The 56,675-nt window shown below is 63.3% G+C and carries 57 protein-coding genes (2 of these 57 cut by a window edge); 26 read left to right on the top strand and 31 right to left on the bottom strand.

Going from position 1 to position 56,675, the window contains the following annotated elements:
- The 6 genes from QCE58_RS07805 to QCE58_RS07830 all read right to left on the bottom strand — a co-directional run.
- Positions 1-345, bottom strand: the 5' portion of a protein-coding gene (locus QCE58_RS07805) for a lytic transglycosylase domain-containing protein (RefSeq protein ID WP_008349929.1). It extends 117 nt beyond the left edge of the window; the window shows 345 of its 462 coding nt (coding positions 1-345); the start codon lies at positions 343-345; the stop codon falls past the left edge of the window.
- Between the two features lie 18 nt (positions 346-363).
- On the bottom strand, positions 364-552 hold the full coding sequence (locus tag QCE58_RS07810; RefSeq protein WP_309779410.1) for a hypothetical protein: 189 nt from the start codon (positions 550-552) through the stop codon (positions 364-366).
- A 27-nt stretch (positions 553-579) separates the two neighbouring features.
- Complete coding sequence (locus tag QCE58_RS07815) at positions 580-702, bottom strand: hypothetical protein (RefSeq protein WP_309779411.1); 123 nt, start codon at positions 700-702, stop codon at positions 580-582.
- Positions 703-706: 4 nt separating this feature from the next.
- Positions 707-1,096, bottom strand: coding sequence for a hypothetical protein (locus tag QCE58_RS07820; protein ID WP_244808046.1), 390 nt, complete (start codon positions 1,094-1,096; stop codon positions 707-709).
- Positions 1,097-1,272: 176 nt separating this feature from the next.
- Complete coding sequence (locus QCE58_RS07825) at positions 1,273-1,470, bottom strand: hypothetical protein (RefSeq protein WP_250480490.1); 198 nt, start codon at positions 1,468-1,470, stop codon at positions 1,273-1,275.
- A gap of 54 nt (positions 1,471-1,524) precedes the next feature.
- The gene (locus QCE58_RS07830; protein WP_250521085.1) at positions 1,525-2,949 is read right to left on the bottom strand and encodes an MFS transporter; all 1,425 of its coding nucleotides are present in this window, start codon (positions 2,947-2,949) and stop codon (positions 1,525-1,527) included.
- A 177-nt stretch (positions 2,950-3,126) separates the two neighbouring features.
- On the opposite strand from QCE58_RS07830, the gene QCE58_RS07835 reads away from it, so the two are divergent.
- The 3 genes from QCE58_RS07835 (at position 3,127) to gnd (ending at position 7,548) form a co-directional block, all read left to right on the top strand.
- Entirely contained in the window at positions 3,127-4,179 is a 1,053-nt protein-coding gene (locus tag QCE58_RS07835; protein ID WP_244808047.1) for an NADP(H)-dependent aldo-keto reductase, read from the top strand.
- Between the two features lie 289 nt (positions 4,180-4,468).
- Complete coding sequence (tkt, locus tag QCE58_RS07840; protein WP_008349918.1) at positions 4,469-6,562, top strand: transketolase; 2,094 nt, start codon at positions 4,469-4,471, stop codon at positions 6,560-6,562.
- A 5-nt stretch (positions 6,563-6,567) separates the two neighbouring features.
- Complete coding sequence (gene gnd, locus QCE58_RS07845) at positions 6,568-7,548, top strand: phosphogluconate dehydrogenase (NAD(+)-dependent, decarboxylating) (protein WP_250521086.1); 981 nt, start codon at positions 6,568-6,570, stop codon at positions 7,546-7,548.
- Positions 7,549-7,609: 61 nt separating this feature from the next.
- On the opposite strand, the gene QCE58_RS07850 is transcribed toward gnd, so the two are convergent.
- Positions 7,610-8,455: an ABC transporter permease gene (locus tag QCE58_RS07850; protein ID WP_175980093.1), complete on the bottom strand. Its 846-nt coding sequence runs from the start codon at positions 8,453-8,455 to the stop codon at positions 7,610-7,612.
- Positions 8,456-8,459: 4 nt separating this feature from the next.
- On the bottom strand, positions 8,460-9,395 hold the full coding sequence (gene nodI / locus QCE58_RS07855) for a nodulation factor ABC transporter ATP-binding protein NodI (protein ID WP_250480500.1): 936 nt from the start codon (positions 9,393-9,395) through the stop codon (positions 8,460-8,462).
- Between the two features lie 340 nt (positions 9,396-9,735).
- Between nodI and QCE58_RS07860 the strand changes: the two genes are divergently transcribed.
- On the top strand, positions 9,736-10,245 hold the full coding sequence (locus tag QCE58_RS07860; protein ID WP_033535751.1) for a universal stress protein: 510 nt from the start codon (positions 9,736-9,738) through the stop codon (positions 10,243-10,245).
- Between the two features lie 35 nt (positions 10,246-10,280).
- Here QCE58_RS07860 and QCE58_RS07865 read toward each other — a convergent pair whose 3' ends face one another.
- The 3 genes from QCE58_RS07865 to lexA form a co-directional block, all read right to left on the bottom strand.
- A complete protein-coding gene (locus QCE58_RS07865) occupies positions 10,281-10,880 on the bottom strand; it encodes a DUF2939 domain-containing protein (RefSeq protein ID WP_008349909.1) in 600 nt (199 codons plus the stop codon).
- A 99-nt stretch (positions 10,881-10,979) separates the two neighbouring features.
- Entirely contained in the window at positions 10,980-11,306 is a 327-nt protein-coding gene (locus QCE58_RS07870) for a hypothetical protein (protein WP_008349906.1), read from the bottom strand.
- 197 nt (positions 11,307-11,503) lie between these two features.
- A complete protein-coding gene (gene lexA / locus QCE58_RS07875) occupies positions 11,504-12,181 on the bottom strand; it encodes a transcriptional repressor LexA (RefSeq protein ID WP_008349903.1) in 678 nt (225 codons plus the stop codon).
- Between the two features lie 258 nt (positions 12,182-12,439).
- On the opposite strand from lexA, the gene QCE58_RS07880 reads away from it, so the two are divergent.
- From QCE58_RS07880 to QCE58_RS07905, 6 genes are all read left to right on the top strand, one after another.
- Complete coding sequence (locus QCE58_RS07880) at positions 12,440-13,462, top strand: sulfate ABC transporter substrate-binding protein (RefSeq protein ID WP_280519315.1); 1,023 nt, start codon at positions 12,440-12,442, stop codon at positions 13,460-13,462.
- Positions 13,463-13,552: 90 nt separating this feature from the next.
- Complete coding sequence (gene cysT / locus QCE58_RS07885) at positions 13,553-14,437, top strand: sulfate ABC transporter permease subunit CysT (protein ID WP_250480492.1); 885 nt, start codon at positions 13,553-13,555, stop codon at positions 14,435-14,437.
- Entirely contained in the window at positions 14,434-15,330 is an 897-nt protein-coding gene (gene cysW, locus QCE58_RS07890; RefSeq protein ID WP_250459681.1) for a sulfate ABC transporter permease subunit CysW, read from the top strand. Before cysT ends, cysW begins: the two co-directional genes overlap by 4 nt.
- 15 nt (positions 15,331-15,345) lie before the next feature.
- Complete coding sequence (locus tag QCE58_RS07895) at positions 15,346-16,404, top strand: sulfate/molybdate ABC transporter ATP-binding protein (RefSeq protein ID WP_008349896.1); 1,059 nt, start codon at positions 15,346-15,348, stop codon at positions 16,402-16,404.
- A gap of 25 nt (positions 16,405-16,429) precedes the next feature.
- The gene (locus QCE58_RS07900; protein WP_008349894.1) at positions 16,430-17,356 is read left to right on the top strand and encodes a CysB family HTH-type transcriptional regulator; all 927 of its coding nucleotides are present in this window, start codon (positions 16,430-16,432) and stop codon (positions 17,354-17,356) included.
- Positions 17,357-17,377: 21 nt separating this feature from the next.
- Positions 17,378-18,379, top strand: a complete 1,002-nt coding sequence (locus QCE58_RS07905; protein ID WP_309779723.1) for an asparaginase — start codon at positions 17,378-17,380, stop codon at positions 18,377-18,379.
- A 771-nt stretch (positions 18,380-19,150) separates the two neighbouring features.
- Here the strand turns inward: QCE58_RS07905 and lysM are convergent.
- The 4 genes from lysM to gcl all read right to left on the bottom strand — a co-directional run bounded on the left by lysM (position 19,151) and on the right by gcl (position 23,530).
- A complete protein-coding gene (lysM, locus tag QCE58_RS07910; protein WP_244808052.1) occupies positions 19,151-19,645 on the bottom strand; it encodes a peptidoglycan-binding protein LysM in 495 nt (164 codons plus the stop codon).
- A gap of 302 nt (positions 19,646-19,947) precedes the next feature.
- Entirely contained in the window at positions 19,948-20,856 is a 909-nt protein-coding gene (locus QCE58_RS07915; RefSeq protein WP_250521087.1) for a 2-hydroxy-3-oxopropionate reductase, read from the bottom strand.
- Between the two features lie 27 nt (positions 20,857-20,883).
- Complete coding sequence (hyi, locus tag QCE58_RS07920; RefSeq protein WP_034473676.1) at positions 20,884-21,684, bottom strand: hydroxypyruvate isomerase; 801 nt, start codon at positions 21,682-21,684, stop codon at positions 20,884-20,886.
- Positions 21,685-21,754: 70 nt separating this feature from the next.
- Positions 21,755-23,530, bottom strand: a complete 1,776-nt coding sequence (gene gcl, locus QCE58_RS07925) for a glyoxylate carboligase (protein ID WP_175980101.1) — start codon at positions 23,528-23,530, stop codon at positions 21,755-21,757.
- A gap of 168 nt (positions 23,531-23,698) precedes the next feature.
- Here gcl and QCE58_RS07930 point away from each other — a divergent pair, with 168 nt between their 5' ends.
- From QCE58_RS07930 to QCE58_RS07965, 8 genes are all read left to right on the top strand, one after another.
- Positions 23,699-24,652 (top strand): LysR family transcriptional regulator, encoded by a 954-nt coding sequence (locus QCE58_RS07930; protein ID WP_008349850.1) that lies wholly within the window; start codon positions 23,699-23,701, stop codon positions 24,650-24,652.
- Positions 24,653-24,783: 131 nt separating this feature from the next.
- The gene (gene rpsF, locus QCE58_RS07935) at positions 24,784-25,155 is read left to right on the top strand and encodes a 30S ribosomal protein S6 (protein WP_008349848.1); all 372 of its coding nucleotides are present in this window, start codon (positions 24,784-24,786) and stop codon (positions 25,153-25,155) included.
- Between the two features lie 33 nt (positions 25,156-25,188).
- Complete coding sequence (gene priB, locus QCE58_RS07940) at positions 25,189-25,488, top strand: primosomal replication protein N (RefSeq protein WP_175980102.1); 300 nt, start codon at positions 25,189-25,191, stop codon at positions 25,486-25,488.
- Positions 25,489-25,490: 2 nt separating this feature from the next.
- The gene (rpsR, locus tag QCE58_RS07945) at positions 25,491-25,766 is read left to right on the top strand and encodes a 30S ribosomal protein S18 (RefSeq protein ID WP_007000150.1); all 276 of its coding nucleotides are present in this window, start codon (positions 25,491-25,493) and stop codon (positions 25,764-25,766) included.
- Positions 25,767-25,795: 29 nt separating this feature from the next.
- Positions 25,796-26,251: a 50S ribosomal protein L9 gene (gene rplI / locus QCE58_RS07950; protein WP_008349840.1), complete on the top strand. Its 456-nt coding sequence runs from the start codon at positions 25,796-25,798 to the stop codon at positions 26,249-26,251.
- A 123-nt stretch (positions 26,252-26,374) separates the two neighbouring features.
- Positions 26,375-27,763 (top strand): replicative DNA helicase, encoded by a 1,389-nt coding sequence (locus QCE58_RS07955; protein ID WP_008349838.1) that lies wholly within the window; start codon positions 26,375-26,377, stop codon positions 27,761-27,763.
- 138 nt (positions 27,764-27,901) lie between these two features.
- Positions 27,902-28,528, top strand: coding sequence for a DUF47 domain-containing protein (locus QCE58_RS07960; RefSeq protein ID WP_008349836.1), 627 nt, complete (start codon positions 27,902-27,904; stop codon positions 28,526-28,528).
- A 95-nt stretch (positions 28,529-28,623) separates the two neighbouring features.
- The gene (locus tag QCE58_RS07965; RefSeq protein WP_008349834.1) at positions 28,624-29,634 is read left to right on the top strand and encodes an inorganic phosphate transporter; all 1,011 of its coding nucleotides are present in this window, start codon (positions 28,624-28,626) and stop codon (positions 29,632-29,634) included.
- 39 nt (positions 29,635-29,673) lie between these two features.
- Here the strand turns inward: QCE58_RS07965 and QCE58_RS07970 are convergent, their stop codons facing one another.
- From QCE58_RS07970 to QCE58_RS08025, 12 genes are all read right to left on the bottom strand, one after another.
- Positions 29,674-30,480 (bottom strand): SDR family oxidoreductase, encoded by an 807-nt coding sequence (locus QCE58_RS07970; protein ID WP_175980104.1) that lies wholly within the window; start codon positions 30,478-30,480, stop codon positions 29,674-29,676.
- Positions 30,481-30,538: 58 nt separating this feature from the next.
- On the bottom strand, positions 30,539-31,468 hold the full coding sequence (locus QCE58_RS07975; RefSeq protein ID WP_033536115.1) for a C40 family peptidase: 930 nt from the start codon (positions 31,466-31,468) through the stop codon (positions 30,539-30,541).
- A gap of 198 nt (positions 31,469-31,666) precedes the next feature.
- Positions 31,667-33,532 (bottom strand): PhoH family protein, encoded by a 1,866-nt coding sequence (locus QCE58_RS07980; protein WP_250521088.1) that lies wholly within the window; start codon positions 33,530-33,532, stop codon positions 31,667-31,669.
- A 398-nt stretch (positions 33,533-33,930) separates the two neighbouring features.
- The gene (locus tag QCE58_RS07985) at positions 33,931-34,392 is read right to left on the bottom strand and encodes a peroxiredoxin (RefSeq protein WP_008349827.1); all 462 of its coding nucleotides are present in this window, start codon (positions 34,390-34,392) and stop codon (positions 33,931-33,933) included.
- Between the two features lie 71 nt (positions 34,393-34,463).
- Complete coding sequence (locus QCE58_RS07990; RefSeq protein WP_008349825.1) at positions 34,464-35,360, bottom strand: polysaccharide deacetylase family protein; 897 nt, start codon at positions 35,358-35,360, stop codon at positions 34,464-34,466.
- A 9-nt stretch (positions 35,361-35,369) separates the two neighbouring features.
- Complete coding sequence (locus QCE58_RS07995) at positions 35,370-36,416, bottom strand: bifunctional UDP-4-keto-pentose/UDP-xylose synthase (RefSeq protein WP_008349823.1); 1,047 nt, start codon at positions 36,414-36,416, stop codon at positions 35,370-35,372.
- Complete coding sequence (locus QCE58_RS08000; RefSeq protein ID WP_008349821.1) at positions 36,413-37,399, bottom strand: formyltransferase; 987 nt, start codon at positions 37,397-37,399, stop codon at positions 36,413-36,415. The genes QCE58_RS07995 and QCE58_RS08000 overlap by 4 nt, the downstream gene beginning before the upstream one ends.
- The gene (locus QCE58_RS08005) at positions 37,396-38,433 is read right to left on the bottom strand and encodes a glycosyltransferase (RefSeq protein WP_250521089.1); all 1,038 of its coding nucleotides are present in this window, start codon (positions 38,431-38,433) and stop codon (positions 37,396-37,398) included. The genes QCE58_RS08000 and QCE58_RS08005 overlap by 4 nt, the downstream gene beginning before the upstream one ends.
- 29 nt (positions 38,434-38,462) lie before the next feature.
- Positions 38,463-39,620 (bottom strand): DegT/DnrJ/EryC1/StrS aminotransferase family protein, encoded by a 1,158-nt coding sequence (locus QCE58_RS08010; RefSeq protein WP_250521090.1) that lies wholly within the window; start codon positions 39,618-39,620, stop codon positions 38,463-38,465.
- 52 nt (positions 39,621-39,672) lie between these two features.
- Positions 39,673-40,044, bottom strand: coding sequence for an SMR family transporter (locus tag QCE58_RS08015; RefSeq protein WP_008349817.1), 372 nt, complete (start codon positions 40,042-40,044; stop codon positions 39,673-39,675).
- 97 nt (positions 40,045-40,141) lie between these two features.
- Complete coding sequence (locus tag QCE58_RS08020) at positions 40,142-41,815, bottom strand: glycosyltransferase family 39 protein (RefSeq protein WP_175980107.1); 1,674 nt, start codon at positions 41,813-41,815, stop codon at positions 40,142-40,144.
- Positions 41,816-42,127: 312 nt separating this feature from the next.
- Positions 42,128-42,502 (bottom strand): Mth938-like domain-containing protein, encoded by a 375-nt coding sequence (locus tag QCE58_RS08025; RefSeq protein ID WP_008349815.1) that lies wholly within the window; start codon positions 42,500-42,502, stop codon positions 42,128-42,130.
- A 419-nt stretch (positions 42,503-42,921) separates the two neighbouring features.
- On the opposite strand from QCE58_RS08025, the gene QCE58_RS08030 reads away from it, so the two are divergent.
- From QCE58_RS08030 to QCE58_RS08045, 4 genes are all read left to right on the top strand, one after another.
- On the top strand, positions 42,922-44,160 hold the full coding sequence (locus tag QCE58_RS08030) for a pyridoxal phosphate-dependent aminotransferase (RefSeq protein ID WP_008349814.1): 1,239 nt from the start codon (positions 42,922-42,924) through the stop codon (positions 44,158-44,160).
- Positions 44,161-44,185: 25 nt separating this feature from the next.
- Positions 44,186-45,508 carry a homoserine dehydrogenase gene (locus QCE58_RS08035; protein WP_008349813.1) on the top strand — a complete coding sequence of 441 codons (1,323 nt, stop codon included), beginning with the start codon at positions 44,186-44,188 and terminating at the stop codon, positions 45,506-45,508.
- An 11-nt stretch (positions 45,509-45,519) separates the two neighbouring features.
- Positions 45,520-46,965 (top strand): threonine synthase, encoded by a 1,446-nt coding sequence (gene thrC, locus QCE58_RS08040; RefSeq protein WP_250521091.1) that lies wholly within the window; start codon positions 45,520-45,522, stop codon positions 46,963-46,965.
- 178 nt (positions 46,966-47,143) lie between these two features.
- Positions 47,144-48,736: an ABC-F family ATPase gene (locus QCE58_RS08045; protein WP_008349811.1), complete on the top strand. Its 1,593-nt coding sequence runs from the start codon at positions 47,144-47,146 to the stop codon at positions 48,734-48,736.
- A gap of 69 nt (positions 48,737-48,805) precedes the next feature.
- On the opposite strand, the gene QCE58_RS08050 is transcribed toward QCE58_RS08045, so the two are convergent.
- From QCE58_RS08050 to QCE58_RS08060, 3 genes are all read right to left on the bottom strand, one after another.
- Positions 48,806-49,009 carry a DUF1289 domain-containing protein gene (locus QCE58_RS08050; protein WP_008349809.1) on the bottom strand — a complete coding sequence of 68 codons (204 nt, stop codon included), beginning with the start codon at positions 49,007-49,009 and terminating at the stop codon, positions 48,806-48,808.
- A 73-nt stretch (positions 49,010-49,082) separates the two neighbouring features.
- Positions 49,083-50,300, bottom strand: coding sequence for a phospholipase A (locus tag QCE58_RS08055; RefSeq protein WP_250521092.1), 1,218 nt, complete (start codon positions 50,298-50,300; stop codon positions 49,083-49,085).
- Positions 50,301-50,468: 168 nt separating this feature from the next.
- Positions 50,469-51,806, bottom strand: a complete 1,338-nt coding sequence (locus tag QCE58_RS08060) for an Nramp family divalent metal transporter (RefSeq protein WP_250480497.1) — start codon at positions 51,804-51,806, stop codon at positions 50,469-50,471.
- Positions 51,807-52,357: 551 nt separating this feature from the next.
- Between QCE58_RS08060 and QCE58_RS08065 the strand changes: the two genes are divergently transcribed.
- The 4 genes from QCE58_RS08065 to QCE58_RS08080 all read left to right on the top strand — a co-directional run bounded on the left by QCE58_RS08065 (position 52,358) and on the right by QCE58_RS08080 (position 56,495).
- A complete protein-coding gene (locus QCE58_RS08065; RefSeq protein ID WP_008349802.1) occupies positions 52,358-53,473 on the top strand; it encodes a polyamine ABC transporter substrate-binding protein in 1,116 nt (371 codons plus the stop codon).
- A 129-nt stretch (positions 53,474-53,602) separates the two neighbouring features.
- Positions 53,603-54,775, top strand: coding sequence for an ABC transporter ATP-binding protein (locus QCE58_RS08070; RefSeq protein ID WP_008349801.1), 1,173 nt, complete (start codon positions 53,603-53,605; stop codon positions 54,773-54,775).
- The gene (locus tag QCE58_RS08075) at positions 54,772-55,680 is read left to right on the top strand and encodes an ABC transporter permease subunit (protein WP_033536118.1); all 909 of its coding nucleotides are present in this window, start codon (positions 54,772-54,774) and stop codon (positions 55,678-55,680) included. The genes QCE58_RS08070 and QCE58_RS08075 overlap by 4 nt, the downstream gene beginning before the upstream one ends.
- Entirely contained in the window at positions 55,680-56,495 is an 816-nt protein-coding gene (locus QCE58_RS08080) for an ABC transporter permease subunit (RefSeq protein ID WP_033536119.1), read from the top strand. The genes QCE58_RS08075 and QCE58_RS08080 overlap by 1 nt, the downstream gene beginning before the upstream one ends.
- 107 nt (positions 56,496-56,602) lie before the next feature.
- Here the strand turns inward: QCE58_RS08080 and QCE58_RS08085 are convergent, their stop codons facing one another.
- Positions 56,603-56,675: the final stretch of a hypothetical protein gene (locus tag QCE58_RS08085; RefSeq protein ID WP_250521093.1), read on the bottom strand. It continues 1,508 nt past the right edge of the window; only the last 73 of its 1,581 coding nucleotides appear in the window; the start codon falls outside the window, past its right edge — the gene reads right to left on this strand; the stop codon is at positions 56,603-56,605.

Genomic DNA, 56,675 nt, shown 5'->3' on the forward strand with positions numbered 1-56,675 from the left:
GTTGCCGTGCTTCACCATCTTCTGCTTGAGCAGCCAGGCGGCGACGAAGACGTTGACGCACGGATCGGCGAGCGCGCGATGCGGAATGCCCTGACGCGCGAGATCGGGAAAATGGATCGAATTGATCTGCAATTGGCCGATATCGATCGAGCCGTTGGCGTTGCGGTTGAGCGCGGCGGCGTCGCCTTTCGATTCGCGCCAGGCGACCGCGCGCAGCACAAGCGGATTGACGCCCTGATAGGCGCCGGCCTGTTCGAAGCAATCGTCGGCGTGAGCGGCGCGCGGCGCGAGCGACGCGGCGAGCAGCGCGCAGGCGGCCAGCGCCGCGCAAATCGGACGGAACATGGAACGTGGCTCCTTCGATTACGGCGCGAGCGCGATGTCGATGCGACGCTCGACGTCTTTCATATACGTGCGCGACTCGTCCGACACCACGAGACGCGGCTCGGGTCCGTTGCATTTGCAATCGGCGACGCGGCGCGTTTTCTTCGCTTTCTTGCTCGCGGATTTGGCAGGCGCATCGTCTTCTTCGCCGCTGGAAGGCGGAAGCATTGCGAGCGTCTTAATCGGCGGATAGACCTACTGCGCGTCAGGTCCGAGCGCCGCGAGCGTTTGCACGGACGCGGGCGCGCTCACGTCGAACGGACCGGCGGCGGCGTGCATCGAAAACAGCGCAGTCGCGAGGATGAGAAATGGGCGCATCGCGTCAGCCTCCCTGCGTCGGCTTGATGGACACGCTGTACGGCTGGCGCGCGCCGGCGGTCAGGTTTTCGAGACTGAGCTTGACCGCATGTCGCGCGGGAATGCCTTTCCAGATCGCCTGATTGAGATAGGGAAAGTCCTGCGCGAGCGCGGTGACGAGAATGGTCGTCGGCTGCTTTTGGGCGGCGGCGAGCGCGCCCGCTTTGGCGAGGATCGCGGTGAGTTGCGGGTCGCGGGCGCCGAGCGCGTCAGCGGGAATCTCGAAGCGGATGATCTCGGCGGAAGCCGCCGGTTTTTCGATCTGAGCCGTATTGGCGGCCGGCATCGGCGCGCAGCCGGTCACGACGAGCGCGACGGCGATGGCAAAAAGTGACGCTGCCCACTTCACTGGCATCTCCTGATTGGGTCATGGCGATATGCGAGTTGTCGGCGCGCACGGGCGCGACTTGATAGCCGCGCGCAAACGTTTCGCCAAATAGGAAGACTTGACTCAGAATTTGCCGATTCGGGGAATCAGATCGCGCGGACGCCGGTAATAGATGCCGCGACCTTGCCGTTGTGACGCTTCGATCAGATGCGCCACCACGCGCCGATGCTCGGCTCGGCATCGAGGGCGCGAAGAAAATCTTCGGCGAAGGCGTCGGCGGTGAGTTGCCGCTCGGGCGTGCCGTCGGGGAAATCGTGCGGATTCTTCAGGCCGCGCGCGTGGCGGAGGACGGCAACCATTTCGGTCAGGGCGGAGAGGGCGTCGAGCGTGTGCGAGTTCATACCGCGGATTACGGCAGGCGCGGCGAAGGCTTGAGCCTTTCCGTCATAAAACCTTCACGCCTTCGGCTTGCGATGCCCGGAAACGAGCGCGCCGGCGTCCTTCGCGAGCCCGAACAGATCGACGACGCCGACGAGCCCCACGAACCCGACGATCAGAAACGCGACGCTGAAATCCTCCGGTCCGATGGAATGGGCATCGTGGCCGTGGATCCATTCGCCGATGCGCAGCGCGATTGCGCCGGCCGCCACGCCGATGCCCATCGTCATCTGGAAGAGCGTGCTCGATAGCGCCGACGCGCCGCTCATCTGTGCTTTCGGCACGTCGGCGAAGGACAGCGTGTTGAGCGCCGTAAACTGCAGCGAACGCGACAGGCCGCTCGCGAACAGCACGGCGACGATCACGAACGTGGGCGTCGAGGGCGTCAGCAGGCTCATCGCGGCAAGCGAGAGCGCGGCGAGCACGCCGTTTACGATCAGCACCGGCCGGAAGCCGAACCGACGCATCACGGGCGTCGTGACGAGCTTCATCGACAGATTGCCCGCGAACACCGTGAGCGTGAGCAGGCCCGAATCGAACGCGTTCATGCCGAAGCCGACCTGGAACATCAGCGGCAGCAGGAACGGCGCGGCGCTGATCGCGATCCGAAAGAGCGAGCCGCCGCCCATCGCCACGGCAAAGGTCTTCACCTTCAGCGCCGACAGATCCACGACCGGATGCGCCGCGCGGCGCAAATGCCGCCACGACGCGATGCCCGCGACGACGCCTACCGCCACCAGCGCGCCGACGAAGCGCCAGTCCACGTCGCTGCGTCCGATCAGTTCCATCGCGTAGAGCAGCGTCGTGCACGCGATGCCGCACAGCGCGAAGCCCGGCAAGTCGAAGCGCCGCGTCGCATCCTCGCGTTCGTTGCCGATGTAGCGCAGCGTCAGCAGCAAGCCGATCAGCCCGAGGGGCACGTTGAGATAGAAGATCCAGCGCCACGAAGAATACGTCGTGATGAAGCCGCCGAGCGGCGGGCCGATCACCGGCGCGACGAGACCCGGCCACGTGATGATCGCGATGGCGCGCATCAGGCCCTCCTTGGGCGTCGCGCGCAAGACGGCCAGGCGCCCGACGGGCACCATCATCGCGCCGCCGATGCCCTGCAACACGCGCGCGGCGGCGAACGCGGGCAACGTCGAGGTCGTCGCGCACAGCACGGACGCGGCCGTGAACACCGCGATCGCGCTCGCGAACACGGTGCGCAGGCCGAAGCGGTCGGCGGCCCAGCCGGAAATCGGGATGAACACGGCGAGCGTCAACAGATACGCCGTGATGCCGAGGCTCATGTCGGCGGGATGCACGTTGAACGAGCGCGCCATCTGCGGCAAGGCGGTGGCGATGATCGTGCCGTCGAGGTTCTCCATGAAGAAGGTCGCCGCGACGAGCATGACGATGAGCGACGAGCCTTTTGTCTCGCGATCGCGTGCTAACGGCATCGGTTGCGTGCTCCTGCCTGACGGGTTGGAAGCTTGCCATTCTAGCCGCGAGAGCAGAGCTTTCGCGCCTATGGTAGGTTTTGCGATTGCCGGAAAATCAGCCAGGCAGCCTGTCCGACAAAGCGCCTACGGTCTCCCCACAGCGCGCAAACAACTCGTCAACAAGAGGAATGAGCAATGAAGTTTCGGAAACTCGGCGATTCGGGTATCGACGTCAGCCTGATCGGGCTCGGCACCATGACCTGGGGCGAGCAGAACACCGAAAGCGAAGCGCACGAGCAGATCGATTACGCGCTCGCCCAAGGCGTGAATCTCATCGACGCCGCCGAGATGTATCCGGTGCCGCCGCGCCCCGAGACGCAGGGCCGCACGGAGGAATACATCGGTACGTGGCTCGCGAAGCATCCGGCGAAGCGCGCCGATATCGTCCTCGCGACGAAAATCGCCGGGCCCGCGCGCCAGCCGCACAATCCGCGGCATATCCGCGGCGCGGGCAACCAGTTCGATCGCAAGAATCTGAACGAAGCCATCGACGGCAGCCTGAAGCGCCTGCAAACGGATTACGTCGATCTGTATCAGCTGCATTGGCCCGATCGCAGCACGATGACGTTCGGCCGATCCAGCTATCCCTATATCGACGATGAATACACGGTGCCGATCGAGGAAACGCTCGCGGCGCTCGCCGATCTCGTGAAGGCGGGCAAGATCCGTCATGTGGGCGTGTCGAACGAAACGCCGTGGGGTGTCGCGCAATTCCTGCGCGCGGCCGAAAAGGCGGGGCTGCCGAAAATCGTCAGCATTCAGAATCCGTACAGCCTCGTGAATCGCACTTACGAGCTCGGACTGTCGGAGTTCACGCACAAGGAAGGCGTCGGGCTGCTCGCGTATTCGCCGCTCGCGTTCGGCTGGCTGTCGGGCAAGTACGAGGGCGGGGCGCGTCCGGCGGGCGCGCGAATCACGCTGTTCGAGCGTTTCCAGCGCTACAGCAAGCCGCAGGCGATCGCGGCGATCACGTCGTACGTCGAACTGGCGAAACGCCACGGACTCACGCCGACGCAACTCGCGCTCGCGTTCGTCAACACGCGCCCGTTCACGACGAGCACGCTGATCGGCGCGACGTCGATGCCGCAGTTGAAGGAGAACATCGGTAGCGTGAACATCGAACTGTCGGACGAAATCCTGGCCGAAATCGAAGCGCTGCACGAGCGTCAGCCGAATCCGGCGCCCTGATTTTCTTCGCCGGCTCAAGCATTTGGCGAAGAATTGCATGCCTTTGCCGCGAATGTGTCAGCATTGATGTTCGCGTGCCCGTCGTTTATCGCTCTGTAATACCGGCCTAATTTTTGGCCCGTACTCTGCCGTAACGCCGCCCGAATCCCGCACCCGAGGATTCGCGGCGCGCTCCCGTGTCATTCGCGGTGCGGTGCTTTTCGTAAGGCACTGCACTTGCTCGATGGTCCTGGTTGCCCGCTGCGGCGCCCCTCGCCACAGCGCGCTCTTCGCAAAGGAGTCGTCGCTCATGTCTCAAGCAACACCTCAGGCCAAAGATCTCGATCGCCTCACGATCGACACCATCCGCACGCTCTCGATGGACGCCGTGCAGAAGGCCAATTCCGGCCACCCCGGCACGCCGATGGCGCTCGCGCCGGTCGCATTCCATCTGTGGCAGAACCATCTTCGTTACGATCCCGACGCGCCGCTATGGCCGAATCGCGACCGCTTCGTGCTGTCGGTCGGGCATGCGTCGATGCTGCTGTACTCGCTGTTGCATCTTGCCGGCGTGAAGGAGTTCGACGGCGACGGCAAGCCGACCGGCAAGCCCGCCGTCTCGATCGACGATATCAAGCAGTTCCGCCAGCTCGACAGCAAGACGCCGGGCCATCCGGAATACCGCATGACGACGGGCGTCGAGACGACGACCGGACCGCTCGGCCAGGGCCTCGGCAACAGCGTGGGCATGGCGATGGCCGCGCGCTGGAAGGAGAGCCGCTTCAACAAGGGCGACGACAAGCTCTTCGATTACCGCGTCTACGCGCTGTGCGGCGACGGCGACATGATGGAAGGCGTGTCGCACGAAGCGGCGTCGCTCGCGGGGCATCTGCGGCTGTCGAATCTCATCTGGATCTACGACAGCAACACCATCACCATCGAAGGCCATACGGAGCTCGCCTACAGCGACGACGTGGAAGCGCGCTTTCACGGCTACAACTGGCACACGCTGCACGTCGACGACGCCAACGACGCGGACGCGCTCGAAGCGGCCATCAACAAGGCGAAGTCGCACACCGACAAGCCGACGCTGATCGTCGTGAAAAGCATCATCGGCTGGGGCGCGCCGAACAAGCAGAACACCGCGAGCGCGCACGGCGAGGCGCTCGGGGAGGAAGAGGTCAAGCTCGCGAAGAAGTTCTACGGCTGGCCGGAGGACAAGCAGTTCTACGTGCCCGACGGCGTCATGCAGCACTTCGCCGACGGCATGGGCGCGCGCGGCAAGAAGCTGCACGCCGAGTGGAAGCAGCGCTTCGACGCCTACGAGAAGGCCAATCCGGAACTCGCGAAAGAAGCGTGGCAGATGCTCGAAGGCAAGCTTCCCGACAACTGGGACGCGGACATCCCGACCTTCGAGGCGGACGCCAAGGGCCTCGCGACGCGCGATTCGTCCGGCAAGGTGCTGAATGCGATTGCGCCGCGCGTGCCTTGGCTGATCGGCGGCGCCGCAGACCTGTCACCATCGACGAAGACGAATCTGAAGTTCGAAGGCGCGGGCAGCTTCGAGCACGACAGCTACGGCGGACGCAATCTGCACTTCGGCATCCGCGAGCACGGCATGGGCGCGGTCTGCAACGGCCTCGCGCTGTCGGGCTTGCGTCCGTACGGATCGACGTTCCTGATTTTCAGCGACTACATGAAGCCGCCGATCCGCCTGTCCGCGATCATGGAAGTGCCGGTGATCTACGTGTTCACGCACGATTCGATCGGCGTCGGCGAAGACGGTCCGACGCATCAGCCGATCGAGCAGCTCGCCTCGCTGCGCGGCGTGCCGGGCCTGTGCACGCTGCGTCCCGCCGACGCGAACGAAGTCGCAGAAGCGTGGCGCGTCGCGCTGACGCATCCGAAGGAGCCGTCGTGCATCGTGCTGACGCGCCAGCCGCTGCCGACGTTCGACCGCAAGAAATACGCGTCCGCCGAAGGCGTGAAGCGCGGCGCCTACGTGCTCGCCGATACCGAAGGCGGCAAGAAGCCCGAGGTGCTGCTGCTCGCGACGGGCAGCGAAGTGTCGCTTTGCGTCGAGGCGTACGAGAAGCTGACAAGCGAAGGCGTCGCGGCGCGCGTCGTGTCGATGCCGTCGTGGGACATCTTCGAGAAGCAGGATCTCGCGTACAAGGAATCGGTGCTGCCGCCGGACGTGCATGCGCGCGTGTGCGTCGAGCAGGCCGCGACGCTCGGGTGGGACCGCTACGTCGGCCGCCTCGGATCGCAGATCGTCATGCACACGTTCGGCGCATCCGCGCCATTGAAGGCGCTGAAGACGAAGTTCGGCTTCACGCCCGAAGCGGTCTACGACGCCGCGAAGAAGCAGATCGAACGCGTGAAATCCAACGGGAAGGAGTGACCATCATGCAGATCGGCATCGTGGGACTGGGGCGCATGGGCGGCAACATCGGGCGGCGGCTCATGCGCGGCGGACATACGTGCGTCGTGTACGACCACAATCCGGAGGCCACCGAAACGCTCGCGAGCGAAGGCGCGACGGGCGCGAAGGATCTCGGCGATCTCGTCGCGAAACTGACCGCGCCGCGCGTCGTCTGGCTGATGCTGCCGGCGGGGAAAATCACCGAAGACACGCTCAACGATCTGCACAAGATCCTCGGCGCGGACGACGTGATCATCGACGGCGGCAACAGCTTCTACAAGGACGATATCCGCCGCGCCGCGCAGTTGCGCGAGCAGGGCATCCATTACGTCGATGTCGGCACGTCGGGCGGCGTGTGGGGCCTGACGCGCGGCTACTGCATGATGATCGGCGGCGACGAGCCGGTCGTGCGCCGCATCGATCCGATTCTCGCGACGCTCGCGCCGGGACGCGGCGACATTCCCGCGACGCCGGGCCGCGAAGGACGCGATGCGCGCGTCGAGAACGGCTACATGCACTGCGGGCCGGTCGGGTCGGGGCATTTCGTCAAGATGGTGCACAACGGCATCGAATACGGACTGATGCAGGCCTATGCCGAAGGCTTTCACGTGCTCGAGCGCAAGGACTCGACGGAACTGCCGGAGAACGAGCGTTACTCGCTCGATCTCGCCGATATCGCGGAAGTGTGGCGTCGCGGCAGCGTGGTGTCGTCGTGGCTGCTCGATCTGACCGCGGGCGCGCTCGCGGGCGACGGCTCGCTCGATCGCTATTCCACCGAAGTCGCGGACAGCGGCGAAGGACGATGGACGATCGAAGCGGCAATCGAGGAAGCGGTGCCGGCGCAAGTGCTGTCGGCGGCGCTGTACACGCGGTTCCGTTCGCGCGATGCCGAATCGTTCCCGGAACGCATGTTGTCCGCGATGCGCTTCGGCTTCGGCGGGCATCACGAGTTTCCGGTGAAGTAGCGCGCTTTCCTTTTCGGCGATGTCAAAACGGCGATCGGCTTTCGAAGTCCATCGCCGTTTTTCATTTCATCATGCGCCGCCTGAAAAGCCACGCGCACAGGAAGAACGGCACGACCGCATACGCGCAGAGCACGAGCGCATGCAGCGCGAAGCCGTCGAACGGGCGGCCGAGCATCGCCGGACGGATCAGCTCCACCGCGTGATACAGCGGCAAGACCTGCGTGACGTGTTGCGCGATCGCGGGCAGTTGCGCGATGGGAAAGAAGACGCCGGAGAGCAGGAGCATCGGCGTGAGCGCGAGCGTCTGATAGAACATGAAGAAGTCGTAGCTCGGCGCGAGCGCGGTGACGACCATCGCCGTGCTGGCGAACGCGAGTCCTGTCAGCACGATGACCGGCAACGCGATCAGCATCGACGGAAAGCTCGCATAGCCGAGCGCGCCCGCGACGATCATGATCGCCACGCCCGACAGCACCGACTTGCTCGCGGCCCAGACGATCTCGCCAAGCACGATATCGCCGAGCGTGAGCGGCGTGTGCATGATCGCTTCCCAGGTGCGCTGAACGTGCATGCGCGAGAAGCCGGAGTACATCGATTCGAAGCTCGCGGACATCATCACGCTCGACGCCGCCGTGCCCGCCGCGAGGAACGCGATATACGACACGCCGTCGACGTGCCCGACCATCAGGCCCAGACCGAGGCCGAGGCCGAAGAGGTAGATCATCGGATCGGCGAGATTGCCGATCATCGAGGCGATCGCGAGTTTCTTCCAGACGAGATAGTTGCGCCGCCACACGGACATCCAGTGCGTGGCGTTCGCGGGCAACGCGCTGGAAAGCGGCGTGAGGTTTTGTGCGCGCTTCGGCTCGCGCTGTTTGTCGATGCGGGATCGTTCGAGCGTATCCATTGGCTCAGTCCACCATCTCACGTCCGGTGAGACGCAGGAAAACATCTTCGAGATTCGCCGGACGATGCAGATAGCGCACGTCCGCGCGGCCCTTCACGCGCGCATGCACGGGCTGCGGATCGTCGACGTAGCAAAAGAGCGTCTCGCCGCTCACTTCCATGCGCGCGACGAGCGGCGCAAGCTCGGCGGCGAGCGCTTGCGGATCGGGTCCGTAGATTTCGATCACGTCCGAGCCGATCACCGATTCGATCAGCTCGCGCGGCCGTCCTTCGGCGATCTTGCGGCCCTCCTCGATCACGCACAGGCGATCGCAGAGACGCTCGGCTTCTTCCATGAAATGCGTCGTCAGCAGAATGGTCTTGCCGCGCGCAAGCAGCGAGCGCAGACGCTCCCAGATCAGATGCCGCGCTTGCGGATCGAGCCCGGTGGTCGGTTCGTCCATCACGAGCACATCGGGATCGTTGACGAGCGCGCGCGCGAGCGTGAGACGCCGCTTCATGCCGCCCGACAACTCGCCGACGCGCGCATCGGCCTTGCTCTCCAGCCGCGCGAACTCCAGGAGCGACGGTACGAGCGCATCCATGCGCGCGCCCGTCAGGCCGAAGTAGCGGCCGAACACCGTCAGATTTTCGCGGACAGTGAAATCGGGATCGAGATTGTCGAACTGCGGTACGACGCCCACACGCTCGCGGGCGAATCGGGCGCGCGCGGGCACCGGCTCGCCGACGAGACGGATCGCGCCGCTATCGGGCGAAGTGATGCCGAGCAGCATCTTGAGCGTCGTCGTCTTGCCCGCGCCGTTCGGTCCGAGCAGTCCGAAGCATTCGCCGGGCCGCACATCGAACGACAGGCCGTCGACGACCGTGCGCTCGCCGTAGTGCTTCCTTACTTCGCTGAATTCGATGGCGGGTGCGCGGTTTCCATCGGCGTCGCGTGACATGCTTTGTTGCAAAGTTTGATCAGTCATGCATCTGTGCGCAGGGAAAGCCGGATGAGGGAAATCCAGCGGGCTAGTGTAATCCATTGCACCAAGGCGGCGCTTGGCGTGCAACCGCATGCTGCGCGGGCGTGTCAAACCCGTGCGGGGCGCGTCGAACCGGTTCCGGCCGAAAGTGCCAGAGGCTTGTCCGTCGACGTTTTTGTGGTTCTGGCACGGTGCCAGCTAGCGTGTTCGCGCCGGTAAGCGTTTTCCAGCGTTGTCTCCCATGGGACGACGCACGATGATGAATCAACGCCGCGGGCAAGCCGCGCTCAACGGCACGTTGGCCAGGGAGGTCAAGATGGAGAGCTACCGAAAAATCCTGCTGTGCTACGACGGCTCCAGAGAAGGCCGCAAGGCACTGCGTCAGGGCGCCAATCTCGCGCTCGACCTGAATGCGGAGACGCATGTGCTCGCGGTGGTGGATATGCGCTCGAGCATCGCGCAGAGCGCCGGACTGCTAACCGACATGGCCTGCGGACGCTTCGAAGAGGCCGCGCGCGACATCCTGCAAGAGGGCGTCGAATGGCTGCGCGAGCGTGGCCTTCAGGCACAGGGACATTTCGCGTTCGGCCATCCGATCGACGAAATCGCGGCGCTCGCCGACAGCCTTCAGGTCGATCTCGTCGTCGTCGGGCATCGCTGCCGCAGCGGCCTCGCGCGCTGGTGGATGGGCGCGGGCAACACGCCGCTGCTGGATCGCGTGAAGTGCAGCATCCTGGTTGCCGTCTGTCAGGCCGGTGAATCGGCCGAAGCGGAAGACGAAGCGGCGTACGCGGCGAAGCCCGTCAAGGCCGAAGCCGGGGCGTGATGCGGTGCGAAGCGTGAACCGCGACGCTTGACGCGTCAACCGTTGAGATCGACCGCGACGAGCTTCCACGACACGAGCCCGTTGCGGTGGAAGATCGCGGAGTATCGCGCATCGCCGGCGCCGTGTTGATACGTGACGACGAACGTGTTCAGGCTTCGATAACCCGCCGTCGTCTGCGGTGGTTCTTTCGGCGGCTGCCGTGCGGCCGTGACGCCGGACGCGGGCGCATTCCCCGCATTCGCTGGTGCGCCGTCGCCAGCTTGCGGCGGACGCTCGCCCGGATCGCCGCGCGGCGGGATGCCGTTCAGAATCGCCGCGACGCCGTCCGGTGTGGCATACGAATCCACCAGCGGACCGACGAGCGCCGCGCCGATCATCGCACCGATGATCGCGAGCGGATTCCCGCTCTTTTGAATATCCACGCGACGCGTGAGCAGCGCCGCGATCTGGTCCTTGAGGCTCGCGCGCAGCGCCGGAAAATCGACGTATTCGTTGACGGTTTGCGCATCGCGGGCATCGGCCGCGCGCTTCACGCGATCGAGTGCGATGTAAGGCGATGCGTAAACGAAACCGAGCGCCGCGACGATAACCAGGACGACGAGCGTAACGACAATAGAACGGGTAGTGCGGGACATGCTTGGGCCAAGCCTCTTGCAAAACGTGAATTACGGATTGACCGCGCGGGCGCCGGTTAAATCCCGTGAATTCACGTCGTGCGTGCGATGGCGTTCCATTCAGGCGAGGATTCCGCCGGCCAGCCCGGCATTTTCCTCGGCGATGCAGCGGTCGATCATGCGCGAAACCTCGTCGATCTTGCCCACCAGAATCACGCGCGATTGCCCGCGATACACGCGCACTGGCGCGCGCTGCTCGGCCTCGGCGTGCACCGTGCTGTTGAGGGAAACGCGAGCGAAGGCCGGCTGACGGGACGGCAACGCGGGCATTTCGTTGAAGAGATCGGGCGTGGCTTCGGCGCGCGGCATGCCGCAGGCGATCAGCGTGCGCAGATGGCGCAGGCGGCCGAATTGACGGAAGGGCAGCAGACGGGCAAAACGTTCCATGATGACTCTCCAGACGATAGGACGCACCGCGGCGCACCGCGCGCGGTGGCCGTCATGCTTGTTGTGTTGTGAGACGCCTGAATCAGGTGTCGAAAGCGGTTGGTGAGGCTATCTTGCGATGTCAATGAGACATTTCGTGTCTCGGTGCGAAAGTAATGTGCTTCGACTTTCGTGCCTTGCCCGTTCGCGGGCCAACATCAGAATTCGCCGGAGCGGATCAGCCCGACGGCAATGCCTTCAAGCGCGAAATCGCCGCTGCCGGCGCGCACGAAGATGTTTTCATACTCGGGGTTTTCGGCGATGAGTTCGACGCCGTCCGCGCGCCGTTTCCAGCGCTTGACCGTGACGTCGTCGCCAAGACGCGCGACGACGATCTGTCCGTCTTTCGCTTCGTTGCGCTTTTGCACGGCGAGAAGATCGCCGTCGAGAATGCCTGCGTCGCGCATCGAGAGGCCGCGCACCTTCAACAGATAGTCCGGCTTGCTGGAGAAGAGCGCGGGGTCGCACGCATAGTGCTGCGAGATGTGCTCTTGCGCGAGGATAGGACTCCCCGCCGCGACCCGGCCGACGAGCGGCAGAGACAATTGCATGATGCTCTGATGCGGCAGCGTGAACTGATGCGGCAGCTCCTCGGACCGATCGATGCGAGATGCATCGCCGAGCAGCCGGATGCCGCGCGACGAACCCGCCGCCAGCTCGATGACGCCCTTGCGGGCCAGCGCCCTGAGGTGCTCCTCGGCGGAATTGGCCGAACTGAAGCCGAGCTCCGCCGCGATCTCGGCGCGCGTGGGCGGAAAGCCCGTGCGGTCGATCGCGCGCTGGATGAGTTCGAACACCTGCTGCTGCCGCGCGGTAAGTTTTGATGTTTTGGTCACTGGCTCGAGCCCCTGATGCACTGTATGAATGGACAGGTGACTGTATTTTTATACAGTATTTGGCGCTTTTCAAGCTTTACTTTAAGTTCGCGGCCACGAAGCCTCCGCACCGTCGGATCGCGCCCGCCGGCGCTTCTTCCATCCAGGAATATCGTTCTTAGCAGTTTTACGTATAAAAAAGTGAATAACGATTATTTTCAATCATATAGAGGCCTCGTTAGACTGATTCCGTCAATTCGATAAGACGGAGAACGGGGAATGCAAAGCATCAACACGGGATTGCGACGGCTTCTTGCTGCGGCGACGCTCGGCGCGGCGGGTTTGATCATGACGGCGCCGGCGCAGGCGGATACGTCGTTTCTGAACGTTTCCTACGACCCGACCCGCGAGCTGTATCAGGACTTCAATCAGGCTTTCGCGAAAAAGTGGAAGGCGGAGACGGGCGAGACCGTAACCTTCAAGCAGTCGCATGGCGGGTCGGGCGGCCAGGCGCGCGCGGTCATCGACGGACTGCAGGCGGACGTCGTTACGCTCGCGCTCGCTTATGACATCGACGCGCTCGCGGGCAAGGGACTCGTCGGCGCGGACTGGCAGAAGCGCCTGCCGGACAACGCATCGCCGTACACGTCGACGATCGTGTTTCTCGTGCGCAAGGGCAATCCGAAGCACATCAAGGACTGGGACGATCTGACGAAGCCGGGCGTGTCGATCGTCACGCCGAATCCGAAGACATCCGGCGGCGCGCGCTGGAACTACCTCGCGGCGTGGGCGTACGCGCAGCACAAGCCGGGCGGCAACGAGCAGACCGCCAAGGAGTTCGTGACGAAGCTCTACAAGAACGCCGGCGTGCTGGATTCCGGCGCGCGCGGCGCGACGACGAGCTTCGTGCAGCGCGGTCAGGGCGACGTGCTCATCGCGTGGGAAAACGAGGCGTTCCTGTCCCTGAAGGAATTCGGTCCGGACAAGTTCGAGATCGTCGTGCCGTCGGTGAGCATTCTGGCGGAGCCGCCGGTCGCGGTGGTCGACAAGGTCGTCGACAAACACGGCACGCGCAAGCTCGCCGAAGCGTATCTCAAGTATCTGTATAGCGACGAAGGGCAGCAGATCGCCGCGCGCAATTTCTATCGGCCGCGTTCGGACAAGGTGCCCGCCGATCTGACGAAGCAGTTTCCGAAGCTGAAGCTCTATACCATCGACGACACCTTCGGCGGCTGGACCAAGGCGCAGAAGACGCATTTCGCGGATGGCGGCGTGTTCGATTCGATCTATCAGCCGCAATAAGCGTCAACCGGCGACGCGGCGCGTTCAAGACGCCGCGCGCCCGAAGCAGCAACGCGCGCCCACCCCGCGCGCAAAAAGGATGATTCAAGGATGACGACTCTCACATTCAGGAAACCGAGCGCGCTACCCGGTTTCGGCCTGACACTCGGCATCACGGTGGCTTATCTGAGCCTCGTGGTGCTGATTCCGCTTGCCGCCACCTTCGCTAAGACGGCGACGCTCGACTGGGCGCAGTTCGTGCGCGCGGTGACGTCGCCGCGCGTGCTCGCATCGTATCGGCTGACGTTCGCCGCGGCGCTCGGCGGCGCGCTCATCAACGCGGTGTTCGGTTTTCTCGTCGCGTGGGTGCTCGTGCGCTACACGTTCCCGTTCAAGCGCATCGTCGATGCGATGGTCGATCTGCCGTTCGCGCTACCGACGTCGGTCGCCGGCATTTCGCTCGCCGCGGTCTACGCGGGCAATGGCTGGATCGGGCAATATCTCGCGCCGCTCGGCATCAAGGTCGCGTTCACGCCGCTCGGCGTGCTCGTCGCGCTGACGTTCATCGGCCTGCCGTTCGTCGTGCGTACCGTGCAGCCCGTGCTCGAAGACTTCGAGCGCGAGCAGGAAGAAGCCGCCGCGTGCCTCGGCGCGACGCGCTGGCTCACGTTCCGGCGCGTCGTGCTGCCGTCGCTCTTTCCGGCGCTGCTGACGGGCTTCGCACTCGCGTTCGCGCGCGCGTTGGGCGAATACGGCTCGGTGATTTTCATCGCGGGCAACGTGCCGATGAAGTCGGAGATCACGTCGCTGCTCATCATCACGAAGCTCGAACAGTACGACTATGCCGGCGCGACCGCGCTCGCCGTCGTGATGCTGTGCGTGTCGTTCCTGATGCTTCTGTTGATCAACACGCTGCAATGGTGGCTGCAGCGCCGCACGAGCAAGACGGGCGCGGCGCCGGTCAACGTCTCCCTGGCAGCGGGAGAAACGGCATGAGCAAGGTGCTTCCATTGCAGACGACGACACAGCGCGACGCGCACGGCCTCAATCCCGTCACCGAGCCGCGCGCCGTGCGATGGCTCCTGACCGGTATCGCACTCGCGTTTCTCGCGTTCTTTCTCGTCGTGCCGCTCGTCGCGGTGTTCGTGCAGGCGTTCGCCAAGGGCATCGACTATTACTTCGAGTCGCTGAAGGATCCCGACGCGTGGTCCGCGATCAAGCTCACGCTGATCACCGCCGCGATCGCCGTGCCGCTGAATGTCGTCTTCGGACTGGCGGCGTCGTGGGCGATCGCGAAGTTCGAGTTTCGCGGCAAGGCGCTCCTGACGACGCTCATCGACTTGCCGTTCTCGGTGTCGCCGGTCATCTCGGGTCTCGTCTACGTGCTGATGTTCGGCGCGCAAGGATGGTTCGGCCCGTGGCTCGCCGCGCACGACGTGCAGATCATCTTCGCGGTGCCCGGCATCGTGCTCGCGACGATCTTCGTCACGTTTCCGTTCGTCGCGCGCGAACTGATTCCGCTGATGCAGGCGCAAGGCAACGACGAAGAGGAAGCGGCGCACGTGCTCGGCGCCTCGGGATGGCAGATCTTCCGGCGCGTGACGCTGCCCAACGTGAAGTGGGGCCTGCTCTACGGCGTGATTCTCTGCAACGCGCGCGCGATGGGCGAGTTCGGCGCGGTGTCGGTGGTGTCCGGGCACATCCGCGGGCAGACGGACACGATGCCGCTGCACGTCGAAATTCTCTACAACGAATACAACTTCTCGGCTGCGTTCGCGGTGGCGTCGCTGCTGGCGCTGCTCGCGCTCGTGACGCTCGCGCTGAAACTTCTCGCGGAGCGCCGCATGACGCAAGCATTGACCGCCGCAAAAGCCACCGCACAGAATTGAGAGGCGATAAACATCATGAGCATCATCGTTCGCAATCTGCAAAAACGCTTCGGCGATTTCACCGCGCTCGACAACGTGTCGCTCGACTTTCCGGCGGGCGAACTGGTCGCGCTGCTCGGGCCTTCGGGCTGCGGCAAGACCACGCTCTTGCGCGTGATCGCGGGTCTCGAATTCGCCGATGCGGGACAGGTCGTGCTGCACGGCGAAGACGTCGCGGCGGTCGGCGCGCGCGAGCGTCAGGTCGGCTTTGTGTTCCAGCATTACGCGCTGTTCCGGCACATGACCGTGTTCGAGAACGTCGCGTTCGGCTTGCGCGTGAAGCCGCGCCGCGAGCGTCCGAGCGAAGCGAAAATTCGCGAGAAAGTGCATGAGCTGCTGAAGCTCGTGCAACTCGACTGGCTCGCGGAGCGTTTTCCGTCGGAACTGTCAGGCGGACAGCGGCAGCGTATTGCGCTGGCGCGGGCGCTTGCCGTCGAGCCGAAAGTGCTGCTGCTCGACGAGCCGTTCGGCGCGCTCGACGCCAAAGTGCGCAAGGAACTGCGCAGCTGGCTGCGCCGGCTGCACGACGATCTGCATATCTCGACGCTTTTCGTCACGCACGACCAGGAAGAGGCGCTCGAAGTGGCGGATCGCATCGTCGTGATGAATCATGGCCGCGTGGAGCAGGTGGGCAGTCCGCAAGACGTGTACGATCATCCGCAGACGTCCTTCGTCTACGAGTTTCTCGGCGCCGCGAACCGGCTGCAGGGCGAAGTGAACGCGAACGGCTTCATCGCCGATGGCGCCGCGAGCCCGATCGCGGCTCAGGCGCATTTCAGCGGGCGGGCGCTCGCGTACGTGCGTCCGCATGATCTCGCGCTGTATCCCGCCGACGGCACGCATCGCGACGGCATCGTGGTGGGCGTGCGGCGCGTCGTGACGCTGGGCGGCTCGGTGCGCGTCGAGCTCGAAGGCAACGCGGGCGGCGTGATCGAGGCAGAACTGGATCGCGAGGCGTGGCGCGCGCTCAGGCTCGATATCGGCGATGGCGTGACCGCCGTTCCACGCGCGTTGCGAGTGTTTCCCGCGCAGTGACATCATAAAAATCAAAGAGGCTGACATGAACTTCCAGCAGTTGCGCTTCGTGCGCGAGGCCGTGCGTCAGAACATGAATCTGACGGAGGTCGCCAACGTCCTTTACACGTCGCAGTCGGGCGTGTCGAAGCAGATCAAGGATCTCGAGGACGAACTCGGCGTCGATATCTTCATCCGCCGCGGCAAGCGTCTGACGGGACTGACCGAGCCGGGCAAGGAAGTGCATCAGCTGATCGAGCGCATGCTGCTCGATGCCGAGAATCTACGGCGCGTCGCGCGCCAGTTCGCGGATCAGGACAACGGCCATCTCGTCGTCGCGACGACGCACACGCAGGCGCGTTACGCGTTGCCGAAGGTCATCCGCCAGTTCACCGAGGTGTTTCCGAAGGTGCATCTCGCGCTGCGTCAGGGCAGCCCGCAGCAGATCGCGCAGATGATCATCAACGGCGAAGCGGATATCGGCATCTCGACCGAAGCGCTCGACCGTTATCCGGACATCGTCACGTTTGCGTGCTATTCGTGGCATCACACGGTCGTTGTGCCGAAGGATCATCCGCTCGTCGGGCGCGAGAACATCACGCTCGAGCAGATCGCCGAATATCCGATCGTCACGTACGACAACGATTTCACCGGGCGTTCGCACGTCGATCAGGCGTTCGCGAGCGCGGGCGCGATGCCCGATATCGTGCTGACCGCGATCGATGCCGACGTCATCAAGACGTATGTCGAACTGGGCATGGGCATCGGCATCGTCGCGGCGATGGCGTATGACGCGAAGCGCGACACCGAGCTCGTCGCGCTCGATACGCAGCATCTGTTCGAGGCGAGCACGACGCGTGTCGGCTTGCGAAAGGGCGCGTTCTTGCGCGCGTATGCGTATCGGCTGATCGAAATGTTCGCGCCGCAACTCGATGAAGCGCAGATCGCCGCGCAGCTTCGCGAAGCCGCTTAGAGTCGTGCCGGCTGTTTTACAATCGCCGGCATGAATACTTCCTCGCTTCCTCGTGTCGCCGTGCTTGCCACGGGCGGCACGATTGCCGGTCAGGCCGGCGATTCCTCCAAGACCGCGGGCTACAAGGCGGGCGTCGTCGGCGTCGACAAGCTGCTCGACGCCGTGCCCGCGCTCGGCTCGGTTGCGCGAATCCACGCGGAACAGATCGCGAGCATCGACAGCAAGGACATGAGCGCCGCGCTGTGGACGCAACTCGCGCGGCGTATCGATGAGCTGCTTGCGCAGGACGATATCGATGGCGTCGTCGTCACGCACGGCACCGATACGCTCGAAGAAACCGCGTATCTGCTGCATCTCACGGTGAAGAGCGCGAAGCCCGTCGTGCTGACGGCGGCGATGCGCCCATCGACCGCGCTTTCCGCCGATGGCCCGTTGAATTTGCTCAATGCGGTGACGGTCGCGGCGTCGAAGGATGCCGCGGGCAAGGGCGTGCTCGTCGCTTTCAACAATCAGATTCACAGCGCGCGCGATGTCACCAAGACGAGCACTTATGCCGTCGATGCGTTTCGCTCGCCTGAGACCGGTGTGCTCGGGTTCGTGCAGGACGGACGCGTCGAGTTTCAGCGCACGGTCGTGCGGGCGCATACCGTCGCGAGCGAGTTCGCTGTCGCCGATCGATGGCCGATGGTCGAGATCGTCGCGAGCTACGCGGATGTGTCTCGTGTGACGGTCGATGCGCTTGTTGCTGCGGGCGTGAGGGGTATCGTCGTCGCGGGCACGGGCAACGGCTCGATGCATGCGGTGCTCACGCAGGCGCTCGCTGATGCGGTGAAGCAGGGCGTTGCCGTGGTGCGCGCTTCGCGCGTGGGTTCGGGACATGTGATGCGCAACGGCGCCGCTAACGATGATGCGCTCGGGACGGTCAGCGCGGGGACGCTGAATCCTTATAAGGCGCGGGTGCTGCTTATGCTTGCAGTGGCTTCGAATGTGCAGGACGTGCAGCGCGTTTTTGATGTTTATTGAGGTGGGTGTTTGGGGTGTTGGGCGGGCGGGCCGCCGGTTGGTCGGGCGGTCGGTCGTGGAATCCTGTATTCGTGTCGGTCTATTAGCGTTGCCCCTGTGCGGGGCGGCACCTACTTTCTTTGCTGCTGCAAAGAAAGTAGGCAAAGAAAGCAGCTTTTCAGGCCCGCGGTCACGCGCAATTTGGGTAGTCCTCTCGTCCACGGTGGCACTCGCCTAAAGAGTGCCCTCATAGGCCCAACCGAGCTTGGATCGCGCACGGTCCGCCGCCCGAAAACGCTGAGGACACTGGTTCAGCACGAAACAGCTTCGGCACAGCGCTACGCGCTGCCGCCGGGTATGCAAGGGAAACCAAAGGGCGGCGATTGCAGTGAGATGGAGACGTTAGTAGAGAAGCACGCGCATTCCCGATTGACCGGTCGGCCGCGAAGCGGGCTGGAGCTATTTGGTGCTGAACCAGTTTGGTGTGCGGTGCGATGTGGCAGACCGTGCGCGAGCCAAGCCCGATTAGGTGTTTGAGGGCACTCTTTAGGCAGCCCACGATGGACGAGAGGACTACCCAAATTGCGTGTGACCGCGGGCGTATCAGGAGCTGCTTTCTTTGCTTACTTTCTTTGCAGCAGCAAAGAAAGTGAGTGCCGCCCCGCACAGGGGCAACGCTAATAGACCGACACGATCACAGGATTGCCGAGAAGCGCAGGCAAACCAAGATCCACCTCAGCAGAAAGCAAAAACGCGAACCGAAGTCCGCGTTCTCGAGTAGAGCAGAGACAATCAGTTAACAGCAGGAATCCGCAACACTTGCCCCGGATAGATCTTATCCGGACTCTTCAACATCGGCTTATTCGCTTCGAAGATCACATCGTTCTTGGACCCATTGCCGTAATACTTCTCGGCGATCTTCCAGAGATTGTCCCCCGACACGACGGTGTAATACTGCGATTCAGGCTCGCTACTCGGCACGGTCAGCTTATCGTCGACCTTATCGACATGCTGCACATTGCCCGCGGCGACGAGAATCTTTTCCTTCGTGGCCTGATCCGGCGCCTGACCCGAAACGGTCACCGTATGCGAAGCGCCGTCGTATTTCACATCGAGATTGTCCGCATTGAGACCCTGCGAACGAATGTACGTCGCGATGGCTTCGCCTGCCTTCTGATTTAGCGCGGCGACATCCACGGGTGCCGCAGCGGGCGCCGCCTGCGCGCTCGGCGTGGCTGCGCCGAAGAGTTTCTCGCCTGCTTCCTTGATAAAGCTGAGGATTCCCATTGTTCACTCCTTGGTTGACGGTGGTTACGGCCCGCGAAGTCTAGGCAGATTAGTCGCGATGACCACAGGATAGTTCTGAGTTTCAACAAAAGGATTTGTAGCACCGCCTATGCATCGGCGTTAGGACGCAGTTTGCAACAATCCGACGCGGACACCCGACGACAAACCGTCTGACCGACCAAGGCTTACCCGGCGCACCGCCGGGTGCCGCTTCTCGGACCCCACTTTGCCGCCCTCAGCCCAGAGCGGCATTTGTCCCGCGTGCCCATACGCGGGACGCCCCACGGTTCAGGTGACGCGAATCACGCAGCGGCTTTCGCCTGCTGCGGCTCGTCGGCCACCTGGAAGTTCGACATGATTTCGAGCGCACGCACGAGCGCCGAGTGATCCCACGCCTTGCCGCCGTTCGCCGCGCATACGCTGAAAAGCTGCTGCGCACTCGCGGTGTGGGGCAGGGCGAGGCCCATCTTGCGCGCGCCGTCGAGCGCAAGGTTTAGGTCCTTCTGATGCAGTTCGATACGGAAGCCCGGATTGAACGTGCGCTTCGTCATGCGCTCGCCGTGCACTTCGAGAATGCGCGACGACGCGAAGCCGCCCATCAGCGCTTTACGCACGCGCTCCGGGTCGGCGCCCGAGCGTGCCGCGAAGAGCAGCGCCTCGCCGACCGCCTCGATGTTCAGCGCGACGATGATCTGATTCGCGACCTTGCAAGTCTGACCCGCGCCGTTGTCGCCAATGAGCGAAATGTTCTTGCCCATCAGTTCGAACAGCGGCTTCGCGACATTGAACGACTTCTCCGGGCCGCCGACCATGATCGTGAGCGTCGCTTCGCGTGCGCCGACTTCGCCGCCGGACACCGGCGCGTCGAGATAGTCGCAGCCGAGCGCGTTGATCTTCTTCGCGAACTCCTGCGTTTCGAGCGGGGCGATCGAGCTCATGTCGATCACGAGCTTGCCCTTCGTGAGACCCTTCGCGACGCCGTCATCGGCGAACAGCACGGCGGCGACATCGGGCGTGTCGGGCACCATCGTGATGACGATTTCGCTCGCCTGTGCGACTTCGGTCGAGTCCGCGACGACCTGCGTCTGCGCGCGGATATCGTCCGGCACCGGAAACTTGCCGTTCACGACCAGCGTGTGGCCGCCCTTGATGAGATTGCGCGCCATGTGCGCGCCCATGATGCCGAGGCCGATGAAACCGATCGTTGCCATACTTCTAGCTCCTCCTATGTGTCTGGTTTAAGCGGTCGCGTGCTGCTTCACGCCGCCGATGTTCTGCAGCCAGCCGAGGCCCGCTTCCGTGCCGTTGAGCGGCTTGTACTCGCAGCCGATCCAGCCTTGATAGCCGATCTCGTCGAGCAGCCCGAACAGGAACGGGTAGTTGATCTCGCCCGTGCCGGGTTCGTTGCGGCCGGGGTTATCGGCGAGCTGGATATGCGCGATCTTCGGCAGGTTCTTCCTGATCGTCGCGGCGAGTTCGCCTTCCATCCGCTGCATGTGATAAATGTCGTACTGCAAGAACAGATTGTCCGAGCCGACGGCCTGGATCACGTCCAGTCCTTCCTTCGAGCGATTCAGCGCGAAGCCGGGAATGTCGTACGCGTTGCACGGCTCGACGAGCAAGCGGATGCCTTCCTTCTTCAGCGCTTCCGCTGCGAAGCGCAAGTTTTCGACGATGGTCGCGCGCGCCTGATCCGCCGATACACCCGCCGTCGGAATCCCGACGAGACAGTTCAGTTGCGGCACGTTCAGCGCCTTCGCGTATTCGATCGCGCGCGGCACGCCGTCGCGGAATTCCGCGACACGATCCGGCAGACACGCGATGCCGCGCTCGCCCGCTTCCCAGTTGCCGGCAGGCAGGTTGTGCAGCACGATCTGCAGGTCGTTGTCCTTCAGGCGCGTCTGGATGTCGCTGATCGAGAAGGCATAGGGGAACAGGAACTCGACCGCCTTGAAACCCGCGTTCGCGGCCGCGGCGAAGCGGTCGAGAAACGGGACTTCGTTGAACAGCATGGTCAAATTCGCGGCAAATTTCGGCATTGTTCTTTCCTGATGGTCGGTCAGTGGATGCACGCCGCGCGTTCCTGCATGAACGCGCGGCGGCGATGCTTTAGTCGAGCGGCGTAACGGCGGTCGGTGCATCTGCCTTCGTTTCGGCGAGCTCTTCGAACTCGTTGATCGCGTCGATCTCGGTGCCCATCGCGATGTTGGTCACGCGTTCGAGAATCATCTCGACGACGACCGGCACCTGATGCTCCACCGCCAACGCTTGCGCCTGCTTCAGCGCGCCCGCGATGTCTTCCGGCTTGAACACGCGCAGCGCCTTGCAGCCGAGACCCTCGGCGACCGCGACGTGATCGACCCCATAGCCTTCGAGCTCAGGTGCGTTGATGTTGTCGAACGCGAGCTGCACGCAGTAGTCCATGTCGAAGCCGCGCTGCGCCTGACGGATCAGGCCGAGATACGAGTTGTTCACGACGACGTGCACGTACGGCAGCTTGAATTGCGCGCCGACGGCGAGCTCTTCGATCATGAACTGGAAATCGTAGTCGCCCGAGAGCGCGACGATCTTGCGTTGCGGGTCCGCGGCACGCACGCCGAGCGCGGCCGGGATCGTCCAGCCGAGCGGGCCGGCCTGGCCGCAGTTGATCCAGTTGCGCGCCTTGAACACGTGCAGGAACTGCGCGCCGGCGATCTGCGACAGACCGATCGTCGTGACGAAGCAGGTGTCGCGGTCGAACGCGAGGTTCATCTCTTCGTAGACGCGCTGCGGCTTCATCGGCACATTGTCGAAGTGCGTCTTGCGCTGCATCGTGCGCTTGCGCTGCTGGCAGTCCGCGACCCACGCGCCGCGGTCCTTCAGCTTGCCCGCGGCCTTCCATTCCTTCGCCACTTCGACGAACAGTTCGAGCGCCGCCTTCGCATCCGAGACGATGCCGAGATCCGGTCCGAACACGCGGCCGATCTGCGTCGGCTCGATATCCACGTGCACGAACTTACGGCCCTTGGTGTAAACCTCGACGCTGCCCGTGTGGCGGTTCGCCCAGCGATTGCCGATGCCGAGCACGAAATCGGAGGCGAGCATCGTCGCGTTGCCGTAGCGGTGCGACGTCTGCAAGCCGACCATGCCGGCCATCAGCGGATGATCGTCGGGAATCGCGCCCCACGACATGAGCGTCGGAATGACCGGCACGCCGAGCGTTTCCGCGAACTGCACGAGCAGATCTTCCGCCGCCGCGTTCAGCACGCCGCCGCCCGAGACGATCAACGGCTTTTCGGCGTCGTTGAGCATCGTCAGCGCTTTTTCGATCTGCGCGCGCGTCGCTTTCGGCTTGTAGACCGGCAGCGGCTCGTACGTGTCGATGTCGAATTCGATTTCGGCGAGCTGCACGTCGATCGGCAAATCGACGAGCACCGGACCCGGACGGCCCGAGCGCATCAGATGGAAAGCCTGCTGGAACACGCGCGGCACGAGCGCCGGCTCGCGCACGGTGACAGCCCACTTCGTGACGGGCTTGGCGATCGATTCGATATCGACGGCCTGGAAATCTTCCTTGTACAAACGCGCGCGCGGCGCCTGGCCGGTGATCGCGAGAATCGGAATCGAATCGGCCTGGGCGGAGTAGAGGCCGGTGATCATGTCCGTGCCCGCCGGGCCCGACGTGCCGATGCACACGCCGATGTTGCCCGGCGCCGCGCGGGTATAACCTTCGGCCATGTGCGATGCGCCTTCGACGTGACGCGCCAGCACGTGGCTGATGCCGCCCGACTTTTTCATCGCGGAGTAAAACGGGTTGATGGCCGCGCCCGGCACACCGAACGCGGTATCGATTCCTTCCTTTTCCAGCACGAGGACGGCTGCGTCGACGGCTCTCATTTTGGGCATGGTTGTCTCCTTCCTGGGGTCTCTATCCGAAATCGCTGTCTGCATTCAAGCAGGGTTCCGTTGCACTTTAAGTCTGTGAAAAAGGTTTGATAAGATCAGCGTCAGTCGCTTTTTTCCAAACAAAAAGTATCGAATGCCCGAGTGATGAGGCATCGGCGGGAGACGCAGATGGACCGCTTCAAGCAGATAGAAACGTTCGTGCGCGTGGCCGAGGCGGGCAGTCTCGCGGCGGCGGCGCTGGAAGAGGGCGTGTCGCCCGTGATTCTGGGACGGCGCATCGACGCGCTCGAAAAGCGCCTCGGCGTGAAGCTGATGTATCGCTCGACGCGACGGCTCGTCGTGAGCGAAGAGGGCGCGGCGTTCCTCGACCGCTGCAAGAACCTGCTCGCGGACTGGGATCAGGCTGAGAACGAACTGGCGGCGGGACGGCGCGCGGTGGGCGGGCATCTGATCGTGTCGGCGCCGGCGGCCTTCGGGCGCATGCACGTCGCGCCGCACGCGCCGCCGTTTCTGCGCGACAAACCGGAATTGCAGATGTCGTTCAATCTGACCGATCGCGTCGTCGATCTGGTGCGCGAGGGCTATGACCTGTCGATTCGCATCGGCGGCGCGGTCGATCCGAATTTCGTCGCGGTCAAGCTCGCGAGCAACCGGCGCGTCGTCTGCGGCACGCCCGCGTACTTCAAGAAGCACGGCCGGCCGAAAACGCTCGAAGACCTGCCGAATCACAATTGCCTCGCGTTCAATCTGCAGGGCGGGCAGAACCGCGGCTGGTATTTCCGCCGCAATGGCAAGGTCGTGACCGTGCGCGTGACCGGCAATCTCGACTGCAACGACGGCGAATTGCTGCATCGCTGGGCTTCGGAAGGGCTCGGGCTCGGCTGGCGCTCGACGTGGGAAATCCAGCGGCAACTGGAATCGGGCGAACTCGAAACCGTGCTCGACGACTTCGAACTTCCCGATTACGACATCCTCGCGGTCTATCCGCAGCAGCGCTACGTGCCTGCGCGCGTGCGCTACTTTATTGATTATCTTAAGGAAATCTACGCGCAACCCGGATATTGGAGCCGTCGGCTGACGCTTCCCGGCGAACCGCAGCGCGAGCACGCGCGCGGCCGCTAACTGCTTGAAAAGGCGTTCGAATTTGCATTTGCGCGAGCGCGCACGAAAAGCTATAATCTTTGGCTTCTCACTTGCCGCACCGGTCCGACGCCCGGGTGGCTTTCATCCAAAAGTCAGCACAAGGAGTGAATATGCGTCATTACGAAATCGTCTTTATCGTGCACCCCGATCAAAGCGAGCAGGTGCCCGCGATGATCGAGCGCTACAAGAGCACGATCACGTCGCACGGTGGTCAGATCCACCGCATCGAGGACTGGGGCCGTCGCCAACTGGCCTACATGATCGAGAAACTCGCGAAGGCTCACTACGTCTGCATGAACATCGAATGCGATCAGGCTACGCTCGAAGAGCTGGAGCACGCATTCAAGTTCAACGACGCCGTTCTGCGTCACCTTATCGTCAAGATGAAGAAGGCTGAAACCAGCCCGTCGCCGATGATGAAGGAAGTGCAGCGCGAAGAAGCCAAGAAGGCGGCCAGCCAGCCGTCCGAAGCGCAGGCTTAAGGCGAATCTTTCGCCACAGCCACCAAGGTTTAAGTGAACCGGCTGCAACTGACAGCGAGCGTCGTGGAACGCGAACCGGTGCGGTACACGCCCGCCGGCATCCCGATCGCAAGCTGCACGTTGCAACACGCGGCAGAAGTCGTCGAGGCGGGCATCGCCCGGAAAGTCGAACTGACTCTGCAGGCGGTCGCGGCCGGCGAAGCGAGCGGCAAACTGGAAAGCTGTCCGATGGGCGTCGAAACACGCTTCACGGGCTTTCTGGCGAAGAGAAGCCGTAACGCGCGAACCTTGGTGTTTCACATCACAGAATTGCAGGACATTGGAAAGGACTAATCATGCCCCGCCCGACTGGTAAGAAATTCGACAAGCGTCGTCAGCAACAAAACCCGCTCTTCAAGCGCAAGAAGTTCTGCCGTTTCACGGCAGCCGGTGTCGAGTACATCGACTACAAGGACACGGAAACGCTGAAGGACTTCATCGGCGAAAACGGCAAGATCACGCCGGCTCGTCTGACTGGCACGAAGGCGCACTATCAGCGCCAGCTCGACACGGCAATCAAGCGCGCGCGTTTCCTCGCGCTCCTGCCGTACACCGACCTGCACAAGGCCTAAATCAGACGACGCACTAAGGAAAGCCAAAAATGCAAATCATTCTTTTGGAAAAGGTCGTCAACCTGGGCAACCTCGGCGATATCGTCAAGGTCAAGGACGGCTACGCACGTAACTTCCTGATCCCCGGCAAGAAGGCACGCCGCGCGACCAAGGACGCAATCGCCGAATTCGAAGTTCGCCGCGCGGACCTCGAAAAGGTCGCCGCTGAAAAGCTGGCAGCCGCACAAGCTCAGGGCGAAAAGCTGAACGGCTTCACGGTTCAGATCGGCCAGAAGGCTGGCGTCGACGGCCGTCTGTTCGGTTCGGTCACGAATGCGGACATCGCTGACGCGCTGAAGAAGCAAGGCTTCGCGGAAGTGGAAAAGGCGCAAGTGCGTCTGCCGCAAGGCCCGATCAAGATGGTCGGCGACCATCCGGTTCAAGTGGCGCTGCACACGGACGTCCTCGTCGACGTCAACGTGTCGGTGCTCGGCGAGCACGCGTAAGTTTCAGGCGAGGCCTCGCGTCTCGCAACGCAGGAAAGAAAGGCAGGAACCGTCGAGGTTCCTGCCTTTTTTATTTGTCTGAGCGTTGTTCCTACGCGCTGAATTCATCGATAATTCCACCCCATGAACGCACCGTCCAAAGACCCGCAACTCGACGCGCTGAAGGTCCCGCCGCACTCGATCGAAGCCGAGCAATCCGTGATCGGCGGCCTGCTGCTGGACAACGCCGCATGGGACCGCATCGCCGATGTGATGCATCAGGGCGATTTCTATCGCTACGACCATCGCATCATTTATGAGCATATCGGCAAGCTGATTGCTTCGACGCGTCCGGCGGACGTCATCACCGTCTACGAAGCGCTCACGATGGCCGGCAAGGCCGAGGAAGTGGGCGGGCTCGCGTATCTGAACGCGCTCGCGCAGAACACGCCGAGCGCGGCGAATATCCGCCGTTACGCGGAGATCGTGCGCGATCGTGCGGTGCTGCGCCGTCTGGTTTCCGTCGCCGATGAAATCTCCGCCGATGCGTTCAATCCGCAAGGCAAGGAAGTCCGCCAGATTCTCGACGAAGCCGAAGCGCGCGTGTTCTCGATCGCCGAAGAGGGCGCGCGCGGCACGCAGGGTTTTCTGGAGATCGGACCGCTCTTGACGCAAGTCGTCGAGCGCATCGACACGCTCTATCACACAGCCAATCCAAGCGATGTGACCGGCACGCCGACAGGCTTCGTCGACCTCGACCGCATGACGTCGGGCATGCACGGCGGCGAGCTGATCATCGTGGCGGGCCGCCCGTCGATGGGTAAGACGGCCTTTTCGATGAATATCGGCGAATACGTGGCCGTGGAATACGGCTTGCCCGTCGCCGTGTTCTCGATGGAAATGCCGGGCACGCAGCTCACCATGCGTATGCTCGGCTCGGTCGGCCGGCTGGACCAGCATCGCATGCGCACCGGGCGTCTCACCGACGAAGACTGGCCGAAGCTCACGCACGCCGTCCAGAAAATGAGCGAGGCGCAACTTTTCATCGACGAAACCGGCGGCCTGAATCCGATGGAACTGCGCTCGCGCGCGCGGCGTTTGTCGCGGCAGTGCGGCAAGCTCGGCCTCATCATCGTCGATTACTTGCAGCTCATGTCCGGCTCGGGCGGCGGCGAAAACCGCGCGACCGAAATCTCCGAGATATCGCGTTCGCTGAAGAGCCTCGCGAAGGAACTCGACGTGCCGGTCATCGCGCTGTCGCAGCTGAATCGCGGTCTCGAGCAGCGTCCGAACAAGCGGCCGATCATGTCGGACCTGCGCGAATCGGGCGCTATCGAACAGGACGCGGACGTGATCCTCTTCATCTATCGCGACGAAGTCTACAATCCCGACAGCCCCGACAAGGGCACGGCGGAAATCATCATCGGCAAGCAGCGTAACGGTCCGATCGGGCCGGTTCGCCTGACCTTCCACGGCCAATACACGAAGTTCGACAACTTCGCGGGCGCACAAAACTTCTACGGCGGCGAATAGGCCAGTTACCGCAACCGCTGTCAAGTCCGGGGCAATAGCGGCCGCGCGTCAGATGCGCGCGGTGCGTCGGGTAGTGCACACAGGTACAATATGTCAGTTTGATGTCTGACTCAGATTGACCCATTTATCGGGATTTTCATGTTCGGTCGTTTCATGCCCACCGAGGGCAAATTTTTCGAGATTTTCAACGCGCATGCGAAGTGCATGGTCGACGCGAGCCGCGAGCTCGAACTGCTGATCGACAACCTCGACGAAGCCGAGGTTCACAAGCAGAACGTGCAGGCGAACGAGAAGCGCGCCGACAAGCTCACGCACGAAACCATCGACCTGTTGCACAAGACGTTCATCACGCCGCTCGACCGCGACGAAATCCACAAGCTCATCACGACGATGGACGACATCCTCGACCTGATGGAGGACGTGGCCACCGCTATTTCCCTGTACGACGTGCGTTTCGTGACGTCGGAGGCGAGCCAGCTCGCGCATATCTGCACGAGCACGGTCACGCGCGTGCAGCAGGCCGTCGAATTGCTGGCGGACATGAAGCGCGCGAGCGAAATCCTGAAGATCTGCGAGGAAATCGACCGGCTCGAGTCGGACGCGGACCGCGTGTTGCGCTCGGCGATGTCGAAGCTCTTCCGCGAGGAAGACGACGTCAAGACGCTCATCAAACTGAAGGCGATCTACGAACTGCTCGAGACGATTACCGACAAGTGCGAAGACGTCGCGAACATCATCGAAGGCATCGTGCTGGAAAACGCCTGATCATGCCGCCCGAGCCCGCGGCGCATCACGCAACGCGGGCAACGACGACACAATCCCGCGCCGTCTTCGAGCGCCGGTAAAAACAACACCAACCGATGCATTCGATTCAACTCGCCATCTGGGCAGTCGCCTTGCTCGTCATAGTCGCACTCGCGTTCGACTTCATGAACGGCTTTCACGACGCCGCCAACTCCATCGCCACGGTCGTTTCGACCGGCGTATTGAAGCCGCAGCAGGCGGTCGCCTTCGCCGCGGCGTTCAACGTCATCGCGTATTTCATCTTTCACCTCAAGGTCGCCGCAACCGTCGGAAAGGGCACGATCGATCCCGAGATCGTCGATCATTACGTCATTTTCGGCGCGCTCGTCGGCGCGATAGGCTGGAACATCGTCACCTGGATCTACGGCATTCCATCGAGTTCGTCGCACGCACTGATCGGCGGCCTCGTCGGCGCGGCGCTCGCCAAATCCGGCTGGGGGTCGCTCAACTGGGACGGGCTGCTCAAGACCGTCGCATTCATCTTCATCTCGCCGCTGCTCGGCTTCGTGCTCGGCTCGTTCTTCATGCTGCTCGTGTCGTGGCTGTATTTCCGCACGCCGCCTTCGAAGGTCGACCGGCGCTTCCGCCGCATGCAGCTCGTCTCGGCTGGCCTGTATTCGCTCGGCCATGGTGGCAACGATGCGCAAAAAACCATCGGCATCATCTGGATGTTGCTGATCGCGACCGGCTACGCCTCCGCAACAGCCGAAGCGCCGCCCGTCTGGGTAATCGGCCTGTGCTACCTGTCGATGGGTCTCGGCACGCTCTTCGGCGGCTGGCGCATCGTGCGGACCATGGGTCAGAAGATCACGAAGCTGAAGCCGGTCGGCGGATTCTGCGCGGAGACGGGCGGGGCGATCACGCTCTTCGTCGCGTCGTTCCTCGGCATTCCCGTTTCGACGACCCATACGATCACCGGCGCGATCGTCGGCGTCGGGGCGACGCAGAAATTCAGCGCGGTGCGTTGGGGCGTCGCGGGCAATATCGTGTGGGCGTGGATTCTGACCATTCCCGCGTCCGCCGCGCTCGCGGCGGCCGGCTGGTGGATCGGCCACCGCTTCCTTTGATTCGTTCCGCCTGCGGGCTCTCATCGGGCCCGCAGCGCGTCAGATGATCGGCGAGGACACTCCGTCCATCGGAATGATTGCGCCCGACACGTAACTCGCGCGGCGGCTCGCCAGAAAGAGCGCAACGTCGGCGATTTCCTCCGGCTTCGCATAGCGTCCGAGCGGCACTTTCGCCTGACTGTCGGCGAGCACCTGATCGCGCGTCACGCCTTGCCGCTTCGCCTCCAGATCGAGCGCTTCCTCGACGCGTTCCGTGAGCGTCGCGCCTGGATTGATCGCGTTGATGCGGATGCCGAGCTTCGCGTAGTGATGCGCGAGCCCGACGGTGTTGAGCATCAGCGCCGCATTGGCCGCGCCGCCTGCGATGTGGATGTCCGTCGCGATCTTGCCGCCCATTCCCACGATGTTGACGATCGCGCCAGGCTCGGCTTTCGGATCGTTACGCAGGCGCTCCGCCATGCGCTTGAGAACGACCTGCTGCGGATAGACATAGGAGAAGTATTTGGCGTCCATCGCCGCTCTGTAGGCCGCGGCGTCGAGCGTGTCCGGATCGTAGCGGCGCGCGGCGCCGGCGCTGTTGATAAGAATGTCGATCGGCCCGAGCGCCGTGCTCGCTTCCTCGACGACATCCTCGGCGCTGTGTGCCTCGTGCAGGTCGGCGCGCGCGAGATGCACGTGATACCCGTCGCTCGCGAGTTGCTCCCGGGCGCGGGCCAGATTCGCAGCGTCGCGCGAAACAATCGCGACCTTCGCGCCTTCGCTCGCGAACGCTCTGGCGCATGCAAATCCGATCCCCTTGCTGCCGCCCGTAATCAGGACAACCTTGCCCGCGAGTCCCAGGTCCATGGTGTTGCGCTCCGTCGACGAATGATCGGAACACGATAGCAGAGACGCGCAGCGCGCGTCAGTTCGTGCCAGTGGCGAAGCGGGCGATGGGATCGTCGTTCTGTGCGGGGCGGGGTGCGGCGAGCGAGCCGGTGGAGGCGCGCATCACGCGCACGGGCGGCTCGGCGGAATCGTAGGGATCGGCAGCGGCTTGTGCGGAGCGCGCCTGCTGACGCGCGGCGGTCGATGTCGGCGGCGGCGGTTCGAAGGCGTCGGCGGCGGCCTGAATCGGATCCGATGAAGCGTTGATCGTCGCGACGCCAGGCGTCGTAGCGCTAGCGGCGCGAGCCTGGCGTTGCGCCGCGTTGAGCGTCGAGGGCGGTGGCTCGAAAGCGTCGGCGGATGACGGAGCAGGCGCTTGCACGGGCGCAGGCGACGCGATGTAAGTCGGCGCATCGAACGGGGTAGGCGCGGTCTTCGGCGGCGCGACGCGGCGAATGCCGTCGAATCGTTTCGCCCAGTACGGGTTCGTCAGATAGTCGAGGCGCACCGTGCCGCCCGTCGATGGCGCATTCACGAAGCGCAGCTTGCCGACATAGATGCCCACGTGCGAATGCGGCCGTCCGGTCGTGTTGAAGAAGATCAGATCGCCCGGCGCGATCTCGTCGGGTTCGACCGATTCGCCGCGCGAGCTCATGTCGGCGGTCGTGCGCGGCAGATTCACGGACGCCGCGCGGTCGACGACATACCGCACGAGCCCGCTGCAATCGAAGCCCGCATCGGGCGTGTTGCCGCCCCAGCGATACGGCACGCCGACGAGCGACATCGCCTGAATGGAGATTTCCTCGCGCCCGACACTGTGATCGACGAACTTCGGAAAACCGGGCGGCGGACTATAAGTGCGGTTGGCGCTCGTGCTGGCCGCAGGCTTGCGTGCCGTCTGCTGCGGCGCGGATCCACACGCGGCGAGCATGACGGTAACAAGTAGCGGCAGGCAGATTCGACGCATTGCAAAAGGCGAGCGGCAACCCGCCAGGAAGGACAGTGTGCCGATACTAATCCGCCGCACGGCCGTGCGGCAAGATGTCTTGAGGATTTACATGAAGTCTGTGCCGTAAGTGTTGCAAGTGCGGAACGTTAGGACGAAAGGAAACGGCCCGGCAGGATCGCTCCGCCGGGCCGTTTCATCGCGTTGAAAGCCGCGCGCTTACAGAATGTCGGACGCGTAATCGGCGAGGCGCGAACGCTCGCCGCGCGCGAGGGTCACGTGACCGCTGTGCGTCCAGCCTTTGAAGCGATCGACGACATACGTGAGACCCGAACTGCCTTCGGTCAGGTACGGCGTGTCGATCTGCGCGATGTTGCCGAGGCACACGATCTTCGTGCCGGGGCCCGCGCGCGTGACGAGCGTTTTCATCTGCTTCGGCGTGAGATTCTGCGCCTCGTCGATGATCACGTACTTGTCGACGAACGTGCGTCCGCGCATGAAGTTCATGCTCTTCACCTTCAGACGCGAACGGATGAGCTCCTGCGTCGCGGCGCGGCCCCATTCGCCGGCGGCGTCATCGGTCTTCTGGAGGACTTCGAGGTTGTCGTCGAATGCGCCCATCCACGGCTGCATCTTCTCTTCCTCGGTGCCGGGCAGAAAGCCGATGTCCTCGCCGACCGGAACCGTCGCACGCGTCACGATGATCTCGTTGTAGCGCTTGTCGTCGAGCACTTGCGCAAGGCCCGCGGCGAGCGCCATCAGCGTCTTGCCGGTGCCGGCCTGACCCAGCAGCGTGACGAAATCGACTTCCGGGTTCATCAGCAGATTCAGCGCGAAGTTCTGCTCGCGGTTGCGCGCAGTGATGCCCCACACGTTGTTCTTGTGATGACCGTAGTCGCGCAGCGTCTGCAGGAGCGCGGTCTTGCCGTTGAGCTCGCGCACGACCGCATGGAACGACGGCTCGCCGTTCTGCGGCTCGAGATAGACGAACTCGTTGACGAGCATCGAAGGGCACAGCGGCCCGGTCACGCGGTAATACGTGGTGCCGGTCTTGGTGTCCTGCCAGCTCTCCATGCCCTTCGCGTGCTTGGTCCAGAAGTCCTGCGGCAGTGCGCGCACGCCGGAGTAGAGCAGATCCTTGTCTTCGAGAACCTGATCGTTGAAGTAGTCTTCGGCAGGCAGACCGAGCGCGTGCGCCTTGATGCGCATGTTGATGTCTTTCGACACCAGCACGACCTGGCGATCCGGCCGCTCCTTCTGCAGCGCGCGCACGACGCCCAGAATCTGGTTGTCCGCCTTGCCGACGGGCAGGCCTTCGACCGGCTCGATGTCCGTGAGCGTCGTCTGGAAGTAGAGGCGGCCGAGCGCGTCGCGATTGCCTTGCGCAGCGAGCGGAAGCCCTTCGGCCATCTTGCTGGCGTTGCCCGCGTGCGCGACGAGCGCATCGAGCGTCCGGCTCACCTGACGCGCGTTGCGCGCCACTTCCGACATGCCCTTCTTGTGGTTGTCGAGTTCTTCCAACGTCATCATCGGCAGATAGACGTCGTGTTCCTCGAAGCGGAAGAGCGAACTCGGGTCGTGCATCAGCACGTTGGTGTCGAGCACGAAGAGCTTGCGCAATTCGGCTTCGGCAGCCGTGCCCTTGCGACGTTTGTTCTGCGCGCGCGTATCGCGCGTCGTGGCCGAGACAGGTGCTTCGGTCGCGACGGGCGTTTCGGCGCGCTCCGTGCGCGCTTCGACTGCATCCGGCGTGGCGCGGGCGCCGGGCGTCGGCTGCAGGAGCGCGGCGGTCTGCTTCGATTTTCGGGCGCGCGTAGGGACGGTGCCCGGTGCGGGCGGCGGCACGACGGCTTCGACGGGCGGCTCGGCCGGAATCTGGGTCAGCACTTCGTTCGCGATCGAGCGCAGCGTGTGCGCGGCATTCGTGGCGGGACGCTCGGCGGCGACGGTCTCGACCGCGCCATAGGCGTCGTCATCGCTCGCCGCGGCTTGTTTTTTCGACTGCTTCGAAGGCCGGGCTTTGGCCTTGTATTCTTCAGCCGGAAGGAGATGGCCGAGCTTGGCCGGGGCGGTAGGCAAAGGCATGATGTTCCCTCGAAAGGAATCGGGTCGTGTATCGTGCGCCGCCTGTCGCATCCTGCTCGTACGCCCTCGAAGCGATACGAATCCTGCAGTTTGCGCCCGGAGGCGCGCTTCGTTGTCGAAATCGCCGGTTCGCCTAAGTTTCGATCTGCTCCTTGGAGGTTGCGTGCAACACGCCGCGCCCGAGCCGATGAAGCGTGGCTTTCGTGCGACGCCAAATGAAAAAGCCGCCGTTCCGACTACCGGAACCAGCGGCTGACTTCAGCTTCAGAGCGCCTTTCCCTTGCCGGATCCACATAGCCCGGGTCCATGCCCACCGTACCCACAGGCACACGGCGGCTTGCACTGGAACGAAGGAAATGGGGAAGGCAGGCGCTCATTGCGAACCAATATAACGTGCCTCAAATCGCTTGTACAGCCTCGACGATCGCCTCTACGTGGCCCGGCACCTTGACACCGCGAAACTCGCGTCGCAGCACGCCGTTTGCGTCGACGAGGAAGGTCGAGCGCTCCACGCCGCGCACTTCCTTGCCATACATCTTCTTCATTTTGATGACATCGAAGAGCGTGCAGATCGCTTCGTCAGCGTCCGAAACCAGCGTGTAAGGCAGCTCGAGCTTCGCCTTGAAGTTGTCGTGCGATTTCACGCTGTCGCGCGAGATGCCGATCACTTCCGCGCCGGCTGCCTTGAACTGATCGTAGTGGTCGCGAAATTGCAGGCTTTCGGTGGTGCAGCCGGGCGTGTTGTCCTTCGGATAGAAGAAGAGCACGACCTTTCTGCCGCGCAAGGAGGACAGGGTGAACTCGCCACCCGTCGCGGGTGCGGTGAAGTCGGGAACGGGCTGGTCGACTGCAACTGACACGTAGGTTTCTCCGGTCGTTCTGGTTTATCGGTGAGAAAAGCGAGGCGGGGAGAAAGCGGCCACGCGCCGCTTCAGCCCGGCTGGACGATCAGTTCGCCCGCGCGGCCCGGAATCTCGCCCCACGTCACAGGGTACGTGGGCAGCGACGCGCGGTCCAGCGCCGCATGGTAATCGCCCATCGTGGCAAAGCTGTGTCCCTGCGCGCGCCAGCCGGCGAGCAGTTGCTCGAACACCGGCGCGAGCTTCTGGCCTTCGAGTTCGGCGTGCAGCGTGAACACCTGATCGTGCGGATTGTTCGCCGTATGACGCAGCACGTGCGCCGCGACATTGCTTTCGTCGACGCCGTCGACGCCGAGCACTTCGTCGAGCGTCGGCAGCGTGGTCGGCATCTGGATGTGATTCAGCGTGCGGCCGTCGAGCACGGGAATATACGGCGTGTGGCCGCGCCCGTCGGATGCGTAGCGCATGCCCCACGCGTCGATCTGCTCGAACGCGTAGCCGTTCATCTGCCAGCCGGCGGCGCCGTGCGTGACGGGCGGTCCGCCGAAAATCTCGATGAAGCGCGCGTGGCTCTGCTGCATCTGCGCGACGGTCCAGTCGCGATCACGCCCGCGCACGTTGTCCTGCCAGTAGACGTGATCCCACGTATGGATGCCGCATTCGAAGCCGGCCTCGTGGATCGCACGCATTTCCGACACCGCCTCGCGGCCGATATCCGGCCCCGGCAGCAGCACGCCGTACATGAGCGTCTTCACGCCGTAATGCTCGACCACCGACGTGCGCGACACCTTCTTCAGAAAGCCGGGCCGGAAGACCCGCCGCAGCGCCCAGCCGGTGTGATCCGGGCCGAGACTGAAGAGGAACGTCGCGCGGGCGCTGTACTTGTCGAGGAGCCGCCCGAGGTTCGGCACGCCTTCGCGCGTGCCGCGCAGCGTATCGACGTCGATTTTCAGAACGATGCGAGCCACGCGCGCGCCTTACGCCTGTTCCACCAGCTTGCGGGCCTCGCCCACGTGGCCGCGGTACGCTTCGAAGATCTTGCGCAGCGCGTCGTCCATCGACGCTTGCGGCGCCCAGCCGAGTTCCTGCATCGTGTTGTCGATCTTCGGCACGCGGTTCTGCACGTCCTGATAGCCGTTGCCGTAGTACGCGCCCGACGACGTCTCGACCAGTTGCACCTGCTTCGCGCTGTCCGAGTACTCGGGGAATTCGTTTGCGAGCGCGAGCATCTTGTTCGCGAGTTCGCGGACCGAGAAGTTGTTCGTCGGATTGCCGATGTTGTAGATCTTGCCCGACGCCACGCCGCCCTTGTTTTCGATGATCTTCATCAGCGCGCCGATGCCGTCGTCGATGTCGGTGAACGCGCGTTTTTGCGCGCCGCCGTCGACGAGACTGATGTTCTCGCCGCGCACGATATGCCCGAGGAACTGCGTCACGACGCGCGACGAACCTTCCTTCGGCGTGTAGATCGAGTCGAGGCCCGGGCCGATCCAGTTGAACGGACGGAAGAGGGTGAAGTTGAGACCCTCCATGCCATAGCCCCAGATCACGCGGTCCATGAGCTGCTTCGAGCACGCGTAGATCCAGCGCGGCTTGTTGATCGGGCCGTAGGAAAGCACGGAGTTTTCCGGATCGAACTGCTCGTCGGTGCACATGCCGTACACCTCGGACGTCGACGGAAACACCAGATGCTTGCCGTACTTCACGGCCGAACGCACGATCGGCAGATTCGCCTCGAAGTCGAGCTCGAACACGCGCAGCGGCTGCTTCACGTACGTGGCGGGCGTGGCGATCGCGACGAGCGGCAGGATCACGTCGCACTTCTTCACGTGATACTCGACCCACTCCTTGTTGATCGTGATGTCGCCCTCGAAGAAATGCATCCGCTCGTGATTCGCGAGGTCGCCCAGGCGATCGGTTTGCATGTCCATCCCGAAGACTTCCCAGTCGGTGGTTTCGAGGATGCGCTTGGACAGGTGATGGCCGATGAAGCCATTGACACCCAGGATCAGAACTTTTTTCATGAATGACGAGAGGATTGAATGATTCGGCCGAATTCGGAAGGATCGACGGTGCGTTCTTCGCCCGACGGTTGCGCGTCGGCGTTCAGGGGCCGGTGACGCAATTCGTGGATGGCGATGACGCGGCCATCGCCGCAGACGCCAAACAGCGCATTATCCGCCACGGTCAGGCCCGGGGGCAAACCCCGCAGCTCACGGAGTCTTTCGGGTGAAACGCCCGGCGCGCCCGTTTCGGGCACGAGCCGCGCCCGCGCGACGATGAAACGATCGGCGCCGATATCCGTGAACGCGCCCGGATACGGCGGTGCGACCGCGCGAATCAGGTTGTAGACACGCTGCGCCGGCTGCGACCAGTCGATGCGGCCGTCTTCCGGCTTGCGTCCGCCGTAATAGCTGCCCGCCGCGAGATCGTTCGGCAGATGCGGCGCTTCGCCGGCGAGCAAGGCGGGCAGCACGCGCCAGAGCGTCTGCTCGGCGGCAACGACGGTCTTGTCGAAGACTTGCGCTGCTGTGTCGTCGGGCAGGATGGGCACCGGCGTTTGCGCGAGGATCGCGCCTGCATCGGGTTTCGCGAGCATTTCATGCAGCGTCGCGCCGGCCTCGGTTTCGCCGTTGATGACGGCCCAGTTCGTCGGCACGCGGCCGCGATACTTGGGCAGAAGCGAGCCGTGCATGTTGTACGCGCCGCGCTTTGCGAGCGAAAGCAGCGAGACGGGCAGCATGTGCCGGTAGTAGAACGAGAAGACGAAGTCCGGCGCGATTTTCTCCACCGCGCCGAAAAGCTCGGGCGACTTTGGATCGGCAGGCGTGATCGTGTCGATGCCGTGTTCCGCCGCGACCTGCGCGACGCTGCCGAACCAGATGTTCTCGCTTGCGCTGTCTTCGTGCGTGACGACGAGCGCAACATCGACGCCGCGCGCGAGCAGCACCTGCAGACAGCGCACGCCGACGTTGTGATACGCGAAGACGACTGCGCGCGGCTTCATCGGTCGTCTTCCTCGCGCGTGACGGCGACCACTTGCTGCACGGCGTCCTGCAACGGCTTGGCGGCGACCGATACGCCGTCGCGCTGTTCGAGAATCGTCTGCACGAGATAGCGCGGCCGCGCGCGCACCTGCTGATAGATGCGCCCGATGTACTCGCCGAGCAGCCCGAGCGCGAAGATGATGACGCCGAGCATGAAGAACGTGATGGCGAAGAGGGTGAACACACCCTGGACTTCCGCGCCGAACATGAAGCGGCGAACCAACAGCAGCAGGAACAGGCCCGCCGAGCCGACCGACAGAATCACGCCGATGAACGACAGCCATTGCAGCGGCACGACCGAAAAGCCGGTAACGAGATCGAAGTTCAGGCGGATGAGGCTATAGAGCGAATACTTCGACTCGCCCGCGAACCGCTCCTCGTGTGCGACATCGACTTCGATCGGGTTTTGCGCGAAGGTGTACGCGAGCGCCGGAATGAACGTGTTGATCTCGCCGCAGCGATTGATCGTATCGATGATATGGCGGCTGTACGCGCGCAGCATGCAGCCCTGGTCGGTCATCTTGATCTTCGTGATGCGCTCGCGCAGGCGGTTCATCGCGCGCGACGCCTTCTTGCGCCACAGGCTGTCCTGCCGCTGCTGGCGAATCGTGCCGACGTAATCGTAGCCCTCGCGCATCTTCGCGACGAGCTTGCCGATTTCCTCGGGCGGATTCTGCAGGTCGGCATCGAGCGTGACGACGATCTCGCCGCGCGACTGTTCGAAGCCCGCGAGGATCGCCATGTGCTGCCCGTAATTGCCGTTGAGCAGAATGACGCGCGTGGTGTCGGGCCGCACGTGGAACTGCTGCGCCAGCAGCGCGGCCGACTTGTCGCGGCTACCGTCGTTGATGAAGATCACCTCGTACGACGTGCCGAGCGCATCGAGCGCCGGATAGAGGCGCTGGAAAAGCGCGGCGAGGCCGTCCGCTTCGTTGTACACCGGGATGATCACCGAAAGCTCGGGGGACGTCGCCGGAAAATCGAAATGACTCATGTTGCGCTGATTGTCCTTGATGGTCCGTGTTACCCGTTGTGTCCGAACTGCTCGCAGATTTCGTCGATGGACCGGACGACATGCGTCACGTCGTCGGCGGTCATGCCCGGGAAGAGCGGCAGCGTCACGTTCGACGCGCCGTAATGCTCCGAATGCGGGTACATGCCTTCCTTGTAGCCACGCGCGCGATACAGCGTGAACAAGTGCAGCGCCGGGTAATGCACGCCGCTTCCGACGTTGCGCTCCTTCAGTTGCGCCATGAATTCCGCGCGCGTGAGCTTGAGCCTCTCGAGCGGCAGCGCGATCTGGAACATGTGCCAGTTGTGGTCCGTGAAGTTGTCGACCGGCAGACCCACGCCGAGCTCGACCGCCGCGCCGCCTTTGAAGGCATCGAAATAGAGGCGCGCCAGTTCGCGGCGCTGCTGCGTGAGGCTCTCGACGCGCCGCAACGAGCCGAGGCCGACGCGCGCCGCCACGTCCGTCAGGTTGTACTTGCCGCCGAGCACGTCGCAATCCATGCCGTCGAAGCCCGTGCGCGTAATGCCTTGCAGACGGTACTTGCGCGCGAGTTCCGCTTCGTCCTCGTTATTCATTACTAGCGCGCCGCCTTCGATCGACGTCACATTCTTGTTCGCGTGGAAGCTGAACGACACGATGTCGCCGATCGCGCCGATGCGCTGGCCTTTCCACGTCGAACCGAACGCCTGCGCGGCGTCTTCGATCACGCGCAGCTTGTGGGCGCGCGCGATCTCGTAGAGCTTGTCCATGTCGACGGGCAGGCCGGCCAGATAGACGGGCATCAGCGCCTTGGTGCGCGGCGTGATTGCGCGTTCGAGCAGATTCAGGTCGATGTTGCGCGTGACCGGATCGATATCGACGAACACCGGCGTCGCGCCGACTTCGAGGATCACGTTCGCGGTCGACACCCAGGTCATCGGCGTGGTGATGACTTCGTCGCCGGGGCCGACGCCCGCGATGCGCAAGCCGATTTCCATCGTGCAGGTGCCCGAGTTGAAGGCGCGCACCGGGCGGCCGCCCACGTACGCCGACAACTCCGCCTCGAACTGCTGATTCTGCGGGCCAGTCGTGATCCAGCCCGAGCGCAGCACGTCGACGACGCCCTGAATGGTTTCTTCGTCGATATCGGGCTTCACGAAGGGCAGGAACGGCCGCGTTGTTTGAGTCATGGACTATGCGTTTAAAAAATGAATTGATCCGGCGGACGCTTCGGTCCGGCAACTAGCCGCGCGCGAGCACCACGACGCCGACCAGAATGATGCCGATGCCGATGAGCCGCTGCATCGACAGCACTTCGCCGAACAGGTACCACGCGGCGAACGCGTTGACGACATAGCCGAGCGAGAGCATCGGATAGGCGATCGACACGTCCACGCGCGACAGCCCGACGATCCACACGACGACGCTCAGCACATAACAGGCAAGCCCGCCGATGATCGGCCACTGCGTCGCGATCTTGATGCCGACCGGCAGAATGTTGGCGGGCGTCATGTCGAAATGGCCCACCGCGTTCACGCCGGCTTTGAGCAGGAGCTGGGCGCATGCGTTCAACGATACGCCGATGACGATGCAAATAAAGGAGATCGGGTTCATCGCGCGTTTTTCAAATGCGGAACAAGGATACTCGGTTCATCGCGAAATGCCGAACGATCGTGCAGCGCAGCATCGCGACCGGGAGGAAAACGCGCGCTCACGGCTGCGGTTTCTCCACGATCACGCGGCGCTCGTCGCGGGCGATCACCTGCATGGGCACGTGGCGTGCCATGAGCTCGTCGTAGCGTGCGGGCGGCATCAGCGCGAACGCGTAGCGCTCCGAATCCCACAGCCTGACCCATTCGTCGACGCTCGGCACCCATTTTTGCGGCTCGGTCTGTACGCCGAAGGTCAGCTCGTCGGCTTCGCCGACCATGATCATCGTGTGGCCGAGGTAGAAGGGCATCGTGTGGTCGAGCTTCGCGATCGAGTAAAACGGCGTGTCGGGCGGGAGCTTGGCCATCGCGGCCTTCACGGCCGGCACGAGCCGCACGCCGGAACTCTGCGTGCCGAAGACATCGTGACCGGAGCCCGCGATCGTGCCCAGCAGCAGCCAGGCCGCGCCTAGTCCCGTCGCGCCCGCGAGCACGCTGCGCCGGTTCAGCCAGAGCGCGAATATCGTCACGACGAAAGCGACGGCGAGGCCCGCGTACACCCAGATCTGGAACTCGCGATAAAGCGCGTTAGGCGTGTTGGCGCTGCCCGCGCGGCCGAGGAAAATCGCTCCGAAGGCCGCGGCGATCAGAAATACCGCATAGCCGATCAGATGCATGCGGTACTGCGATTTCGTCAGCGAGGGCAAATACAGCCCGATGACGAGCGCGAGCGCCGGCGCGATCGGCAGCACGTACGAAATGAGCTTCGAATGCGACGCGCTGAAGAACAGGAAAATGAACGCGGACCAGATCAGCAGCATCGTGACCGGCGCGAAGCCGTTGGGCTGGCGTGGCGTCTTCAAGCCGTGGCGCACACTCTGAAAGGCGATCGACAGCCACGGCAGAAAACCCACGATCAGAACCGGCACGAAGTAATAGAACGCGCCGGGGCGGTTCTGCTCGGGCGTCAGATAGCGCTTGAACTGCTGGACGATGAAGAAGAAGTCGAAGAACTCCGGGTTCTTCATCTGCACGAGCGCGAACCACGGGCCGGTCACGATCAGGAACACGATCAGCCCACTGCCGATATAGAGCCGCTTCCAGAGCGCCCAGTCGCGCGACACGAGTGAATACAGAACGAGCACGGCGCCCGGCAGGATCAGGCCGACGAGACCCTTCGACAGCACCGCGGCGCCCATGCCGGCCCAGCAGAGCCACATCCAGAGACGCACTTCGCGGGTCGGCAGTCCGGGGCGCTGGGCGAGCAGGAGCGCGCAGAGGGTCAGCTCCATCCAGAACGACAGGCCCATGTCGAGCGCGTTGAAGTGGCCCATCAGGTTCCAGTACGGGCACGTCGCGAGGATGACCGCGGCGGCGAAGCCCGTCATCGCGTTGAATACGCGCGTGCCGGTATAGCCGACGAGCAGCACGCCCAGAAAGCCCGTGAGCGCCGTATAAAGGCGCGCCTGCCATTCGCCGATGCCGAACCACGCAAAGGTAAGGGCATTCGCCCACGTTTGCAGGGGCGGCTTTTCGAAATACTTGTAGCCGTTGTAGCGCGGCGTGATCCAGTCGCCGGTCACGAACATCTCGCGCGCCATTTCGGCGTAACGGCCTTCGTCGCTGGGCACGAGATGACGATACCCGAGCGGCGCGAACCAGATGATCGCGAGTGCGAGTACCAGAAGAATGAGCGAAAGACGCGTGAGCGGTAGCCGGGTAGGCGTATCGTTCATGAAGTCGACCTGTCCGATGCCGCGATGCGCGGCGCTAATGAAACGAATTGAGCGATGAATGCGCGCCGCGCGAGGATGCAACTCGTGCATGCTCAGGCACGCATTGTCGATGCGAGTTCGCACGTTCGAGCGCGCGCTGCGCACTTGTCCGACGTCGAAACGCCCGGCGTAACGACGATGCCGGGCGGGAGTGTAGCGCACGGCCGACCGGCATCCGTCAAAATTGACGACTGGCAAGCGACGGCTGCTGCCGATATCGGACGGGCGGCGGGAGTCTGCCAACGCTTCCTTAGCGCCGCCTTAGCGATCCCCTCAGGCTTCGATCAGCAGTGCGGCGGCCACGCGCCGGCCTTCGGACATCAGTATGTTGTAGGTGCGGCAGGCCGCGCCGAAATCCATCGTTTCGACGCCGATGCGGTGTTTCGCCAGTTGCGCGGTGAGGCGCGGATGCGGAAAGCGCAGCCGCGACCCGCTGCCGAAAATGACGACTTCCGGCGCGGCCTCGACGAGCGCATCGAAATCCTCGGGCTTGAGCGCATCGAACGACGACACCGGCCACGCCGCGACGGGCGTCTGCGGCATGACGATCACGCTGCCTTCGTGCCTTTCGAGATTGATCGCCACGAAACCGTCTCCGTAGCTCGTGATGGTATTGAGCGCGCTGGTGGAATCCTGGTGCAGTTTCAAAACAATGATCCGGCAAGGAAAAGGAGAGAGGCCCGGCGGGCGCGCGCAGCGCCGTTTGCGCCGGTTCCGGCGCATTCGATTGGTGCATTGCGGAACTGGGCCATAATCAGTAAATTATAACTTTTTGGCCGCCGGGCTCGCTCGTGCGCCACCCGTTGCGCTCGCGTGCCGCCACAAGCCGCCTTCGACACGCAATCCGGTCCGCATCGCCCATGCCTTACCTGGCGCGGCGTCTAAAATGCATCGTTCGGCGCTCGGGAAAAGCGAGCCGTCCGGGCGAGCCGCCATCGGCTTTCACCTCGGTATTTATTGCAACGCCCGTCCGCCGCGCGCGAGGCTGGCTGCCCCGAATTCCGAGCCGCACGCGACCGACATCACCAGAACCCGTCCGCATTCACATCAGACCCAGAGCGCCAGCCGTGAAACCGATTCTCAAATCCAACAAGCTGCAAAACGTCTGCTACGACATTCGCGGGCCCGTGCTCGAACACGCGAAGCGCCTCGAAGAAGAAGGCCATCGCATCATCAAGCTGAATATCGGCAATCTGGCGCCGTTCGGCTTCGAGGCGCCGGACGAGATCATTCAGGACATGATCCGCAATCTGCCGGGTTCGTCGGGCTATTCGGATTCGAAGGGCGTGTTCGCCGCGCGCAAGGCGATCATGCATTACACGCAGCAAAAGGGTGTGACGGGCGTCGAACTGGACGATATCTACATCGGCAATGGCGCGTCGGAACTGATCGTCATGGCGATGCAGGCGCTTCTCAACGACGGCGACGAAGTGCTCCTTCCGGCGCCGGACTATCCGCTATGGACGGCCGCGGTGAGCCTGTCGTCGGGCACGCCGCGCCACTACATGTGCGACGAGAGCAACGGCTGGATGCCCGATCTCGACGACATCCGCGCGAAAATCACGCCGAACACGAAGGCGCTCGTCGTCATCAACCCGAACAACCCCACAGGCGCGCTGTACTCCGACGAACTGCTGCGTGAACTGATCGCGATCGCGCGCGAGCACGGCCTCATCATTTTCGCGGACGAGGTCTACGACAAGATCGTCTACGACGGCAAGACGCACACGTCGATGGCCGCGCTCTCCGAAGACGTCGTCACGGTCACGTTCAACAGCCTTTCGAAAAGTTACCGCTCGTGCGGGTATCGCGCGGGCTGGATGGCGATCTCCGGGCTGATCGAAGAGAACCGCCGCCGCGCGAAGGATTATCTCGAAGGCCTCGGCATTCTCGCGTCGATGCGCCTGTGCCCGAACGTGCCCGGCCAGTATGCGATCCAGACGGCGCTCGGCGGCTATCAGAGCATCAACGACCTGATCGTCCCGAGCGGGCGCCTCTTCAAGCAGCGCGAACTCGCGTACGACATGCTCACGGCGATTCCGGGCGTCACGTGCGTGAAGCCGCAAGCCGCGCTCTACATGTTCCCGAAGCTCGATCCGAAGATGTATCCGATCCAGGACGACCAGCAGTTCATCACGGATCTGCTGCTCGAGGAGCGCGTGCTGCTCGTGCAAGGCACCGGCTTCAACTGGCCGACGCCGGATCACTTCCGCGTGGTTTTCCTGCCGAACGTCGACGATCTCGCGGATTCGATCAACCGCATCGCGCGCTTCCTCGACGGCTATCGCAAACGACATTCCGCTTAATCTCTCTTTTAAAGACTCGCGCTGCATGGAACCGATCAAAGTAGGACTCTTGGGCTTCGGCACGGTCGGCAGCGGCACCTTCACGGTGCTGCGCCGTAACCAGGAAGAAATCAAACGACGCGCGGGACGCGGCATCGAAATTTCGCGCGTTGCCGTGCGTACGACGGCGAAGGCCGAAGCGGCGAAGCAGGAAGGCATCGCGGTGACGGACGACTTCAACGCGGTCGTCGACGATCCTTCCATCGCCATCGTGTGCGAAATGATCGGCGGCACGGGCTTCGCGCGCGAACTGGTGCTGCGCGCGATCGCGAACGGCAAGCATGTCGTGACGGCCAACAAGGCGCTGCTCGCGGTGCACGGCACGGAAATTTTCGAGGCCGCGCGCGCGAAGGGCGTGATGGTCGCGTTCGAGGCCGCGGTGGCGGGCGGCATTCCGATCATCAAGGCGCTGCGCGAAGGGCTGACGGCGAACCGCATCGAGTACATCGCGGGCATCATCAACGGCACGACGAACTACATTCTTTCGGAAATGCGTGACCGCGGGCTCGACTTCGCGACCGCATTGAAGGCCGCGCAGGAACTGGGTTACGCCGAAGCCGATCCGACTTTCGACATCGAAGGCGTCGATGCCGCGCACAAGGTCACGATCATGAGCGCAATCGCGTTCGGCGTGCCGGTGCAGTTCGATCGCGCGTATGTGGAAGGCATCAGCAAGCTGGCCGCGATCGACATTCGCTACGCGGAAGATCTCGGCTATCGCATCAAGCTGCTCGGCATCGCGCGGCGCTCGGAGAAGGGCATCGAGCTGCGCACGCATCCGACGCTCGTTCCGGCCAAGCGCCTGCTCGCCAATGTGGAAGGCGCGATGAACGCGGTCGTCGTGCACGGCGACGCGGTCGGCACGACGCTCTACTACGGCAAGGGCGCGGGCGCGGAGCCGACGGCGTCCGCCGTGGTCGCCGATCTCGTCGACGTGACGCGCCTGCATACGGCCGATCCCGAGCATCGCGTGCCGCATCTGGCGTTCCAGCCGGACAGCCTGTCGAACACGCCAATCCTGCCGATCGACGAAGTGACGAGCGGCTACTACTTGCGCCTGCGCGTCGCGGACGTGACGGGCGTGCTCGCGAACATCACGCGCATTCTCGCGGACAAGGGCATCTCCATCGACGCGCTCCTGCAGAAGGAATCGGAAGAAGTCGACGGCGCGAACAAGGGCGAGACCGACATCATCCTCATCACGCACGAGACGCTCGAAAAGAACGTGAACGCGGCGATCGCGCAGATCGAGGCGCTGTCCACGGTCGTCTCGAAGGTGACGAAGCTGCGCATGGAAGCGCTCAACTAAAGGCAAGCACGATGAACTACATTTCGACGCGCGGCGCCGGCACCGACGAGCGCCACACGTTCTCCGATATTCTGCTGGGCGGCCTCGCCAAAGACGGCGGCCTGTATCTGCCGACGGAGTATCCGAAAGTCAGCGCCGACGAACTCGTGCGCTGGCGCACGCTGTCGTACGCGGATCTCGCATTCGAAGTGCTGTCGAAGTTCAGCGACGACATTCCTGCCGACGACCTGCGCTCGCTTACGCGCAAGACGTACACCGCGCAGGTGTACAGCAACGTGCGCCACGAAGAGAGCGCGGTTCAGATCACGCCTTTGAAGACGCTCGGCGAGGAAAACGGCACGACGCTGTCGCTGCTGGAACTCTCGAACGGCCCGACGCTCGCCTTCAAGGACATGGCGATGCAACTGCTCGGCAATCTGTTCGAGTACGCACTGGCCAAGCACGGCGATGAATTGAACATCCTCGGTGCGACCTCGGGCGACACCGGCAGCGCCGCCGAATACGCGATGCGCGGCAAGACTGGCGTGCGCGTGTTCATGCTCTCGCCGCACAAGAAGATGAGCGCGTTCCAGACCGCGCAGATGTTCTCGCTGCAGGATCCGAACATCTTCAATCTGGCGGTCGAAGGCAACTTCGATAATTGCCAGGACATCGTCAAGGCCGTGTCGAACGATCACGCGTACAAGGCGAAGCACAAGATCGGCACGGTCAATTCGATCAACTGGGCGCGCGTCGTCGCGCAGGTCGTGTACTACTTCAAAGGCTATTTCGCCGCGACGAAGAGCAACGACGAACGCGTGTCGTTCACGGTGCCCTCGGGCAATTTCGGCAATGTGTGCGCGGGGCACATCGCGCGCATGATGGGCCTGCCGATCGATCAACTCGTCGTCGCGACCAACGAAAACGACGTGCTCGACGAGTTCTTCAAGACCGGCGTGTATCGCGTGCGCGGCGCGGCGGAGACGTATCACACGACGAGCCCGAGCATGGATATCTCGAAGGCGTCGAACTTCGAGCGTTTCGTGTACGACCTGCTCGGACGCGATCCGGCGCGCGTGCTGCAACTGTTCCGCGACGTCGAAGAGAAGGGCGGCTTCGACCTCGCGGTGAGCGGCGATTTCGCGCGCGTGAAGGAATTCGGATTCGTGTCGGGCAAGAGTGGCCACGACGACCGCGTGAAGACGATCCGCGACGTATTCGAGCGCTATCACACGATGATCGACACGCACACCGCCGACGGCGTGAAGGTCGCGCGCGAAAATCTGAAGCCCGGCGTGCCGATGATCGTCCTCGAAACCGCGCAGCCGATCAAATTCGGCGAGACGATCCGCGAGGCGCTCAATCGCGAGCCCGAGCGGCCGGCTGCGTTCGTCGGACTTGAAAAACTGCCACAAAGGTTCGATATCGTTCCTGCCGATGCTGGCGTCGTGAAGGCGTTCATCGCCGAGCGCACGTAACAGGATCGTCATCGGGATGAACGGGGCGCGGCTGCACGGCCGCGCCCCGTTTTTCATGATGCGGCACGAAATCCGCCGCCGGAGCCAGCTTGGCAGAATCGCCGCTCGCGGGGAAAAGCCCGCCAAAAGCTGTTAAAATCTCAGGTTTTTCGTCGTACCCCATTCAAAAGGACGCGCCGTGCTGTCTACCGCCAATATCACCATGCAATTCGGGCCCAAGCCCCTCTTCGAGAACATCTCGGTCAAGTTCGGCGAAGGCAACCGCTATGGCTTGATCGGCGCCAACGGCTGCGGCAAGTCGACCTTCATGAAGATCCTGGGCGGCGATCTCGAGCCGTCCTCGGGCAACGTCATGCTGGAGCCGAACGTGCGTCTCGGCAAATTGCGCCAGGACCAGTTCGCGTACGAAGACATGCGCGTACTCGACGTCGTCATGATGGGCCACACCGAAATGTGGGCCGCGATGACCGAGCGCGACGCGATCTACGCCAACCCCGACGCCACCGACGACGACTACATGCGCGCCGCCGACCTCGAAGCCAAGTTCGCCGAATACGACGGCTACACGGCCGAAGCGCGCGCGGGCGAACTGCTGCTCGGCATCGGCATCAACATCAACGATCACAATGGCCCGATGAGCAACGTCGCGCCGGGCTGGAAGCTGCGCGTGCTGCTCGCGCAGGCGCTGTTCTCGAAGCCCGACGTGCTGCTGCTCGACGAGCCGACCAACAACCTCGACATCAACTCGATCCGTTGGCTGGAAGACGTGCTGAACCAGTACAACTCGACGATGATCATCATCTCCCACGATCGGCACTTTCTGAACCAGGTCTGCACGCACATGGCGGACATGGACTACGGCACGTTGAAGGTCTGGCCGGGCAATTACGACGACTACATGCTGGCGTCGACGCAGGCGCGCGAGCGTCAGCAGGCCGCGAACCAGAAGGCGAAGGAGCGCGTGGCCGACCTGCAGGACTTCGTGCGCCGCTTCTCGGCGAACAAGTCGAAGGCGCGTCAGGCGACCAGCCGTCTGAAGATGATCGACAAGATCAAGATCGAGGAATTCAAGCCGTCGTCGCGTCAGAATCCGTTCATCCGCTTCGAGTACGAGAAGAAGCTGCACAACATCGCGGTGGTCGCGGAGGAAATCACGAAGAAGTACGACCGCACGATCTTCCAGAACTTTTCGCTCTCGGTGCAGCCGGGCGAGCGTATCGCGATCATCGGCGAGAACGGCGCGGGCAAGACGACGCTGCTCAAGTCGCTCAAGGGCGCGCTCGAACTCGATCACGGCACGGTGAAGTGGGCGGAAAACGCCAACGTCGGCTATATGCCGCAGGACACGTACGAAGAGTTTCCGAAGGACGAGACGCTGACCGAGTGGATCGACCAGTATCGCAAGGAGGGCGACGACGAGCAGATGATGCGCGGCACGCTCGGCCGTCTGCTCTTCAACGCGGACGATATCAAGAAGAACGTGAAGGTGCTGTCGGGCGGCGAAAAGGGCCGCATGATCTGGGGCAAGCTGATGCTCGGCCGCCACAACGTTCTGCTGATGGACGAGCCGACCAACCACATGGACATGGAGTCGATCGAGTCGCTGCAGATCGCGCTGGAGAAGTTCGAAGGCACGCTGATCTTCGTGTCGCACGACCGCGAGTTCGTGAGCGGGCTGGCGAATCGCATCATCGAAGTGAAGACGGATGGCACGCTGCGCGACTTCGGCGGGAATTACGAAGATTTTCTGGCGAGCCAGGGGATTCAGTAATCACCGGCTTCGCGCTCGCGCTGAAACAAGCGGCCCGCCTCGAAAGAGCGGGCCGTTTTTACATGCCGGTCAAAGCCTGTCGTTGCGAAACCGCATCGCCGTTCCTTCGCGCGTAATGCGCTCCCAGATCGCGCGTTTTTCGTCGTCGTTCAGAAACACCCAGTTGGACACTTCGCCGGCCGTGCGGCCGCAGCCTTTGCAGACGTCGTCGAAGAGCGTGGAGCACACGCCGATGCAGGGGCTATCAGGCAGATCGTGAAGATTCGAAGACATTGGGCTAGCTCGTGACCGCATCGGCGCCGAACAAAAGAGGGCGGCAACGCGGCATTCAAAATCGTAAAAAAACTCAACGCGCGATACTGTAGCCTATCCGCGCGATCCAGTGATGCCGCTGGTTGTAATCGAGGATGTCCTCGCCGTACCCGTTGAAGTAGCTCACGAACAGATAGCCGCCCCACGCGCTGCCGATCAGCTTCGCGAGCGGATAGGTCAACTGCGATTCCACGCTGCCGTACCAGTGCTTCGAGCCTTTGCGTAATGTCGTCGCGAGTTGCCAGCCGTCCGGGCTGCCGTATTTCACGAGGAAATCGACGTAGCCGCGATAATCCGCGATGTCCTCGTTGCCCGCCTTCGACAGGTAGTAATAGAACTTCGGCGAGAGCGTCAGGTGATTGCCGTTCAGATCGCCGAAATCCCATGTCGGGCGCACGAACGCGATGTTGATCGAGCGCGATTCGTCGCCGCTCTTGCCGTTCGATTCATGCCCGATGCCCGCCGCGACGCCCATGCGCGTGAAGAGCGCGCTTTTCCAGCCGGTGTCCTCCACGTAATAGAACAGTTGCGGCTGAAAGCTGATGTCGCGAAACGGCACCGATTCGGCCGAGAGATTCCAAATGGCCGTCTGCGTGTAGCCGAAATAGAGGTTGTCAAGGAAGCCGCGCGAGCGGGGATCGTCAGGCAGATGCAGGCGATATTTGAAGCTGAACTGGAATTTCGCGAGATTGTCGCCGTTTTTGCCATCCGCGAAATAGATCGGCTCGAACGTCGAGAAGCGGCCCGAGAGCAACGTGTCCGTGCTGGACGCCGGTTGGACGGCGGTATTCGCCGCGGCCGTCGCGACGGCGAGTTGGCCGGGCGTCGTCGCTTGCGACTCGGCCTTCTCCGCGGCGGCGACCTCGGTCTGCGTATCGCTGCGATTGAGCGTGACGAGCATCGGCGAAGCATCGAAGCCGACCGGATCGATCTTCACCGCGCCGCGCGCCGAATCGGGCCACGGCGCCGAAAAACGCACGCGGCGATACTGGCCGGGCGCAAGGCGCAGACGGTCCGGCACTGTCGGATCGCGCTCGAGCGTGAGCGGCGCCGGCGGCAAATCGCCATTGGTCAGATTCACGGTCAGTTGCTTCGGGACATCGACGGTCAGAGGTTTCGCGTCATCGTCGGTATAGAGGAGCGTCAGTTCGAGCGGTTGCGAGGCGGCGGCTTCGCGCGCGGGTTGCAGCACCGCGACGGTCGCGTGCGTAGCGCCGCTTGTGCAAAGGCCGGCAAGAAGAAGCGCGAACATGCGTGCGCGGCCGGCAGAGCGGCGGGAATTTTTCAGCGAAATCGATCGTGGGCCGTGGGCCATGTAGTTCGTGTCCTGTTGGGGCGGGGCGGGCATCAGGACAGTCTGACAGCGCGAGCCGCGCCGCGATCCCGACATTCCAGACGAAATGGCATCGAAACCGGTGCGTCAGGCCGAAAACACCGCCTGCCAGAGCATCGCGCCGTTCAGCGCGACGATCACGCCCGCGCACATCCACGCCAGCGCCAGCGGCACGCGCGCGACGCGCCAGCGGCCCATCAGCGCGGCATCGGAGGCGAAGCGCACGAGTGGAATCACGGCGAGCGGCAATTGCAGGCTCAAGACGACTTGCGTCGCGACGAGGAGCGCGTTCGAACCATGCTGGCCGAAACTTCCGACCGCGACGAGCGCCGGACCGATCGCGAGCCCGCGCGTCAGGAGCGCCCGCGCCCAGCGCGCCATCTTGAGGCGCAGGAAGCCTTCCATCACCGCCTGGCCGGCGAGCGTGCCCGTGACCGTCGCGTTCAGGCCGCACGCGAGCAGCGCGGCGGCGAACACGACGCCCGCCCAATGACTGCCGACGAGCGGCGCAATGAGACGGTGGGCGTCGGCGAGATCGTTCACACCGGTGTGGCCGTTCGCGTGGAAGACGGCGGCCGCGACGATCAGTAACGACGCGTTGACGATGAACGCAAGCCCGAGCGAGCCGAACGTATCGATGTTCACGCCACGAAGCGCGCGCCCGATGGTCGCGTCGTCGCGCGCGCTCGCGTGCTCCTTGACGAGCGCGGAGTGCAGATAAAGGTTGTGCGGCATCACGGTCGCGCCGAGCACGCCGGCGGCGAGCCAGAGCATGCCGGCATCGCGGACGAGTTCGCGCGACGGCGCGAGCCCGCGCAGCGCATCGCCCCAGACCGGATGCGCCAGCGCGAGTTCGATGACGAAGCACAAACTCACGAGAAAGATGAGCGTCGACACCGCCCGCTGCAGGGACCGCTTGCCGCGGTTTTGCAGCGCGAGCATCGCGAAGGTTCCGACCGCCGAAACCAGCACGCCGGCCGTGAGCGAGAGGCCGAAGAGCATTTGCAGCGCAACCGCGCTGCCGACGACTTCCGCGACGTCGCACGCGATGATCGCGATTTCGCACGCGATCCACAGGACGAGCGTCGTACGGCGGCTGTAGCGTTCGCGGCACAGTTGCGCGAGGTCGCGCCCGGTCACGACGCCCACGCGCGACGCGACCCATTGCAGCAGCATCCCCATCAGGCTCGCGAGCAGGACGACGAAAAGCAGCGAGTAACCGTAGCGCGCGCCGCTCGCGAGCGCCGTCGCCCAGTTGCCGGGATCCATGTAGCCGACAGCGACGAGCGCGCCGGCGCCGGCGAACGAATACCAGTGTCTGCGCGGGCGCGGCGCGCGCTCCCGATCTTCACGGGTCGCCACGGGCGACTGCGCGTCGGATTTCGCGGCTGACGGCCGGGCGAGCGCGGAGGGATTGGTATTCATGCGGGAGGCGGCCTCGAATAGCGTTGCAACGGTGCGCGTTGCCGGTTCAGAAGACGCCGCTTTTCGCGGCGCACGTCGAATTGGCTCGCAACAACTGTTCCGCTGGCTATTCGTCAGGCTTGCCCGTGTCGGCCGCGCTCGTGCGAGTCAACGAAACGACGAAGAAACGACTCGCAAAACGGCGGGCGCAAGGGGACGCAGGCGACCGACCACGAATAATGACATTGCATCGGGCTTACGCCTGCGTGTCACTTTGACGAGTGTGGGTTTATCACGTGCCGCGGCAGCGGATTAGGGGCTAAAATGCGCGCTCTTTCCGGCTGTCGGCGCGCGGCGCTAAGCCGGGCAGAGCCCCGCGCGGCAAGACCGTCGCCGCGTGACGCAAGGGCGTGTACATTTTGCGCGACAAGCGGCGGATTATTTTTTGTCGCGTCCGCGTTTAATGGTAGTTTTCGGGGTTTTAGGGGAGTCGCGGGTCGCTCGGCGATGCGAAAATGCGCCGGGTCCGGGCGGCACGACGTCGTGACAAGTCGGAACAAGGGAGAATCGAAATGAACGAGAAACTGGCGAGCCGCACGGCCAAGCTGGCGGGCGCCCTGGCATGCGCCGCGATGCTGACTCCGCTCGCGGCCTTCGCGAAAGACACGCAGTTGAACGTGTACAACTGGTCGGACTATATCGCGAAGGACACGATTCCCAACTTCACCAAGCAGACCGGCATCAAGGTGAAGTACGACAACTACGACAGCGACGACACCCTGCAGGCCAAGCTCCTGACCGGCCGTTCCGGCTATGACATCGTCGTGCCGACCAGCAATTACGCCGGCAAGCAGATCGCCGCGAACATCTTCGCGCCGCTCGACAAGTCGAAGCTGCCGAACCTCAAATATCTCGATCCCGACCTGATGAAGCTCGTCGAGGGCGCGGATCCGGGCAATAAATACACGGTGCCCTGGGCGTACGGCACGACGGGCCTCGGCTACAACGTCGACAAGGCGAAGCAGATCCTCGGCGCGAACGCCGAACTGAACAACTGGGACATCCTTTTCAAGCCCGAGAACATCTCGAAGCTGAAGGCGTGCGGCGTCTCGGTGCTCGACGCGCCGGACCAGATGTTCGCGGCTGCGCTGCATTACATCGGCAAGGATCCGATGAGCACGAACCCGGCCGATTATCGCGAAGCGCTCGCGATGATGAAGAAAATCCGTCCGTACATCACGCAGTTCAACTCGTCGGGCTACATCAACGACATGGTCGGCGGCGATATCTGCTTCACCTACGGCTGGTCGGGCGACGTCGTGATCGCGAAGCATCGCGCCGTCGATGCGAAGAAGCCGTTCAAGATCGAGTACTACATTCCGAAGGGCGGCGCGCCCGTGTGGTTCGACGTGATGGCGATTCCGAAGGACGCCAAGAACAAGGACGCGGCGCACGAGTGGATCAACTACATCGAGACGCCGCAGGTTCACGCCGCGATCACCAACGCCGTGTACTACCCGAGCGCAAATCTCGAAGCGCGCAAGTACGTGGACAAGGACGTCGCGAACGATCCGGCCGTGTATCCGCCGCAGGATGTCATCAAGACGCTGTTCCTGCTGAAGCCGCTGCCGCCGGAAATCCAGCGCCTGCAGACGCGGCTCTGGACGGAATTCAAGTCCGGCCGATGAATCCGATAAGCCGGTTATTCTTTTGAAACGACGAAGCCCCTGGACCTCCGGGGGCTTTGTTCGTGATCGCATCGCGTGGCGGGGCGAGTCACGAAAGACGCATGGAAGCAAGGAGTCGAACAGGCAATCATGAGTGAGCAGTCGAGCGCGTTGAAGGCAGCGCCTAATTCCGGCCGGCGCGAGCCGGGCAGTTTCCCATCCGTCTCGAGCACGGACGACAGCTTCGTGCAGATCGTCGATGTCGTGAAGAAGTTCGGCGAGACGACGGCCGTGCGGGGCGTCAACCTGTCGGTGAAGAAGGGCGAGCTGTTCGCGCTGCTGGGCAGCTCGGGCTGCGGCAAGTCGACTCTTTTGCGCATGCTCGCCGGACTCGAATCGGTGACCGAAGGGCAGATTCTGATCGACGGGGAAGACCTCGCCAAGATGCCGCCGTACAACCGGCCGGTCAACATGATGTTCCAGTCCTACGCGCTCTTTCCCCACATGAGCGTGGAATCGAACGTCGCGTTCGGGCTGAAGCAGGAAGGCGTAAAGGGCGGCGAGCTGAAGGACCGCGTCCACAACGCGCTCGAACTCGTGCAGATGGCGAAGTTCGCCAAGCGCAAGCCGCACCAGTTGTCGGGTGGTCAGCAGCAGCGCGTCGCGCTCGCGCGCAGCCTCGTCAAGCGACCTAAGCTGCTTCTGCTCGACGAGCCGATGTCCGCGCTCGACAAACAGATTCGCCAGCGCACGCAGATCGAGCTCGTCAATATTCTCGATACGGTGGGCGTCACCTGCATCATGGTGACGCACGATCAGGAAGAAGCGATGACGATGGCCAATCGCATCGCCGTGATGAGCGAAGGGCAGATCGTGCAGCTCGGCACGCCGCACGAAGTCTATGAGTATCCGAATAGCCGCTTCTCCGCGCAGTTCATCGGCTCGACCAATCTCTTCGACGGCAATGTCGTCGAGGACGAGCCGGATCACATCTTCGTCGAATCGCCGGACCTTCCGGTGCGGCTCTATGTGAGCCACGGCATCACCGGGCCGCTCGGCATGCCGGTGACGATATCCGTGCGTCCCGAACGCATCGCGCTCACGCGCAAGCCGCCCGAAGGCACCTACAACTGGGGCCGCGGCAAGGTGACGAACATCGCGTACATGGGCGGCTACACGCTCTATCACGTGACGCTCGATTCCGGCAAGGTCGTGGTCGCGAACCTGTCGAGCCTCGCGATCGGCGAGATCGATTCGCCCACGTTCGACGACGAAGTCTACGTGCGCTGGAGCGCGTCGGCGGGCGTGGTGCTGACCGCATGATGACGAACTGGCTCAAGCGCATCGGCGTTTCCGGACGCACGCTCGTCATCGGCGGTCCGTATCTGTGGCTCCTGCTGCTGTTCTTCGTGCCGTTCCTGCTCGTCGTGAAGATCAGCTTCGCCGACAGCCAGCTCGGCATTCCGCCGTACACGGATCTCGTGACGATGGAAGAGGGCGTGATGCATATCGCGCTCGACTTCGCGCACTACGCGTTCCTCGTCAAGGACAGCCTGTACTTCGCGACCTACATGAACTCGCTGCTGGTCGCGGCGGTATCGACGGTGCTGTGCCTCCTGATCGGCTATCCGATGGCGTATTACATCGCCCGTTCGAATCCGGCCACGCGCAACATCCTGATGATGGCCGTGATGCTGCCGTTCTGGACGTCGTTCCTCATTCGCGTGTACGCGTGGATCGGCATTCTGAAGAACAACGGCCTGCTCAATAACTTCCTGATTTCGATCGGCCTGCTGCATTCGCCGATCGAGCTGTATCACACGAACATCGCGGTATATATCGGCATGGTGTATTCGTATTTGCCGTTTCTCGTGATGCCGCTTTACGCGCATCTCGTGAAGATGGATCTGACTTTGCTCGAAGCGGCCTACGATCTCGGCGCGAAGCCGTGGAAGGCGTTCGTGCAGATCACGTTGCCGCTGTCGAAGAACGGCATCATCGCGGGCTGCCTGCTCGTGTTCATTCCGGCGGTGGGCGAGTACGTGATTCCCGAACTGCTCGGCGGCGCGGACACGCTGATGATCGGCCGCGTCATGTGGAACGAGTTCTTCAACAACGCCGACTGGCCGATGGCTTCCGCCGTCACTTGCGCGATGGTCCTCTTGCTGCTCGTGCCGATGGCGCTTTTCCAGCACTTCCAGGCGAAGCAACTGGAGGAAAAGCGATGATCAAGGTCAGCCGTCCGTTGCAAATCACCGCGCTCGGACTCGGGTTCGCGTTCCTCTATATACCGATCCTGAGTCTCATCGTCTATTCGTTCAACGATTCGCCGCTCGTCACCGTCTGGACCGAGCCGTCGCTCAAGTGGTATCGCGCGCTCGTCACCGACGACGAACTGATCAACGCGGCGTGGCTGTCGTTGCGCATCGCGTTTTTCACGGCGTGCGCGTCGGTCGTCATCGGCACGTGGGCGGGCTTCGTGCTCGCGCGCATGGGGCGCTTCAAGGGCTTCACGCTCTACGCGGGCATGATCAACGCGCCGCTCGTGATTCCCGAAGTCATTCAGGGCATTTCGCTGCTGCTGTTGTTCGTCGAAATGGCGAAGCTCATCGGATGGCCGGATCGCGGATTCTTCACGATCTGGATCGGACACGTCATGTTGTGCATCTCATATGTGGCGATCATCGTGGAATCGCGGGTGCGGGAGCTGAATCCTTCGCTGGAGGAGGCCGCGCTCGATCTCGGCGCGACGCCGCTGCGCGTGTTCTTCTCGATCACGCTGCCGCTGATCTCGCAGGCGCTCGTCGCCGGTTGGCTGCTGTCGTTCACGCTTTCGATCGACGATCTCGTGCTGTCGGCGTTCCTGTCCGGTCCCGGTTCGACGACATTGCCGCTCGTCGTGTTCTCGCGCGTGCGTCTTGGCCTGAATCCGGAGATGAACGCGCTCGCGACTTTGTTCATCGCGCTCGTGACGGTCGGCGTGATCGCGGCGAACGTCTTCATGCTGCGCAGCGAACGGAGAAAACTCGCAACGGTGATGTGACGCCAAGTGGCCGGACGCAAAAAGCGCGTCCGGCACGACGCTGTAAACGCCGAAGGGCCATCGCGATGTTCAGTCGCGATGGCCCTTCTTGCATCAAGACGCGCCGCTTACTTCGCTGCTGCGTCCTTCAGAACGACGCGCGTCGGACCGCCGATGCTATTCATGAGCAGGTCTCCGTTG

It is taken from the genome of Caballeronia sp. LZ028 (assembly GCF_031451415.1).
GTDB lineage: Bacteria > Pseudomonadota > Gammaproteobacteria > Burkholderiales > Burkholderiaceae > Caballeronia > Caballeronia zhejiangensis.

What these genes read in the sequence shown, in the direction of transcription:
- QCE58_RS07810 (WP_309779410.1), bottom strand. Translation starts at nt 552, where the DNA reads ATGCTTCCGCCTTCCAGCGGCGAAGAAGACGATGCGCCTGCCAAATCC.
- QCE58_RS07815 (WP_309779411.1), bottom strand. Translation starts at nt 702, where the DNA reads ATGCGCCCATTTCTCATCCTCGCGACTGCGCTGTTTTCGATGCACGCC.
- QCE58_RS07820 (WP_244808046.1), bottom strand. Translation starts at nt 1,096, where the DNA reads ATGCCAGTGAAGTGGGCAGCGTCACTTTTTGCCATCGCCGTCGCGCTC.
- QCE58_RS07825 (WP_250480490.1), bottom strand. Translation starts at nt 1,470, where the DNA reads ATGAACTCGCACACGCTCGACGCCCTCTCCGCCCTGACCGAAATGGTT.
- QCE58_RS07830 (WP_250521085.1), bottom strand. Translation starts at nt 2,949, where the DNA reads ATGCCGTTAGCACGCGATCGCGAGACAAAAGGCTCGTCGCTCATCGTC.
- QCE58_RS07835 (WP_244808047.1), top strand. Translation starts at nt 3,127, where the DNA reads ATGAAGTTTCGGAAACTCGGCGATTCGGGTATCGACGTCAGCCTGATC.
- tkt (WP_008349918.1), top strand. Translation starts at nt 4,469, where the DNA reads ATGTCTCAAGCAACACCTCAGGCCAAAGATCTCGATCGCCTCACGATC.
- gnd (WP_250521086.1), top strand. Translation starts at nt 6,568, where the DNA reads ATGCAGATCGGCATCGTGGGACTGGGGCGCATGGGCGGCAACATCGGG.
- QCE58_RS07850 (WP_175980093.1), bottom strand. Translation starts at nt 8,455, where the DNA reads ATGGATACGCTCGAACGATCCCGCATCGACAAACAGCGCGAGCCGAAG.
- nodI (WP_250480500.1), bottom strand. Translation starts at nt 9,395, where the DNA reads ATGTCACGCGACGCCGATGGAAACCGCGCACCCGCCATCGAATTCAGC.
- QCE58_RS07860 (WP_033535751.1), top strand. Translation starts at nt 9,736, where the DNA reads ATGGAGAGCTACCGAAAAATCCTGCTGTGCTACGACGGCTCCAGAGAA.
- QCE58_RS07865 (WP_008349909.1), bottom strand. Translation starts at nt 10,880, where the DNA reads ATGTCCCGCACTACCCGTTCTATTGTCGTTACGCTCGTCGTCCTGGTT.
- QCE58_RS07870 (WP_008349906.1), bottom strand. Translation starts at nt 11,306, where the DNA reads ATGGAACGTTTTGCCCGTCTGCTGCCCTTCCGTCAATTCGGCCGCCTG.
- QCE58_RS07880 (WP_280519315.1), top strand. Translation starts at nt 12,440, where the DNA reads ATGCAAAGCATCAACACGGGATTGCGACGGCTTCTTGCTGCGGCGACG.
- cysT (WP_250480492.1), top strand. Translation starts at nt 13,553, where the DNA reads ATGACGACTCTCACATTCAGGAAACCGAGCGCGCTACCCGGTTTCGGC.
- cysW (WP_250459681.1), top strand. Translation starts at nt 14,434, where the DNA reads ATGAGCAAGGTGCTTCCATTGCAGACGACGACACAGCGCGACGCGCAC.
- QCE58_RS07895 (WP_008349896.1), top strand. Translation starts at nt 15,346, where the DNA reads ATGAGCATCATCGTTCGCAATCTGCAAAAACGCTTCGGCGATTTCACC.
- QCE58_RS07900 (WP_008349894.1), top strand. Translation starts at nt 16,430, where the DNA reads ATGAACTTCCAGCAGTTGCGCTTCGTGCGCGAGGCCGTGCGTCAGAAC.
- lysM (WP_244808052.1), bottom strand. Translation starts at nt 19,645, where the DNA reads ATGGGAATCCTCAGCTTTATCAAGGAAGCAGGCGAGAAACTCTTCGGC.
- QCE58_RS07915 (WP_250521087.1), bottom strand. Translation starts at nt 20,856, where the DNA reads ATGGCAACGATCGGTTTCATCGGCCTCGGCATCATGGGCGCGCACATG.
- hyi (WP_034473676.1), bottom strand. Translation starts at nt 21,684, where the DNA reads ATGCCGAAATTTGCCGCGAATTTGACCATGCTGTTCAACGAAGTCCCG.
- gcl (WP_175980101.1), bottom strand. Translation starts at nt 23,530, where the DNA reads ATGCCCAAAATGAGAGCCGTCGACGCAGCCGTCCTCGTGCTGGAAAAG.
- QCE58_RS07930 (WP_008349850.1), top strand. Translation starts at nt 23,699, where the DNA reads ATGGACCGCTTCAAGCAGATAGAAACGTTCGTGCGCGTGGCCGAGGCG.
- rpsF (WP_008349848.1), top strand. Translation starts at nt 24,784, where the DNA reads ATGCGTCATTACGAAATCGTCTTTATCGTGCACCCCGATCAAAGCGAG.
- rpsR (WP_007000150.1), top strand. Translation starts at nt 25,491, where the DNA reads ATGCCCCGCCCGACTGGTAAGAAATTCGACAAGCGTCGTCAGCAACAA.
- rplI (WP_008349840.1), top strand. Translation starts at nt 25,796, where the DNA reads ATGCAAATCATTCTTTTGGAAAAGGTCGTCAACCTGGGCAACCTCGGC.
- QCE58_RS07955 (WP_008349838.1), top strand. Translation starts at nt 26,375, where the DNA reads ATGAACGCACCGTCCAAAGACCCGCAACTCGACGCGCTGAAGGTCCCG.
- QCE58_RS07960 (WP_008349836.1), top strand. Translation starts at nt 27,902, where the DNA reads ATGTTCGGTCGTTTCATGCCCACCGAGGGCAAATTTTTCGAGATTTTC.
- QCE58_RS07965 (WP_008349834.1), top strand. Translation starts at nt 28,624, where the DNA reads ATGCATTCGATTCAACTCGCCATCTGGGCAGTCGCCTTGCTCGTCATA.
- QCE58_RS07970 (WP_175980104.1), bottom strand. Translation starts at nt 30,480, where the DNA reads ATGGACCTGGGACTCGCGGGCAAGGTTGTCCTGATTACGGGCGGCAGC.
- QCE58_RS07975 (WP_033536115.1), bottom strand. Translation starts at nt 31,468, where the DNA reads ATGCGTCGAATCTGCCTGCCGCTACTTGTTACCGTCATGCTCGCCGCG.
- QCE58_RS07980 (WP_250521088.1), bottom strand. Translation starts at nt 33,532, where the DNA reads ATGCCTTTGCCTACCGCCCCGGCCAAGCTCGGCCATCTCCTTCCGGCT.
- QCE58_RS07995 (WP_008349823.1), bottom strand. Translation starts at nt 36,416, where the DNA reads ATGAAAAAAGTTCTGATCCTGGGTGTCAATGGCTTCATCGGCCATCAC.
- QCE58_RS08000 (WP_008349821.1), bottom strand. Translation starts at nt 37,399, where the DNA reads ATGAAGCCGCGCGCAGTCGTCTTCGCGTATCACAACGTCGGCGTGCGC.
- QCE58_RS08005 (WP_250521089.1), bottom strand. Translation starts at nt 38,433, where the DNA reads ATGAGTCATTTCGATTTTCCGGCGACGTCCCCCGAGCTTTCGGTGATC.
- QCE58_RS08010 (WP_250521090.1), bottom strand. Translation starts at nt 39,620, where the DNA reads ATGACTCAAACAACGCGGCCGTTCCTGCCCTTCGTGAAGCCCGATATC.
- QCE58_RS08015 (WP_008349817.1), bottom strand. Translation starts at nt 40,044, where the DNA reads ATGAACCCGATCTCCTTTATTTGCATCGTCATCGGCGTATCGTTGAAC.
- QCE58_RS08020 (WP_175980107.1), bottom strand. Translation starts at nt 41,815, where the DNA reads ATGAACGATACGCCTACCCGGCTACCGCTCACGCGTCTTTCGCTCATT.
- QCE58_RS08035 (WP_008349813.1), top strand. Translation starts at nt 44,186, where the DNA reads ATGGAACCGATCAAAGTAGGACTCTTGGGCTTCGGCACGGTCGGCAGC.
- thrC (WP_250521091.1), top strand. Translation starts at nt 45,520, where the DNA reads ATGAACTACATTTCGACGCGCGGCGCCGGCACCGACGAGCGCCACACG.
- QCE58_RS08050 (WP_008349809.1), bottom strand. Translation starts at nt 49,009, where the DNA reads ATGTCTTCGAATCTTCACGATCTGCCTGATAGCCCCTGCATCGGCGTG.
- QCE58_RS08055 (WP_250521092.1), bottom strand. Translation starts at nt 50,300, where the DNA reads ATGTTCGCGCTTCTTCTTGCCGGCCTTTGCACAAGCGGCGCTACGCAC.
- QCE58_RS08060 (WP_250480497.1), bottom strand. Translation starts at nt 51,806, where the DNA reads ATGAATACCAATCCCTCCGCGCTCGCCCGGCCGTCAGCCGCGAAATCC.
- QCE58_RS08065 (WP_008349802.1), top strand. Translation starts at nt 52,358, where the DNA reads ATGAACGAGAAACTGGCGAGCCGCACGGCCAAGCTGGCGGGCGCCCTG.
- QCE58_RS08070 (WP_008349801.1), top strand. Translation starts at nt 53,603, where the DNA reads ATGAGTGAGCAGTCGAGCGCGTTGAAGGCAGCGCCTAATTCCGGCCGG.
- QCE58_RS08075 (WP_033536118.1), top strand. Translation starts at nt 54,772, where the DNA reads ATGATGACGAACTGGCTCAAGCGCATCGGCGTTTCCGGACGCACGCTC.